Here is a 56,616-nt window from a genome sequence, read left to right as displayed (position 1 = left end):
CGAGGTGCCCAGCACGCCGGGCAGGGCCTTGGCCGCGACGATCCCCAGGGCCGCGCCGATCACCCCACCCGCGAGGCCGAGGATCGACGCCTCGACCAGGAACTGGCGGCGGATCGCCCACGGCGGCGCGCCCAGCGCCTTGCGGAGCCCGATCTCGCGGGTCCGCTCGGTGACCGACACGAGCATGATGTTCATGACGCCGATCCCGCCGACGAGCAGCGAGAGCGCCGCGATCCCCGTGAGCAGGACCGTGAGCGTCCGGTAGACCGACGTCGCCGTGGACACCAGGGCGTCCTGGCTGTTGATCGAGAAGTCCGCCGAGTCGGCGGCGGTGATGCCGTGCAGGTTGAGCAGCACGGCCTCGGCCTCCTGGTAGGCCGCGGACAGGACGTCCTCGGAGGAGGCCTTGAGGTAGATGGTCGAGACCGACGAGCGGGACGTGCCGCCCATGACCTGGTTGGCCGCGGTGCTCAGCGGGATGACGGCCATGTCGTCGAGGTCGCTCGACGAGTCCGCCCCGGCCTCGGCCAGGACACCGACGACCGAGAAGACCGTGCCCTCGATCGTGACGCTGCGCCCGACGGCGTCGGGGGACCCGAACAGCTCGGTCGCGGTCTCGGCACCCAGCACCACGACCGTGGCCTGGCCCGCCTCGTCCTCCGCTGTGAAGAACTCGCCCAGGGCGAGCTCGCGCGAGCGGACGTCGGTCCAGTCCTCGGTCGTCCCGACGACCTGGGTGGTCCAGTTGGTCTCGCTCGTCTCGACCGAGAGCGACGACGTCTTCTCGGGGGCGACCCCGGCGACGTCGGGCGCGCTGACGTCCGAGGCGAGGGCCTCGGCGTCCGTGCGCGTGAGGGTCGCGCCCGACCCGAACCCGCCGCGCATCCCCTCGCTGTCCGTGTTGGATCCGGGCGTGACGATCAGGAGGTTCGAGCCGAGCGCACTGATCTGCTCGCTCACGTCCTTCTGCGTCCCCAGCCCGAGGCCCACGGTGAGGATCACCGCGGCGATCCCGATGAGGATGCCGAGGACGGTCAGGAGCGAGCGCATCGCGTGCGACCGCACCGCGGTCCAGCCCGTGAGGAGGGTCTCGCGCCAGGTCATGCGGCCACCCCCGACGTCAGGGTGTCGCTCTGGATCAGGCCGTCCCGGACGCGCACGATCCGGCGCGCGCGCTCGGCGACCTCGAGCTCGTGCGTGATGAGGACGATCGTGCGGCCCTGAGCGTGCAGGTCGTCGAACAGCCCCAGGACGTCCTCGGTCGAGGCCGAGTCGAGGTTCCCGGTCGGCTCGTCCGCGAGGATCATCGCCGGTTCTCCGACGAGTGCGCGAGCCACGGCGACGCGCTGCTGCTGGCCACCCGAGAGCTCGCCGGGCCGGTTCGCGAGCCGGTCGCCCAGGCCCACGCGCTCGAGCGCGGCGGTCGCCCGTGCGCGGCGCTCGTCGGCCGGGACGCGCCGGTAGGTCAGCGGGAGCTCGACGTTGCGCCACGCCGACAGCGAGGGCAGCAGGTGGAACTGCTGGAACACGAAGCCGATCTGGTGGTTGCGGATCGCGGCCAGGTCCTCCTCGTCCAGGTCGCCCACGTCGTCGCCCGCGAGGCGGTACTGCCCGGTCGTGAGGACGTCGAGGCAGCCCAGGATGTTCATGAGCGTCGACTTGCCGGACCCCGAGGGGCCCATGATCGCGACGTACTCCCCCTGACGGATCGCGAGGTCCACGCCGCGCAGCGCCTCGAACTCGACCGAGCCCGTGCGGTAGGTCTTGCCCGCGGCGTGCAGCTCGATGACGGGCCCCTGCCCATCGGCGGCACGCCCGGCCGCCCGGGGCTCGCCCTCGCGGGCGTGGGACCAGGTACCCAGGGCGAGCGACGCCGTCGGGCCGGAGAGGTCAGCCATTGCGCGGTCCCCCGCCCTGCCCGCCCGGGCCACCCATCTGGCTCGGGTCGAAGCCCTCGGGGAGCTGGCTCGGGTCGAAGCTCCCGCCGCCGGGCATCTGCCCGGTCTGGCCCGACTCGTCGCCGCCCGTGCCGGTCTCGGTCCGCTGGACCACCTGGACCAGGACCTCGTCGCCCTCCTCGAGGCCGCTCGTGATCTCGACCAGGCTCCCGGTCGTCTCGCCGACCGTCACGACCGTGGTGACCTCCTCGCCGTCCTCGCCCGCCTGCGTCACGACCGACTCGCCGTCGACCGTGCGGACCGCGGCGGTCGGCACCGTGAGCACGTCGGTGCGACGCTCGTAGATGATCTCGGCGTCGGCGCTCACGCCGTCGTGCAGGCCCTCGGGCGAGCCCGTCACCGAGATCGTGACCGGGTACGTCGCGGTGCCCGACGTCGTCGAGGGCAGCAGGCCGATCGTCGCGACCGTCCCGAAGACCGTGTCCTCGAGCCCGTCGACCGTGAGCTCGACCTGGTTGCCGACCGCGAGGTGCGGCAGGTCGGCGTCGCCCACCGTGGCCGTCGCCTCCCAGGCGTCGGTGCCCACGATCACGAAGGCCGCGCCCGACGACGTGGTCGTGGCGCTGCTCGTCGCGCCGGGTGCGGCCCCGCTCGCGCCGGTCCCGCCCGTCGCGCCGGAGCCGGTGCCGGCGGTGCCGCCGCTGCTGCCGCTGCTGCTGCCGGAACCCGACGCGCTCGACGTCGACCCGGTGACGGCCTGCCCGACCGACACGTTGACCTCGGTCACGAGACCTGCGGCCGGGGCCGTGAGCGTCGCGCCCGCGAGCGCCGCCTCGGCCGCGGTGACCGCGGACTGCGCGACCTCGACCTGCGCCTGGTCCGCGCTGATGCGCGCGAGGTCGGCGGCCGATCCGTCGGACGCGTCCTGGCTGTCGGCGAGCGTCGCCTGCGCCTCGACGAGGTCGGCCCGCGCGGACAGGACCGCGGCGTCGAGCTGGAGGGTGTCGATCGTCGCGAGCGCCTGTCCCTCCTCGACCGTGTCGCCCGCCTGGACGTCGACGGACGTCACGGTGCCCGAGCCTGCGAACGAGACCTCTTCCTGGACGCTCGGCGTCAGGGTCGCGGACGTCGTGACGCTCTGCTGGACCGTGCTGAGGCTCGCGGCGACCGACTGCGTGGTCGCCTCGGGAGCGGCAGCGGCCGACGAGGGGTGGCGGAGCACGAACCAGTAGACGGCACCGGCCACGAGCACCAGGGCGAGCGCCCCGGCGACCACCCGTGTCCTGGTGCTCGTGCGTCTGAGCAGCTGACCCATGTTCTCCCTCACGTCCTGCGCGCACGAGGGCGCGGCGGTCACTGAGGGCGACGGTAGGGAGCGGTACTGGGGTCGTGCTGTCACGAACCTATGGGGAGGCTATGAATCGTGAGACGGGGCTGACCTCTGGGTGCCGAGCACGAGGTTGCGGTCGTTCTCGAGCTCAGAGCGACCGCAACCTCGTCTTCGGCCCCTCTCGACGAGCCGGACCCCCGCGTTCCGACCGCCTCACCGCCCGGGCGCGACGGCGCTCCCAGCCTCGGGGGAGGTCACGGAGCCACAGGCTCGCCGTCGTACTCGAGCGTCTCGTCGAGCCAGTCGTACACGCGCTGGTGGAACACGGCCCGGCCCGTCATCTCGCAGTGGCCCGTGACGTCTTCCTCGGGGCCCAGCTCGACGTACTCGGTGGGGCAGCCGAGGTTCTCGGCCAGCGTCCGCGCGGACGTGGAGAGATCGTCCCCGACCGTGCGGCAGACGAACGTGGGGCACTCGATCAGGTGCTCACGTCCGCGCATCGTGTAGTCGCGCGCGATCCTGATGAACGCCATGGGGTCGTCGACCCCGTGCACCCACAGGTTCCGACGCAGCGCCCAACCCGCCGAGGTCTTCTTCAGGAGCTGGTGCAGCGTTGCCTCGACGACCTTGAGAGCAGCCCCGTGGTCGTCCTCGAGGTGGCCCGCCAGGAGCGCCGGGAACCTCGCAGCGACCGTGTCGTACAGGTCGTACGGACCGCTGTCGGCGATGCAGGCCGCGAGCCGGTGCTCGCCCGACGCGGCCCTCGGCGCGAGGTACCCGCCGAAGCTCCACCCGTGCACGACGATCCGCTGCGGGTCCACCTCGGCCAGGGTCAGCGCGTGGTCGACCACCGCGGTGACCACGGTCTCCCAGTCCGGTCGGAACGGGATCCCTTGGTCGAGGATCACGCTGCCCTGCCCCGGACCGTCGAACGCGAGCACGTCGTACCCTCGCTCGAGCGCCGCGACCGCGTTCGCGAAGTACAGCTCCTCGGCAGTGCCGTCGTAGCCGTCGACGAGGAGGACCGTGGGACGCGGGCGTCCGTCGTCGGACGCCCGGTAGAAGTACCCGGGCAACGTCCCGCCCTCGAAGGGGATCTCGAGCACGTCGGGGGGCAGGTCGAGCAGAGCCGCGCCCTTGCGGAACGTGTCGGTCTGTCGGCGCGAGCTCTCCCGGAACCTGTCGTCGACGGGCGATCCCATGAGGAAGAGACCAGCCGTCCGGTAGTAGTTCGAGGCGCGGAAGTAGGCGGTGCGGGCGCTCACGACGTGTCCCGCGACATCGCTCTCCTGGGCGGTCTTCTCGACCCGGGCTGCGGTCGCCGACCACTCGTCGTACCACCGGTCGCCGTCGCTGTGCGAGATGCGCCGAGCCGTCTCGATGCACTCACCGACCTCCGCACCGCCCTGCGCGACGTAGGCGAGCGCGCGGACGAGCTGCGCGTCGAAGAGCTCGTCGTGAAGGACCAGGGTCATGGCGGCTCCGCCCGTCGTCGGTCCGTCCAGGCTAGGACGGTCCTCGGACCGTCGCGCGCCAGCCTGCACCGCCTCCTCTTGACGGACCGGGAATGCTGCGGCAGGATCATGAGTTATCGATACCCCAGGGGGGTATTGCCGAGCGAAGGCTCGCCCGGCGCGATAGGAGGAAGGACGGGACGATGAATCCCATGGACCACGACGAGCACGGTGGCCCCACCGGCCGCACCGGGCACGGGCACGGTGCTGCGGACCCGGCCCGCGCCGACCACAGCGCGCACACGGCAGCGGCCACCGAGCCGGGGCACGCGCACCACGACGCGCACGCGGGCCACGCCGGCCACGACATGACCGCGATGCCCGGCACCGATGGTGCGGCCCACGCAGCCCACGCGGGTCACGTGGGTCACGCAGGTCACGATGGTCATGCAGGCCACGGCGGCCACTCGGGCCACGTCGCGATGTTCCGCCGCCTGTTCTGGATCATGCTGGCCCTCGCGGTCCCCACGGTCCTCGCGAGCGAGATGTTCGCGTCGATCATCGGCTACTCGCTGCCCGACGTCCCGGGCATCGCCTGGGTCTCACCAGTCCTCGGCACGATCATGTTCGTCTGGGGCGGCAGGCCGTTCCTCACGGGCGCGGTCGACGAGCTCAGGGCCCGCAAGCCCGGGATGATGCTGCTCATCGCGCTCGCGATCACGGTCGCGTTCGTGTCGTCGTGGGGCGCGAGCCTGGGGATCCTGTCGCACGAGCTCGACTTCTGGTGGGAGCTCGCGCTCCTGGTCGTCATCATGCTGCTGGGCCACTGGATCGAGATGCGCTCGCTCGCGCAGTCGTCGTCGGCCCTCGAGTCGCTCGCGGCCCTGCTGCCCGACGAGGCCGAGCGCGTGGGCGACGACGGCCAGGTGACCACGGTGTCGCCGACGGACCTCGTGGTGGGGGACGTCGTCGTCGTGCGCCCTGGCGGGCGCGTGCCTGCCGACGGCGTGGTCTCCGAGGGCACCGCGGACGTCGACGAGTCGATGATCACGGGCGAGTCGCGCCCGGTGCGCCGGACGGTCGGCGACCACGTCGTGGCCGGGACGGTAGCGACCGACCAGGCGCTGCGCGTGAAGGTCGACGCGGTCGGCGACGACACGGCCCTCGCGGGCATCCAGCGCCTCGTGGCCGAGGCTCAGGCCTCGTCGTCGCACGCCCAGCGCCTCGCCGACCGTGCCGCGGGCTGGCTCTTCTGGTTCGCGCTGGGCGCCGCGGTCCTGACCCTGGTCGCGTGGAGCATCTGGGGCACACCGGAGGACGCCCTGATCCGGACCATCACGGTCCTGGTCATCGCGTGCCCCCACGCGCTGGGTCTCGCGATCCCGCTCGTCGTCTCGATCTCGACCGAGCGCGCGGCCAAGGCCGGCGTGCTCGTCAAGGACCGCATGGCGCTCGAGCAGATGCGCACGGTCGACGCCGTCCTGTTCGACAAGACCGGCACCCTGACCAAGGGCGAGCCTGTCGTGACGCACCTGACCGTGGCGTCGGGCACCGAGTTGGACCTGCTCGCGCTGGCCGCGGCCGTGGAGGCCGACTCGCAGCACCCGCTGGCCCGCGCGATCGTGGGCGCAGCGGCGGACAGGGGCGTGCGGGTCCCGCGCGCCGAGGACTTCCGGTCGTCGACGGCCGTGGGCGTCTCGGGCCTGGTGGACGGTCGCCGCATCGCGGTCGGTGGCCCCTCGCTCCTGCGCGAGCACGGCCTGTCCGCGCTGCCCGACGTCGCCGCGTGGGAGAGCGAGGGCGCGACGGTCCTGCACGCGCTCGCCCTCTCGGACGGGTCAGCCGGCGGGCCCGCGGGCAGCGCCGTGATCCTCGGCGCGTTCGCCCTGGCCGACGAGATCCGGCCCGAGTCGCGCGAGGCGATCGACGCCCTGCACCGTCGCGGCATCCGCGTCGTCATGATCACGGGTGACGCCCAGGCCGTGGCGCAGTCGGTCGCGGACGAGCTCGGCATCGACGAGGTCTTCGCCGGTGTGCGCCCGGGAGACAAGGGCGCCAAGGTCTCCGAGCTCCAGGCCCGTGGGCACAAGGTCGCGATGGTCGGCGACGGCGTCAACGACGCCCCGGCGCTCGCACAGGCGGACGTGGGCATCGCGATCGGCGCGGGCACCGACGTCGCCATCGCGTCGGCAGGGGTCATCCTCGCGAGCGACGACCCTCGATCGGTCCTGTCCGTGATCGAGCTGTCCACGGCGAGCTACCGGAAGATGAAGCAGAACCTGTGGTGGGCCGCCGGGTACAACCTGGTGTCCGTGCCGCTCGCGGCGGGAGTCCTGGCCCCGGTCGGGTTCGTCATGCCCATGGCCGTGGGCGCGCTGCTCATGTCCCTGTCGACCGTGATCGTGGCCCTCAACGCGCAGCTCCTGCGCCGGCTGGACCTCGACCCGGCTCGCGTGGCAGCGTCCTGAGCCCCGTGCCCGGCCTGTCGTCCGCACTGCGGCCCCCGCGAACCTCCGGCCTCGTCCGGCGGTTCGCGGTGCTGCTCGGGATGCTGGTTCTGCTCGGCGGGTTCGTCGGGATGCACCAGATGTCGGGCAGCCCCGTGACGCACGGCACGACGCACACGGCCGCCGCAGGCACGACGAGCCCGGCGAGCCACACGACGGGCGACGTCGACGCGGAGGAGGTGGCGCCGTCGGGCACGGGGCACGGCGAGCTCGTGGCGATGTGCCTCATGGTGCTCGTCGCGCTCGTGTCGCTCGCAGGCCCGGCGCTGTGGCGTCGCCTGCCCGACGGCGTCACGCACCTCGCGCGCGTCGTCGCACCCTGGTCGCGGCCCGGGTGGGCGCTGCGTCCGCCGTCTCTCGTCGCGCTCGGGATCAGTCGGAGATAGGAGCTCGGCCCGGACGGGGCCGCAGCACGCCATCACCGCCGCGAGGGCTCGCGGCACACCGACACACCTGAAGGACCACTGATGAACAAGCACACCCTGACCAGGGCCACGATCGGTCTGACGCTCGGCTCGACGCTGCTCCTCGCGGGCTGCACCGACGGGGGCGACGGCGCAACGGGAGACATGGAGGGCCACGACATGGGCGAGAACACCTCGCAGGGCACGCCGGACGCAGGAGCCGACGCCTCGGCGAACGACGCGGACGTGATGTTCGCGCAGATGATGATCCCGCACCACGAGCAGGCGCTCGTGATGTCACGGATCGTGCTCGACACCAACGGTGTCGACCCAGCGGTCGTCGACCTCGCAACCCGCATCGAGGGTGCACAGGCGCCGGAGATCGAGCGCATGAACGGGTTCCTCGAGGAGTGGGGAGCCGGGTCGACGGGCGACCACTCGGGGCACTCCATGGACGGGATGCTCACCGACGAGGAGATCCAGGCGCTCGAGGACGCGGACGCCACGACGGTCTCGCGACTGTTCCTCGAGGGCATGATCGCGCACCACCAGGGTGCCGTGGACATGGCCGAGGCCGAGCTCGCCGACGGCGAGAACCCCGAGGCGCACGAGCTGGCGCAGGCCATCATCGACGCGCAGGAGGCCGAGATCGCGGAGATGCAGGAGCTGCTCGCGGGGCTGTAGGCGCTGGGTGCCGAGCACGAGGTTGCGGTCGATTTGAGCACGTCCGCGACCGCAACCTCGTGCTCGACCGCACGGAACCTCGTGGTCGTCGGCAGCCCCGCCCTTCTGGCCGAGCATGCGGTTGTCGTCCGGAATCCCCAGGAGACGGACGACAACCGCATGCTCGAGGAACGGCGACCGCATGCTCGGCACCGACCAGCCCGCCGCTGCAACACTGGACCCATGACGCGATCCCCAGCTCCAACGGTCGGCGGGCTCCTCCTCACCCCGGGGGCCGGGGCCGGTCGCGACCACCCGACGCTCGTCGCGGTCGAGGAGGCCGTGGAGCCGCTGCCCGTGCGGCGGGTCGACTTCCCGTACCGGATCGCGGGCAGGCGCATGCCCGACCGTGCGCCGGTCGCCGTCGCGCACCTGGTCGAGGAGGCCGGGCGCTTCGCGGCCGAGGAGGGCTTCGCGCCGGACCGGCTCGTGCTCGGCGGCCGGTCGTACGGCGGGCGCATGTGCTCGATCGCCGTGGCCGAGGGCCTGCCCGCGGCCGGGCTCGTGCTGCTGAGCTACCCCCTCCACCCGCCGGGCAAGCCCGACAAGCTGCGCGTCGACCACTTCCCGCAGCTCACGGTGCCCGTGCTGTTCGTGTCGGGCACGACCGACCCGTTCGGCTCGCCCGAGGAGTTCGACGAGCACGTCGCAGCGATCCCCGGCCCCGTCACGCAGGTTCGCCTGCCCGGGGCACACGACGTCCGGAACGACCATGCGGCGGTGAGCGACGCAGTCGTGCAGTGGTTGGCGACGCTCTGAGCCGTCCCGCTCGGGGGTGACCGGTCGGTCGCCGCGGCCTGACTGCCCGGAGCACTGGAGCCCCTGCCCGACGACGCAGCGGAGGTTTCGCACGAGGCGCACCTCGGTCTGGAGGACCTCCGCGCCGAGGGCCGAGACGCCCGGAACCGGAAGGACTGCCAACAGTTTGGTAGCGCTTCCACATTCACCCGGGTAACGGTACGTTTAGCGCTCACATGTCCGGTTTGGGTGGTGGAGACAGGCATGTCGGGAGAGTACGGTGAACTGAACAACCGTCCAGTTCACTATCTGGCCAGCCCCGCTCGCACCCCTGAGCCGAGGGCACCCCTCCCCCCCCGGAAAGGTCCTCCTTGATGCGCGCAGTACCCGTCGCCCTCCTGACGACAGCGATCCTCGCGGCCACCCCCGCGATCGCGTTCGCCGGCGGCTCCGACGACCCGACCCCGTACACCGTGACCGCCGGGGGCGTGACCCTGCCGACGGGCACCGCCTACGTCGACGGCGGCCACGTGAACTACCGCGCGACCGCGCTCGACGGGACCGGGTCCCAGAGCTTCGGCACCCACTTCGAGTCGCTCAACAACCAGCCGTCCGGCAAGTACATCGGCACGAGCTTCTACGACTTCAGCGGTGCCGCTGCCGCGTTCCCCGACGGCTACTGCGTGACCTGGGTCCAGGTCGCCGAGTACAACGAGCACTTCGGCGAGGGCGGGCAGAAGCCCGTGTGCACGCCGACGACGCCGCCCGAGCCCCCGACCCCGCTGACCCCCGTGGTCCCGGGAGCCGAGCTCCCCACCGACGAGGAGACTCCCGCCGTCCCCGGGACACCCAAGGGCCCGGACGAGGTCACCACGCCTCCGGCGAGCGGCAACGACGCCGAGAACCCGACGACCGTGGTGCCCGATACGACGCCGACGACCACGGTCCCCGAGGGCGCCGAGAGTCCTGCGGGCACCGATCCCGTGACCGTCGACGGCGCTGTCCCCGTCTCGAACACCGTCGCCGCCGAGAAGGACGGCCTGGCCGCCACCGGCTCGAACGCGATGCTCATCGCCGCCGGGGCCGCAGCCCTGCTCGCCGCTGGCGTCGGCGCGGTGCTCGTCAGCCGTCGCGCGCAGCGCGGCTGACTTCGAACGTACGAAGGCCCCCGCCCGGGAGCCGTCCGCAGAGCACCTGCTGCGGCTCCCGGGCGGGGGCTCTCGTGTGTTCGGGTTCGGCCGGGTCGGGCCGGTCGGGCCGGGCCCGCTGTGCAGGGCCCGCCCGGAGGACTGGTCTTAGCGCAGGGGCTCGGCCGGGTACTCGGCGGGCGCCTTGCCCAGCGCGTCGGACAGCTCGCGGCGCTCGTCCAGGATGCCGGGGCGTTCCTGGTGCATCTCGGCGATCACGGCCTCCTGGGCCGCGGGCGCCAGGTGGTCGAAGTAGAGGGTGCCGTCGAGGTGCTGGGCCTCGTGCTGGAGGGCACGGCCGAAGAAGTGCGTGCCCGTGAGCTCGACGGGGTTGCCGCGCTGGTCGAACCCGCGGACGGTCGCCTTCACGGGGCGAGCCAGCGGCGAGTAGGCGCCGGGGATCGAGAGGCAGCCCTCGTCGCTCTCCTCGATCTCGTCGCCCGGTCCGTCGAAGACCTCGAGCACGGGGTTGACGACGTGCCCGACGTGGCGGTCCTCGTTCTCGTCCTCGACGTCGTACACGAAGATCCGCAGGTCCACGCCGACCTGCGGCCCCGCGAGGCCCACGCCCTCCGCGACGAACATCGTGGTGAACATGTCGTCGACGAGCTGCGCGAGCTCGGGCGTGCCGAACTCGGTCACCTCACGGCACGGGGTGTGCAGGACCGGCTCGCCGATCTCTGTGATGCGCAGGATGTTGCCGCGCTCCACCTGGGGAGCGATCTCCGGGAAGCTCTTGACCGGCTGGCCCAGGACGTAGGTGACGGGGCGACGACGGCCGAATGTGAACATGGGACAAGCCTAGGTGGTGGCTCACGGGGGTCGGTCCGGGACTCCGCTCCTACCGAGGATGCCGAGCACGACCACGGGAGCTGGAGCCCCTCGCGCTCCGCCCGAGGTTGCGTTCGTGCATCGTTCCGCTTCACGGCCGAGCGCTGCGCGTACGCTGAACGTGGAAGCGTCAAGGGTGGTGCGACATGAGATTCCGCGGGCGAGCTCTCGTCAGCGCGGCGGTCGTTGCCCTGGCGCTTGCTGGTTGCGCGAGCCCCACCCCGGCAGAAGACCCCTCGTCGATCGCCCCGTCCCAGAGCGCCACCACGCCGCGCGACGTGACCCCCACACCGTCCGCGGAAGCCCCGAAGAGCGCCGATCCCCCGTCGACCGAGGCACCCGCTGCCGAGCTACTTCCTGCGTTCGAGGACCTCATCATCAGCACCGCGGGCCTCGGCCCTCTCGCGATCGGGGTCCCTCCGGAGTCGAACCCCGGGGCTGCGATGATCCGGTGGTCGCCCCACGAGTGCGCGGACATGGGCGATGGAGACCCCGGCCGATGGGTCACGACCTACCCCGGGGCCGACGGCGGGTATCCGACGGCCGTCGAGGTCACCGATTCCGGGGTCGTCTGGATCGACGTCCTCCAGGCTGGACCGCGCACCGCCGAGGGCGTCGGCATCGGCACGGACCTGGCGACGCTGCAGGCCACCTACCCGAACCTGGTCGCGGGGAACCCTGGTCCGGTGTCGAACGTCTGGTGGCTCTCCGGCCCCGACGGCTACCTGGTCTTCGAGACCCAGGGCGACAAGGACGGGCTGCAGCCGGCCGGGACTCCCGAGCAGGTCATCCTCATGCGGGTCCTGTCCCCCACGGCCGACCCCGACTTCGCGACCGCGAACTCCGACTGGGTAGCGGGCGGCTGCCTGTAGTCCGAGCAGGCCCCGGACAACGCAGAAGGCCCGGAACCGTCGAGGTTCCGGGCCTTCCTGTCTGAGCCGCCTAACAGAATCGAACTGTTGACCTTCTCATTACGAGTGAGACGCTCTACCGACTGAGCTAAGGCGGCGCGTACCGGACGTCTCGCCTTGCGGCGCTCCGTTTCAGCAAGCGTCGCTACTGTACCCAACGCGAGGGCGTCGAGACAAACCGACCTCCGCGACGGCGTCGGGCAAGCTCCTCACGGAGCCCGCCAGAGCCCCCGGAGCCCGCCGCCCACCCGATCCACCCCGAGCCGGCCGCACCCGCCGCCGGACGCGGCCGGCGCTCAGCAGACCTTCCCGTCCTCGGGGACCTTCCCGTCGACCAGGTACGCGTCCACGGCGTCCTCGAGGCACGCGTTCGAGCGACCGTAGGCCGTGTGCCCCTCGCCCTCCCACGTGAGCAGCACGCCCGAGTCGAGCGCCTTGGCCAGGCCCTCGGCCCAGACGTACGGGGTCGCGGGGTCGTTCGTGGTCCCGATCACGACGATGGGCGCGGCGCCCTCGGCGTGCAGGTCGAACTCCTGGTCCGCGACCGGGTAGGCCCAGTCGACGCACGCCATGCCGCCGTAGGTGAAGAACGAGCCCATGGTCGGGGCGGCCTCCTCGATCTGGGCGGCCTGCTCCTTCATGAACTCGGGGTCGGGGTTGCCGCGCGCGTCGAGGCAGTTGACGGCCCGGAAGGCCTCGGCCGAGTTGTCGCTGAAGGTGCCGTCGGCGTTGCGGCTGTTGTAGAGGTCCGCGAAGCTCAGCAGCATGGTGCCGTCGTTGCCGTTCATCGCCGCGTCGAGTGCCGCCGTCAGGGCGTACCAGTTCTCGTTGTTGTAGAGCGGCAGCGCGATCCCGTAGAACGCGAGCGTCTGCGTCAGGCGTCGGTCGCTGCTGGTCTTGAGGGGCCGCTCGCCGACCTGGTCCAGGAACGCGCGGATCTGCGCCATGCCTTCGTCGACGGTCCCCGTGAGCGGGCAGTCCTTGCCGCCCTGGCAGTCCTCGACGTAGGCGCGCAGGGCGTTCTCGAAGCCGACGGCCTGCTGCGCCCCGATCTCGTCGGAGGAAAGCGTGGTGTCGATCGCGCCGTCGAGCACCATGCGCCCGACCTTCTCCGGGTACAGGCCCGCGTACGTGGCGCCGAGCTGGGTCCCGTAGGAGAAGCCGAGGTAGTTGAGCGTCGAGTCCCCCAGGACCGCGCGCAGCATGTCCATGTCGCGTGCGGCACTCTGGGTGTCGACGTTGCCCAGGAGGTCCCCGGTGTTCTGGGCGCACGCATCGGCCCACGCCTCGAGGTCGGCGGCCATCGCCGCGCGCCCCTCGTCGCTGTCCTCGAACGAGCGCGAGAGCGACTCGTCCTTGGCCGCGTCGTCGAGGCAGACCACGGGGGTCGAGGAGCCGACGCCGCGCGGGTCGAACCCGATGAGGTCGTAGGCCTCGCGCACGGGCTCCCCGATCCCGGCGGCGGCGCTCGTGATGTACTCGACGCCCGACCCGCCCGGCCCTCCGGGGTTCGTCAGCAGGGAGCCGATCTTCTCGCCCTCGGCCGGAAGCCGCTTGAGCGCGAGCTCGATCGTGCCCTGCGCGGGGTCCTTCCAGCTCAGCGGTGCGATGGCGGTCGTGCACTCGAACCCGCCGCCGCAGTCCTCCCACTGGAGGGTCTGGCCGTAGAACTCGGCGAGCTCGGCCGGCACCTCCTCACCGGTTCCCGTCGAACCCGACGACGCAGTCTGCGCTGGGCTCTGCACCTTGGGCGAGGGGGCGCACGCGCCGAGCAGCAGGGCGAGGGCGAGCGTCGCAGCGGACAGCGCTGACGTGCGGCGGGAGGGCGTCTTCACCCGGCAACGGTAACGGGTCGGGCTGGGCCGGGACCTCGTTCGAGGTCTCCGGGCCCAGCCCTTTCACGCGAACTTCACGGGCGGCGCCCCGTGCCGCCGCCCAGCGCTGTCAGGAGGTCAGGACTGCTCGACCCACGCGGCCTCGCCGACCTGGCCCGCGGCCGCACGCGGGGTCAGGACGACCGAGCCCGCCTCGTCCAGCTTCACGGTCACGTCGGCCGACTCGTCGACGCCCTCGGGCGCCTTGACGACCGTGGTCCAGCCACGCATGTCCATGGTGCAGGGCTTGTCGTCCTCGACCTTCTCGAAGGTCACGACGACGTCGCTCCCCTCGAGGGTCGCCTCGCCCTCGGCGACGGTCGGGCACGTGCTCGACCCGAACGTCACGACGTACAGGTAGCCGTCCTCAGCCGTCCAGGCCGCCCCCGTGCCACCGTTCGAGGGCGGGTCGATCCCGTCGGGCAGGTCGACCCCGTTGGCCCCCGCCTCGATCGGCAGGTCGGCAGCGTTCAGCGGCGCCTCGGGCGTCTCCTCGGACGGCGTGGTCTCCTCGGCGCTGCTGCTCTCCTCGGCGGTGGGCGACGAGCCGCCCGAGTCGGTGTCGGTGCCGCACGCGGTGAGCGCCAGGAGCGCGACGAGAGAGACGGCGGGGGCGAGGCGGCGCAGGGAAGTCATGGGCGGTACTCCTTCGAGGCATCGTCGCGGGTCCGCGGTGGCGTCACCCGTCACCCTCATCATGTCGCGAGGCCCGTCGTTCTTGCCCCGCGACACCGGGGGCGACGCGGATCACACCCGGCAGTTCACCCTGGCGCGGCCCTCGCGACCGATGACCGGGACGCAGGCTCAGCGGACGGACGCTCCGCCGTCGGGCACCCCACCGGCCCGCGCTCCCACGGCCTGCACCCCCGCGACCGACGTCCCCGCGCGGAGCATCGCGACGAACGCGGCCAGCGTGGGCGACGTGTTCTGCGGGGACCACGCCGCGCCGATGTCGCGCGTCGTGACGGGCTCGTCCAGGCGGAGCTCGACGCCCTCGTGCACAGGGTGACGCGCGGGCGGCAGGACGCTCACGCCCAGGCCCGCGGCCACGAGCCCCCGGACGGTGTGCAGGTCCTCGCCCTCGAACCCGATGGTCGGGCGCACACCCGCCGCGGCGCACAGCGCGTCGACCGTCCCGCGCAGACCGTACCCGTGCTTGAGCGTGATGAAGGTCGAGCGCACCGCGTCGCGCAGCGTGGCGCCCGTCCTCCCCGCGAGCTCGTGCCCCGCCGGGACCATGAGGACCAGCGGCTCCTGGAAGAGCGTGAGGGTGTCGAGCCCGGCCGGGGCCGGCACGAGACGCGAGACCAGGGCGATGTCCGCCTCGCCCGCGGCGAGCGCGTCGAGGCACGTCCGGCGCGCGCCCTGCGTCATGGTGAAGCGGACTGCGGGGTGCCCCGCGAGGAACTCCTTGATGAGCGCAGGGACCACGGACTCGCCCAGGGACGTCTGGAACGCGACCGACAGGGTGCCGCGCGCGAGCGCCTCGGCCGAGCGGACCGCGTCGACGCCCGCGCCCAGCGCCGCGAGCGCCTGGCGAGCGTGGGGCAGCAGGGCGCGGCCCGCGTCGGTCAGGCGGATGCCGCGTCCGTGCCGTTCGACGACCGGGACGCCGAGCACCTCCCCGACCCGGGCGACGGCCCGGGACACGGTCGGTTGCGGGGCCCGCAGCATCGCGGCGGCGAGCGTCACCTGCTCGACCTCGGCGACCGCGACGAACGCGGGCAGCAGGGGCAGGAGGCGGCGGGTCTGCTCGTCGAGGGTGACATCCATGCGCCGAGCGTATGCGTCGACAGTCAAACATGCATTGGACGCAAGAGTCGGTGATTCCTAGCGTCGAGCGCATGACCACGACCCTGGTGCCCGCTCCCCTCCCACCCGCGGCGTGGACGGGCCACCGGCGCGGCTCCCGGGGATACCGCCGGACGGTCGTCGCGCTCGTGTGCGCAGGGGTCGCGACGTTCGCGCAGCTCTACTCACCTCAGGGGATCCTCCCGGTCGTCGCGGCCGACCTCGGGGTCTCGGCCCCGACCGCGTCCCTGACGGTCTCGGCCGCGACGCTCGGCCTCGCGCTCGCGGTCCTCCCCTGGTCCGTGGTCGCCGATCGCGTCGGGCGCGTGCGCGCCATGCGGGCCGCGCTCGTGGCCGCGAGCGCCCTGGGCGTCCTGGTGCCGTTCGCGCCCACGACCGAGCTGCTCGTCGCGGGCCGCTTCCTCGAGGGGGCCGCGCTCGGCGGGGTGCCGGCGCTCGCCGTCACGCTGCTGCACGAGGAGGTGCACGCCGCGCACACGGCCGTGGTCGCGGGGCTGTTCGTGGGCGGGGCGTCGGTGGGCGGGCTCGCGGGCCGGGTGCTCGCAGCGCCGGTCGCCGAGCTCGCGGGGTGGCGCGTGGGCCTCGCGACGGTGTCGGCGCTGTGCGCGGTCGCGACCCTGGCGTTCGTGCTGCTGGTTCCCCGCGCACGGGGCTTCTCTCCGGGCGGCGCGCGGCTGCGCGAGGTGGGCGCGCTGGTGACCGCCAACCTGCGCGACCGCGGCCTGCTCGTCCTGTACGGCAACGGCGCCCTGGTCATCGGCGGGTTCGTGACCATCTACAACTACCTGGGCTTTCGCCTCGAGGCCCCGCCCTACCTGCTGTCGCCCGCGGTCACGTCGCTCGTGTTCTTCGCCTACCTGGGCGGGACGGTCTCGTCGAGGCTCGCGGGCAGCCTCACGGTCCGGTGGGGGCGCCGCCGCGTCCTGGCGGCGGCGGGGGCCGCGATGAGCGCGGGGGCGCTCCTGACGCTCGCCCCGCAGCTGCCCGTGATCCTGCTGGGTCTTGTGGTCCTGACGGCGGCGTTCTTCGGGGCGCACGCGGTCGCGTCGGGGTGGGTGGGGCACCGGGCGGTCGTGGGGCGGGCGCAGGCGACGTCGCTCTACAACGTCTTCTACTACGCGGCGTCGAGCCTGCTCGGCTGGCTCGGGGGCGTCGCGTGGGTCCACGCGGGGTGGACGGGCGTCGCTCTCTTCGCCGCCGGGGCGACGCTCGCGGCACCGCTGCTCGCTCTGGGGTCGCGGTCCCTGCGCGAACCGCTACCGCGACGAGACGCGCAGCTCACCCTCAGAACCTGACACCGTCACCCGTCGCGGCAAGGAGCTCTTCGGCGTCGTGAGCTTGCCCCGCGCACCGTCGAGGTGCCATACCGCCTGAGCGCCGACGATCCCGTACCTCGTCCCGCCCGGATCGCTCTCGGACCGGTCGAGGAAGATCACGTAGCGCTCCCCCGCGCGCGGGACGGGCGCGGCGTTGACATAGCGCCCGTCGTCCTGACGGATCGTGATGAGGTCGTCGGCGACCAGCGGGCCGTCGTCCGAGCTCACGACCCTGAGCTCGGTCACGACGAAGGGAGCCTCGCTGACGTGCTCGGTCCAGGTCTCCCCGGTCGGTTCGACGACGGCGACGTCCGTGGTCTCGACCGCCAGCTCCTCGAGCGACGAGTAGTCGTACATCAGATCGAGCTCCTCACCTCCGCGGGCCACGAGCGCGGCGTCGGAGGTCGTCCACCACACGGCCGCCCCCAGCACCACGACCGCAAGGACCGCGAGCCGGGTCCACATCCCCCGATCGGCCTCTTCCATCTCGTGCCCCTCCAGCCCCCGAGCCCGCGACGGTGCCGGCTGCGCGCCGACCGTACCAGCGCCCGCGGTTCGTCGTCAGGGCACGGGCCTCGGCCCGACGGCGGAGCGCACCACCCGCACGTCACCACGCCTCTCCCCCGGTCAGGACCCGGGTGAGGCCGACCTGTGCGGTGAGCGGCGCCGTCGGGCCTCGCGGCGGGCGTGCCACTCCGTGAGGGGACCAACCGGTCCCTGCCGCCGACCCGCTCGACCTGGGCGACCCGCCCCTCTGTCGCCCGGACGCCCGACGACGTCGCCTCGTGGGCGAGCGAGACGATCGGCGCGCCGCCCTACGGGCCGTAGAGGTCCGCGGAGTACGAGGACGGAGCGGTCGCGGCGCGTCCTCACGCCGTCGCCGGGGCAGGCGCGTCCATCGCGAGCTTGACCCCCACCGCGCCCAGCAGCGTGCCGGTCGCGCGCCGCTGCCAGCGCATCCACGTGGGGCGCGAGCGCAAGAACACCGCGATGCTGCCCGCGGCCAGCACGATCCCCGCGTTGACGAGCACGCTCACCCCGATCTGCACGCCGCCCAGCACGAACCCCTGCCCCATGACGCTGCCTGCGGTCGGGTCGATGAACTGCGGGATGAGCGCGAGGTACATGATCGCGGCCTTGGGGTTGAGCAGGTTCGTGAGCAGGCCCATGCGGAAGAGGGTCGCGCGCGAGTCGCGCGGGAGGTCCTGCGCCTCGAACGGGGAGCGCCCACCCGGTCGCAGCGTCCTCCACGCGAGATAGAGGAGGTAGCACGCGCCCGCGACCTTCAGGCCGACGTACAGCCACGGCACCACGACGAAGACCGCTGCGAGACCCACGTTCGCCAGGGTCATGTAGACCACGAACCCGGCCGCGGTCCCCGCGAGCGAGACCATGCCCGCCTGCCACCCCTGGCTAATGCTGCGCGAGACCAGGTAGACCATGTTGGGTCCGGGGGTCAGGACCATGCCCAGGGCGACCGCCGTCATGCCCAGGACCGCTGCCGTGCCGACCATGCCGGGTCTCCTTGTCGTCGGATGGCGTGCGCGTGTCGCGACGATCGTGCCCGCCGAGAGTCATTGTGCCGGGGGCGGAGCCCGCACGACCAGGCGAATGCGGGCGCGCGCGGCCCGGACTACGGTCGAGGGACCGACGAGCGGAGGCACGCATGGACCACGAGGCCGTCATGACCTGGGTCGCCGCGTACGAGGCGGCCTGGCGCGAGGAGGACCTGCGCGCCGTCGAGACCCTGTTCACCGAGGACGCCCGCTACGCCCGCTCGCCCTACGACGAGCCCCTGCACGGCCACGGCGAGATCCGGGACTTCTGGCTCGTCGACTCCGGGGAGACGTTCACCCTGCGGGCCGCGCCCGTCGCGGTCGAGGGCACGACGGCAGTGGTGCGACTCGAGGTCCGTTACGGCGGCCCCGAACCTCAGGAGTACCGGGACCTGTGGATCCTGCGCTTCGCGGACGACGGCCGCGTCGCGGACTTCGAGGAGTGGGCCTACTGGCCCGGCAAGGCGTTCACCGCGGAGTGAGCGCGCGCTGCCACCCACGCGGCGTGCGAGGATCGCGCCCATGAGCGCTCCCCCGACCGACCAGCCCGCGGCCCGCACGCCGGGCACGTGGGGCATGCGCACCGACGTCCTGCGCCACGGGCACGGGCACGACTCGGACAAGGTCGGCTACATCGAGCTGTTCTTCGACCTCGTGTTCGTGTTCGCGGTCACCCAGCTCTCGCACTCGCTCATCGCCCACCCCGACGGCACCACCCTGGTCCAGACGCTCATCCTGGGGGCCGCAGTCTGGTACCTGTGGATCGACACCACGTGGGTCACCAACTGGCTCGACCCCGAGCGCCTGCCCGTGCGGACCCTGCTCCTCGTGCTCATGCTGCTGGGCCTGCTCATGTCGAGCGCGATCCCCGAGGCGTTCGGTGAGAAGGCCCTGCTGTTCGCGGGGACGTTCGTCGCCATCCAGGTGGGGCGCTCGGCCTGGACCACGTACGCGCTCCACCGGCACTGGCCCGAGAACGGCACGAACTTCGTGCGCATCACGATCTGGCAGGTCACCTCGGGGATCTTCTGGGTCGCGGGCGCCCTGGTGCCCGACGACTCGTGGCGCCTGATCCTGTGGATCGTCGCGGTGCTCGTCGACTACGCCGGACCGCGGGCGCTCTTCCGGGTGCCCGTGCTGGGACCCACGGACCCCTCGACGTGGGTCGTGCGCGGCGAGCACATGGCCGAGCGCGTCGGCCTCTTCATCATCATCAGCCTGGGCGAGTCGATCATCGTCACGGGCACCGCGTTCGGCGACCTCGAGCTGAGCGCGACCGTGGTCCTCGCGTTCCTCGCGGCGTTCGCCTCGACCGTGCTCATGTGGCTGCTGTACTTCGACCGTTCCGAACGGCGCGCGACCGCGTACTTCGCCGGCTCGGCCTCGACGGGCATGATCGCCCAGACCGCCTACACGTACGTCCCGTACCTGCTCGTGGTCGGGATCGTGCTCACGGCCGTGGCCGACGAGCTCGTGCTGCTGCACCCGCTCGGCCACGAGGGCTCAGGGCACGCCGACCCGTGGACCGCAGGGCTGATCTGCGGCGCGGGCATGGTCTACCTGGCGGGCAACACCCTGTTCCGTCGCGCGACCGGCGGATCCTGGTCGTTGCCCCACGTCGCTGGCGTCGGGGCCCTCGGGCTGCTCTACGCGACCTACCCGGTGCTGTCCCCGCTCGCGATCAACTGGATCTCGAACGGTGTCCTGCTCGCCGTGATCCTCGGTGACGTGGCGCGCTCCCAGCGAGCGGCGCCGTCGGGAGCCTGAGATCGGCAGGGAGCGTCGGGGTCGGCGGCGCGAAGAACGCGTCGAGGTCCTCCCGCGTCGCGGTGCTCCCCCCGAGATCCGTCATGCTCGCGATCAGTCGAGCAGCGATCGACCGCACGGGCTCGTTCGTGATGCTCGAGTGGTCGCGCAGCAGCGCGAACGCCTCGTCCTCGCTCAGGCCGTAGAGGACCATGACCGCGCCCTTGGCCTGCTCGATCGCGGCCCGGTGCGAGGCCGACGCCCTGATCTCCGCCGAGGCCTCCTCCCGGACGCGCGCGCCGTGCGTCTCGGTCAGGTCCATGAAGTACCCCGTGACCCGCGTGACGACCCCCGTCTCGTCGTCGAGGTCCCCCTGCCCCACCACGCCCAGGGTCCTGGTGCGGCCGTGGGCGTCGATGATCCGGTGGGTGCAGCTGAACGGCGTCCCACGGCTGGTCACCTCGGCGAGCACCCCCTGCACGCGCGACAGGTCGTCCGGGTGCTTGTGCGCGAGCATGAGCTCGGTCGTCGGGACGACCTCGCCCGGGACGAACCCGTGCATCGCGAACAGCTCGTCCGACCACCACCACTTCCCCGTCGGGACGTCGAGCACGTAGCGACCGACGGGCTGCGGTCCGTCGCCGCGCAGGACGGCGTCGAGCACCGCCTCGAGATCTCCGTCGGTCTCGTTCCTTGTCGTCACAGCACCACTCCCCCAGTGCGTCGCGATGAGCCGAATACTCCAGGGTGCCACGAGGCGCTGGATCCGACCGACTGCGCGCGAGCACTTCACCCGGCTACTCAGGCCTTCGGCGGAGCCTGCTGAGCACCCCGTGATTCCGCCGTGGCCCACTCACCCGAACGGACCCTGGCACGTGAGTGGACCCGTGGTGCACCAGCATCGGGGAGAAATGGGTCGCCGACCTGCGGCCCGACCGAGCGGGCACGCGACGCGCGCCAGGAACCTGGGAGACACGATGGACCGGCCGGAACGACCCCACCAGCTCATGACCCCCGCAGAGGTCGCGCTCGTCTTCCGTGTCGGCCCTCAGACCGTGAGCCGGTGGGAGTCGCGCGGGCGGCTCTCCGCGATCCGGACGCTGGGTGGGCAGCGCCGGTACTACCGCGCCGAGATCGAGGCGATCGTCGGCGGGCCGGTGGTCGTGCCGGACCCGACCCCGCCCGCAGCAGCCTGACGCGCCGTGACGCGCCGCGTGCCGGCCGGGCGGGCGCGGGCCTCAGGCCGAGACGGGTGCGGGCCGCGCCGCGACAGCGCCGTGCCCCGCGACGTCGACGCCCACGGCCACGACGTGCGCGACACCGTCCGTGACCTCGACGGTCGAGACCGAGGCGTTCGGCAGCGCCGCGAGCCCCGACGGGTCGATCGTCGCGAGGTAGGCACCGAGCGTCAGCCCGTGCCCGACGACGAGCACGTTCCGGTCGCGGCCCGCCCCCGGCCCCGAGGCGTCGTCGTGCGCGGCCACGATGCGCCCGAACACCCCGCGCACCCGGGCCATGAACTCGGCCCCCGGCTCGCCCCCGCCGACCCCGGGGTGCGTGCCCGCGAGCACCGCGGGCACGAGCACCGACCACGGCACGACCGCGTCGAGCTCGCGCTCGGGACGTCGCTCGAACGAACCGAACGACAGCTCGCGCAGGTCGGTGTCGACCGTGATGGGCAGGTCGGGGTGGTGGCGCAGGATCTCCATGGCTGTGAGGACCGCGCGGCCCTGGGGCGAGGAGTACGCAGTGCTGAAGTCGTGCCGCGCCAGGTGCTGCGCGGTCACGCGCACCCCGGCGCGACCCGTGCGGGTCAGTGGGGAGTCGCACGCCCCCTGGAGGTGGCGGCGCGCGTTGAGGACGGTCTGCCCGTGGCGGACGAGCGTGAGCGTGAGGGTCATCGTCGAAGTGCCCTTCCGGTGGTCCGGTGTCTTGTCGCTCGCGACGCTAGCGCCGCCGCGCCACGCGTCGACGACCACTGCGGGCCGTCCGTCCGACGATCAGGTGAACGTCGAGTGCCACCAGCGCTCAGTCCCGACGCCGCCGCACCGCCCTCTGCAGGGCCGGTACCACGACGACGAGTCCGAGCCCTGCGACGATCCACCCCCAGCCGAGTTCCGGGTCGACGGGGGCGAGGACCTCCTCGAGCCCGGCGTCCGCGAGCCGAGCGAGGGACCCCTGCTGCTGGGCGAGCGCGGGCACGACGCCTACCGCGACCAGCACGATCCCGAGCCAGCGGGACGTCGACGAGCCGTCCAGGACGGCCTGCGCTCCGCGTGCCCCGCGGCGAGCCAGCAGGTACCCGAGGAAGCATGCCGTCCCGACGAGCGCGAAGAACAGGATCAGGTCGATCTTGTCGAGCGGGCGGTGGAGATAGACGTCCGTCCATGGCATCGAGGTGCCCTCGACCGCGCTCACGGACATGCTCTCGCGCTCCTGCGCGGCACCGGAAGGGGAGATCGACCGCACATCGATGATCCCGAGCGGCCGGGTGAAGCCGTTGACCAGATGGATCAGGGCGACGCCCCAGGCGATTACCGCGCCCGTCAGCGCAAGAGCGCCGCCCTTCTCGCCGTGACGCCGGTCGGCTCCCCGTCGGTCGGTCGTCCGGGTGGAACCGTTGTCGGCCATTGCTTCGCTCTCGTCGCGGGGCAGGTCGCCACATCCTCCCGGAAGGCCGGGGTGAAGTCCATCGCCTCGGCCGTCGGGTCTCAGTGCGCAGACACGGCAGGCGCGTAGCTCCCGGTCTCGAGCTCCTCGACGAGCGAGGGGCGGCGCGGGCTCCAGCCCAGGGCGCGCGCACGCGTCACGGGCGCGACCCGCTGGTCGAGGAGCAGCGCGTCGGCGAAGGGCGCGCCGAGGCGCTCGCGGGTCGCCCCCTCGTCCTCTGGCCCGACGGCGCCACCCAGCCCCGCGGCACGGCTCGCCGCACGCGTCAGGTCGATGACGGAAGCAGACCCGTCGGCCGTGCCGAGGAGGCGGCCGGTCAGGCCCTGCTCGACCGCGAGCACGTAGAGCTCGGCGAGGTCGTCGACGTGGACCGTCGCCCAGCGCTGTGTGCCGCTGCCCACGAGGGTGAGGGATGCGCCGTCGGGCCCCTCGCTGCGCGGCGCACCCGCGACGATCCCCGGGATGCCCGCACCATGGCCGTAGACGACGCCGGGGACCACGACCGACCCGGCCACGCGCCCCTGGGCCGTGGCCGCGAGGAGCCGCTCCTCGATCGGGAGGCGCCACGCGACGATCGCGGGCGGGTCCAGGGGCGAGTCCTCGTCGATCGCGTCCCCGTTCCCGTAGACCCAGATGCCGCTCGTGTGGACGAACGGCCGGGCCGTGCCGTCGAACGTCGCGAGGACCGCGTCGACGACCGAGGCGTCGATCGTGGGGCTCGAGCCGTCGCTCGCGGCTGCGGCGTGGACCGCGGCGTCGGCGTCCGCGAGGAGCGTGGCGACCGCCGTGGTGTCCGTGAGGTCGACGACGGCCGGCGTCGCTCCCGCGGCCTCGACCGTGCGCGCAGACCCCTCGCTGCGGACCAGGGCCGTCACCTCGTGACCGCGAGCCACGAGCGCGGCGAGCACCGCGGACCCGATGTATCCCGTGCCGCCCGTCAGCAGAACCTTCATGTCAGCCTCCTCGTACCCGCCCCGACGGGGCGCCGACGACGCCCGGTGCGTCGCGATGGACCTGACGGTATCCAACGGGTACCAATGACTTCAACGTGCCATTATTACCTGATGGATACTGTTGGATCGGTCGACGAGGTCCCCGACGTCTTCTCCCCGACCTGCCCCTCGCGGCTCGTGGTCGAGCGTCTCGGGGACAAGTGGACGCTGCTCGTCCTCATGGCGCTGCGGACCGGCGTGCTGCGGTTCGGGGAGCTGCGCGAGAAGATCGGCGCCGTGACCCCCAAGGTCCTCACGCAGACGCTGCGCTCTCTCGAGCGCGACGGGATCGTGACGCGGACCGTCTACGCCGAGGTCCCCCCGCGCGTCGAGTACTCGCTCACGGGCCTGGGCCGCTCGCTCCTGGGCCCGGTCGACGCGATCCGCGCCTGGTCAGAGGCCAACGGCGAGCGGATCGTCGCCGCGCGCGAGGCGTCGACGGTCTGAGCGGTGGGCTGACCGGCTCGCGCTCAGCGGCGCGTGAGCCAGGCATCGGACCCGAACAGGTCCGCAGGCGCCACCCACGGCGTCGCGGAGGGCGCCCACCCGGTCCGTTCCGTCAGGAACGCCAGCAACCCCGCCACGTCACGGACCGGGTCCGCGGCGTTCGCGCCGGCGACGGCCGAGAGGACCAGCATCACGCTCGAGACCACTGGCTCGGGCGGTTCGGCCCCGGCGAAGCGCACGCGCACGAGCACGTCGAGGAGCGCGAGGACGTCGATCTCGACGGCCGGGCCGTCCGCCTCGCTCGCGGCGACGCAGAGTGCGTGGAGCCGACCGAGCCCCACGCTCAGACGCCGGCGCCCCTCGTCGTCGGGAGCGACCGTGGCGCCGTCGGGCCACATCAGCAGATCCAGGGGTTCCTCGGCGAAGAGATGCGGAACCCCCTCTCGAGACGTCGCAGCGACCCCGACGGGGAAGAGCGTCGCCAGATCCTGGACGGCCTCGCCGACCGGGATCGGACGGGTCACAGCAGCTGTCGCCCGGTCCGAGGCATACCGGACGTCCAGGAGCGAGGCGAGGCCCGCCTGGACCAGGTCCACGACCAGGGCGCCCACGGCACGAGCCCGGCGGGGGTGCTCCTGATCACGCGGCCACGCTGCCGACACCAGCGGTGTGGGCACGCCGTCCACCGAGTACGGGCCGCCGACGAGCAGAGCGAGCGCGAGCCGATCGAGCCCCTCGGTGGACGGCGGCCCGTTCATCGCTCAGCCCTGCGGGCGCAGGGCGATCGCCATGGCCTCGAGCGCGAGCAGCGGCGCCACGTTGCCGTCGAGGCGCTCCCGAGCCACCCCGATCGCGTCCATGCGGCGCACGGTCTGCTCGGGGGTCGAGTCCTCGGCAAGGGCCTGCACGGTCTCGGCGAGCTCGGTGTTCACGAGGTCCACGTGAGCCCCGAGCTGGACCACGAGCACGTCGCGGTAGAGCGAGAGCAGGTCCAGCATCGCGCGGTCCAGGACGTCGCGCTGGTGGCGGGTCGCACGGCGCTTCTGGTCCTTCTCGAGGTCCGTGAGCTGAGAGCGCAGCTTGGGCGGCATGACGCCCCCGGCCTCGACCCCCAGGGCGCGCAGGAGCTCGGCCTTCTCGACCGCGTCGCGCTCCTCGGTCGCGGCCTTGGCCTCGGCCTGGGCGACCTCGACCAGCTCGCCCGCGGCGACCACGGCGTCCCCGACGCCACGGATGCGGCGCGCGATCGACAGGACCGAGGACCGGCGCTCGCGCGCCTTGCCGTCCCGGGCCAGCCGGCGCGCCAGGCCGATGTGGCTCTGTGCAGCGCGCGCAGCGGCCTCCGCCACGACGGGGTCCACGCCGTCACGGGCGACGAGCAGACGGGCGACGGCCTCGACCGGCGGCACCCGCAGCGCCACGCCGCGGCACCGCGAACGAATCGTCACCAGGACGTCCTGCGGGCTGGGCGCGCACAGGATCCAGACCGTGCGGGGCGGCGGCTCCTCGATGGCCTTGAGGAGGACGTTGGTGGTGCGCTCGGCCATGCGGTCGGCGTCCTCCACGATGATGACGCGCCAGCGCCCCTGCGAGGGTCGGCGGCTGGCGACGCCCACCAGGTCACGCACCTCGCTGATCGCGATGGTCACCTTCTCGGTCGCGACGATCGTCACGTCCGCGTGGGTGCCCGCGAGGGTCGTGGTGCACGCCTGGCACACCCCGCACCCGCCCTGCTCGCACTGCAGCGCGGCCGCGAAGGCCCGCGCGGCGTTCGACCGGCCCGAGCCGGGCGGTCCCGTCAGGAGCCAGCCGTGCGTCATGGCCGCAGGGTCGGTCGCCGCGGCCGAGAGCAGCTCGACCGCGTGCTCCTGCCCCACGACGTCGTCCCAGACGGTCACGGGGCGCTCGTCCGCTCGGCCGGCCCCGGGGCGGGGTGCGTCACGGGAGACGTGACCGGCAGGTCCGCGAGGTCCGGGGCGTAGCCGATCGCGGAGTCGGAGTCGTCGAACCCGTCGTCGGGCAGCGCCTCGACCGTGTCCTCGGCCTCCTCGACCACGGGCGTGAGCTCGAGCCGGACCGCGAGGTCCACCCGGATCTGGGCCTGGATGTCCTCGATCGAGGCGGTCGCGTCGATCACGACCCACCGCTCGGGGTCCGCGGCAGCACGCGACAGGAACGCCTCGCGCGTGCGCCGGTGGAAGTCGAGACCGGCGCTCTCGAGACGGTCCGGCTTCCCTTGGAGACGCTCGGCCGCGACGGCCGGGTCCAGGTCCAGCAGGACGGTCACGTGGGGCATGAGCCCCTGGACGGCCCACAGCGAGATGAGCTCGACCTCGTCGACACCGAGCTCCCGCCCGCCCGCCTGGTAGGCGACCGACGAGTCGAGGTAGCGGTCCGTCACGACGACCGCGCCGCGCTCGAGCGCGGGGCGGACCAGGTGGGCGACGTGGTGCGCGCGGTCCGCGGCGTAGATGAGGGCCTCGGTGCGAGCGTCCATGTCCCGGCCGTGCAGCACGGCCTGGCGCAGCTCGACACCCAGCTCCGTGCCCCCGGGCTCGCGCGTCAGCACGACCTCGCGGCCGGTCAGCTCGCCCAGCCACTCCCCCAGGAGGCGGGACTGGGTGGACTTGCCGACGGCGTCGCCGCCCTCGAACGAGATGAAGTAACCGGGTGTGCTCACGCGCCCACGATAGTCGGGCCGCCTGACACCCGTCGGGCAGCCCGGCACGGCCGGTAGCCTCGGGGCATGTCCGTCCTCCCCGTATCCAGCCCCGACCTCCCTGAGCCTCCCCCGCTCCCGACGCCGGGCGCCGCGTTCGCCGGGCGCACGTTCGACGCGATCCTGTTCGACATGGACGGCACCCTGATCGACTCGGTGCCCGCGGTCGACCGGAACTGGCGCCGCTGGGCGCACGAGTACGGCCTGCCGGACGCCGACTCGCTCCAGATCGAGCACGGCACCCCCGCCCGCACCTTGATCGCGCGGCTCCTGCCAGCCGACCAGGTCGAGGAGGCGTACGAGCGGATCCACGACCTCGAGCTCAACGACAACGAGGGCGTGCGGATCCTGCCCGGCACGGTCGACGCGTTCGCGTCCCTGCCGGCCACGCGCCAGGCGATCGTCACGTCGTGCACGCGGCCGCTCGCCGCGGCGCGCATCGGGGCGTCCGGCCTCGTCCCTCCCGCGGTCGTCGTCACGGCCGACGACGTCACGCACGGCAAGCCCGACCCCGACCCGTTCCTGCTGGGCGCCGAGCGCCTGGGCGTCGACCCGTCGCGGTGCCTCGTGGTCGAGGACGCGCCCGCCGGGGTCGAGGCCGGACGGGCGGCCGGGTGCGCGGTGCTCGTCGTCGAGGGCACGCACTCGCTCGAGCAGCTCGCCGGTGCCGCCGTGGCCCCCGACGCGGGGGCGAGCGGGCTCGACCAGGTGCGCTTCGCCGTCGGGCAGGACGGGTCGATCAGCGTGACCGACGCCTGACGCTCGCTCACGGTCCGCCGGGGCCCTCCGGCGGCACCTCCTCGACGGCCACGCGGTGGATCTCCAGCGCGCGCCGCCCCCGTCCCAGCCGAGGCGGATCGCGACGGGATCGCCCGACGAGATCGGGACGACGAGCAAGACCTCGGTCTCGCCGGGTGCGAGCTGCGCCCGGTCCGCCGGGCGACGAGCCCGCTACTCCTCGAGCGCCGCGACCCCGCGCCGGACCGCCAGCACGGTCGCCCCCGCGACGAAGTAGTCCTCGTCCGAGCCGCTGCGCACCTCGCGCACTGCCCGCCGCAGCCGCTCGGTCGCGTCCCGGACGCGGTCGAGCGCCTCGGGGTCCGCGAGCGCCCCGGCCGTGGACCGCACGGCTCCCGCGTACGCGCGCAGGGCGTCGCGCACGAGGGGCCTCAGGGACTGGCCGAACGCGAGGTCGTCGAGGTCCTGCCGCTCCCACCCGGTGACGAGCCGGGTCAGGTCCCCGACGACCGACGACGTCACCCCCAGCGCGCTCGCCTGGGAGCCTTGGGCTCGGGTCGCCTCCGCGTACCGGCGGGCGCGGCGGTTGATGCGTGCCGCCTCGCGCGCCTGCTCGGCCGACCGCTGCGACCGGTCGACCACGGGCCCGAGGAGCAGTCGCCGGTCGTCCCACTCCTCGGGGGAGGGTGCGACGTCGCTGTCGAGCCCGTCCGCGAGGTGGTCGAGCTGGTCTGCGAGCGCGCTCCTGAGACGGTCGAGCTCGACGTCGGAGGCCGCGAGCGGCAACGGCGGGAACAGCAGGTTGATCCCGATCCCGACCAGCGCACCGACCAGGACGAGCCCGATGTACGCCCCCATGTACCCCACCTTGTCCGCGTTCCCGATGATGAGGACGAACAGCGCCGAGGTCACGGCCCACGACCCCATGTCCCCCAGGAGCCCCCACCCCGCGACGAGGATCGAGACGGCGACGACGAGCGCGATCGACAGTGCGCTGGGCGCGAGCACGAGGTCCGCACCGCGGGCCACGAGCGCCCCGACGACGATCGCCCCGACCGCCTGGAAGGACTCCCGGACGGACCTGGCCACGGTGCTCGTGGTCGCGACGACGGCGCCGAGCGGCGCGTAGTACGGATAGTCGGAGAAGGGCTCGGGCAGCACGATCCCGACGACCCACGCGACCGCGGCGGCCACGGCGCCGCGCAGCGCCATGGCCCACCGGGGGTGCAGGTGCCACTGCCGGAGCGTGGCGGCAGCCAGTCCGCGCGCACGGGCCGTTCGCGGGTGGGAGGCGGTGGGAGTACTCATCGCGCCACCCTAGGCACGGCTGGGGCGCGTCTGCGTGCTTCGCGGTGATGTGGGCGGCCGCGGGCAAACGACCTGCGCAGCGCCGGGCTAGATCACACCCGCCCGCAGGGCCGCGGCCACGACCTTCGAGGCCGCCGCGTGGACCTCGACGAGCTCGTCGAGGGTCAGGCCCGTCGCGGCGGTGATCGCGGGCGGGACGTGCTCGGCCTGGTCGCGCAGCTCGCGACCGGCCGGGGTCAGCGTGACGTCGACGACCCGGCCGTCGTGCTCGTTGCGCGACCGGGTGAGGTACCCCGTGGTCTCCAGACGGCGGACGAGCGGCGAGAGCGTGCCGGGGTCCAGGTGGAGCCGGTCCGCGAGCGACGTGGCCGTGGTGCGCTCACCGGCCGCCGCGTCCTGCCACAGGGCCAGCATCACGAGGTACTGCGGGTGGGTCAGGCGCAAGGGCTCGAGCAGCGGCTTGTACATGGCGACCATGGCACGCGCCCCCGCGGACAGCGCGAAGCAGACCTGCGACTCGAGAGCGAGGGGGTCGTAGCCGCTGCGGGCGGGCGTTGCGGGGCTCTCGGTCGAGGTGGTCATGTCGCCATGGTAGCCAGATCTCGCCTATGCTTGGTACACCAATCATTGGTGCACCATGCAGTTGCACCGTTCTCGTGAGGAGAGGCGCATGGCCGACAAGCAGCGACGACGCCCCCTGGGCCTGCGCATGACCGAGACGTTCCTGCCGATCTTCGGCCCCGCCCAGGTCGGGAAGCAGGGCTCTCCCGGGCGTGGCGTCTCCGCGGCCGAGGCCGAGCGCGACCGCGAGCTCAAGACGCGCTTCGAGTACGTGACGGGTCCGGACGGCCGCAGCTACGTCGTCGAGCACACGGACGAGTCGACCGCGGGCTGAGCCCCGCGCCCGGCGAGAACGGGGTCGTGGTCGTCCTGCTCGTCAGGACGACCACGACCCCGTTCTCGGCACCCCGGGCGAGCGCGGGCACCCCTTCACGCGACCCGGCTCACTCGCCCGGGTTCACGCGACCCGGCTCACTCGCCCGGGTANCCCGGCGCCAGCGTGCTCAAGGACTCGAGCCGCCGCGGTCGAGCATGCCCTCGTGCGGCCCGACGTCGGGGATCACGAAGAGCGGCACACCCTCCATGCCGTGCTCTGGTCGTCCTGCTCGTCAGGACGACCACGACCCCGTTCTCGGCACCCCGGGCGAGCGCGGGCACCCCTTCACGCGACCCGGCTCACTCGCCCGGGTAGACCACGCCCGCCTGGCGGCGGACCTCGTCCATGGTCCGCATGACGTCGAGCGTGTCCTGCCACGTCATGCGCGGGCTCTCGGTCAGGCCTGCCTCGACGCATCGCGCGACCTCGGCCGCCTGGTACTGCTTGCCCTCGCCCCGGAAGCCCTCGTAGCGCCACTCGGCGCCGTCGTGACGGACCACGCGGAACGACGTCGGGGCGTAGAACGTGCCCTCGACCTCGATGCGCCCCGCGGTCCCGGAGATCGACGCCACGTTGGGCGTCTGCGACCACAGGGTCGTCGACAGCGTGGCCATGGCCCGGCCGTACCCGAGCGTGATGCCGAGCTGGCCGTCGACCCCTGTCTCGGTCAGCGCACCGACCGCGGTGACCGACGACGGCGCCCCCAGCACGTCGTGCGCGAACGACACGGGGTACACGCCCAGGTCGAGCAGCGCACCGCCCGCGAGCTCGGGCGCGTAGAGCCGGTGCTCGGGGTCGAACGGGAAGAACTGGCCGTGGTCGGCGGTCACGTTGACGATCTGGCCGATCTCACCGCGCGCGATCACCCCGCGCAGCGCCGCGACGTGCGGCAGGAAGCGCGTCCACATGGCCTCCATGACGAACACCCCCGCGGCCCGGGCTGCGTCGAGGATCTCGCGCGCCTCGGCCTCGTTGCGCGTGAACGCCTTCTCGACCAGGACGTGCTTGCCCGCGGCGATGGCCAGCAGCGCGTGGTCCCTGTGGTGCGAGTGGGGCGTGGCGACGTACACGACGTCGACCTGAGGGTCCTCGACGAGCTCGGTGTAGTCGGCGTGGGTCGTGTGGATGCCGTGCTCGGTCGCGAAGCGCTCGGCCCGGACGCGGTCGCGCGAGCCCACGGCCACGACGCGCGCCCGCGTGTGGTCGCGCACGGCCTCGGCGAACGACCCGGCGATGTTCCCGGCCCCGAGGATCCCCCAGCGGACCGTGGGCGCGGTCCGGGGATCGGGCACGACGCCGGAGATCACCTCGGGGAGGTCGGCGGCGGTCGCAGCGAGGTGAGGCAGGGAGGTGGGCTGGTCGGTCGGTGCCGCGGTGCGGGCGTCGTTGCTCATGGGTTCACGCTAACCCCGTGAGAACGCTGCCACGGGTGATTGCCCGAGGTGTGGTCGTACAGCGCCCAGGCCGTCGCGGACGAGCACGAGGTTGCGTGCGGTCGAACCCAGCGATCGAGTTCGTCCTGGCCGTCAGGACGACCACGACCTCGTTCTCGGCAACCGAGGTTGCGGTCGCACGGCGCACAACTCCCCAGGCCCGGCATCCCTCACTCCCCCGGGTACACGACCCCCAGCTGGGCGCGTGCCCGGTCCATGACCTGCAGGAGGTCGAGCGTGTCCTGCCACGTCATGCGCGGGCTCTCGGTGAGCCCCGCCGCGAGGCAGCGCGCGACCTCGGCCGCCTCGTACTGCTTGGCCCCCGGCGCGTACCCGTCGTAGTCGCGGCGCGCGCCGTCGGCCCAGACCACGCTGAAGGCCGTGGGCACCATGAAGCGGTCGACGACCTCGATCCGCCCGCCCGACCCCGCGATCACGAGCGACGTCGCCGACTGCGCCAGGACCGACGAGGCGAGCGTCGCCGTCGCGCGGTCCCCGTACCGCAGCACCACGGTCGACTGGGCGTCCACCCCGGTGGGAGCAGCGAGACCGACGGCCGTGACGTCGTCGGGCATGCCCAGGAGGTCCGTCGCGAACGCGAGCGGGTAGATCCCGATGTCGAGCAGCGCACCGCCCGCGAGCTCGGGCGCGAAGAGCCGGCCCGCCGGGTTGTACGCGGCGTTCGACCCGTAGCTCGCCGTGACCGACCGGACCTCGCCGATCTCACCTTGCGCGATCAGCGCGCGGATCGCGGCGACGTGCGGCAGGTGCCGCGTGAGCATGGCCTCCATGACGAACACGCCCGCGGCCCGCGCGGCGTCGAGCACCTCGCGACCCTCCGCCTCGTTGCGCGTGAACGCCTTCTCCATGAGCACGGGCTTGCCCGCCGCGATCGCGAGCAGCCCGTGGTCGCGGTGGTGCGAGTGCGGGGTCGCGACGTACACGACGTCCACGTCGGGGTCCGCGACGAGCGCCTCGTACGAGCCGTGGACGGTCGCCGAGGGCGCGTGCCGCTGCGCGAAGTCCCGTGCCCGGTGCTCGTCGCGCGAGCCCACGGCCGCCACGTGGCCCTGCGTGAACGTCCGCACCTCGTCGGCGAACGAGCCCGCGATGTTCCCCGCGCCGAGGATCCCCCAGCGCACGGGTGGGGCAGCGCCCGGGTCGGGGACGGCGTCGAGCACGTTGACCACTGCGTGGGAGACCATGCCTCCACGCTACTGCGGCCCCGGGGGCGACCGGTCGACGGACCGGACACCCCGTGGCCGCTGCCCCCAGGACGGGTTCCGGACGATCGGAGGACCAGACGCGAGAACCGCCGATGTGTCGCACGTCACCCCGGGTCGGGACACGATGGATCCACCCGAGCGAACGGAGACCCCGATGGCGCACCCGACTCCCCCGCAGTCCCCGGCGAGCCCCTCCCCGCGGGGCGCCGTGCCCGGCGCCTCCGGAAGCACCGCAACCGGCGGCACCGCCATGCCGGGGAGCGCCGCCAGTGCCCGCGGCCTGGTCAAGACCTACGGCCAGGGCGAGACGACGGTCCGCGCCCTCGACGGCGTCGACGTCGACTTCCGCGCGGCCGAGCTCACGGCCATCATGGGCCCCTCGGGCTCGGGCAAGTCGACGCTCATGCACTGCATGGCCGGCCTGGACACCCCGACGTCGGGCAGCGTCGTGATCGACGGGACCGAGGTCAGCCGCCTCTCGCAGCGGCGCCTGACGGCGCTGCGGCGGACCCGGATCGGGTTCGTGTTCCAGTCGTACAACCTGGTCCCGACGCTCACCGCCGCGGAGAACATCACGCTCCCGCTCGACATCGCGCGCGCCCCCGTGGATCGCGCGTGGTTCGACGAGGTCGTGGCCGCGGTGGGCCTGGGCGACCGGCTGCACCACCGGCCGTCCGAGCTCTCGGGCGGGCAGCAGCAGCGGGTCGCGTGCGCGCGGGCCCTGGTGTCGCGGCCGTCGGTGGTGTTCGCCGACGAGCCCACGGGCAACCTGGACTCGCGCTCGTCCGCGGAGGTGCTGGGCTTCCTGCGGCGGTCGGTCGACGAGCTGGGGCAGACGGTCGTCATGGTCACGCACGACCCGCGCGCGGCCTCGTACGCGCACCGGGTCCTGTTCCTGACCGACGGGCGGATCACGGCCGACCTCGCGGCCCCGACCCGCCGCGACATCCTCGACGCGCTCGGGCAGGCGGAGGAGGACTGATGCTGCGGGTCGCGCTGCGCGGGGTCCGGGCCCACCTGGTCCGCTTCCTGCTGTCGACGCTCGCCGTGATGCTCGGGGTCGCGTTCGTCGTGGGGACGTTCACGTTCCGCGCGATGCTGTCGTCGACGTTCGACGAGATCATCGCGACGACCCTCGTCGCCGACGTGTACGTGCGCGGCGCCGAGGAGATCGACGCCACGACGAGCGCGGGCAGCTCGTTCGGCACACCGCACGCGCCCGTCCCGGTCGCGCTCGCCGACACGGTCGCGGGGGTCGACGGCGTCGCGCGCGCCGTGCCCGACGCGTCGGGTCCGATCGTCCTGGTCGCGGCCGACGGCACGGCCGTCACGACGTCAGGGCCCCCGAGCATCGGGATCGCGGTAGGACCGGACGAGCCGACCGTGACCCTCGCGAGCGGCGCCTGGCCCGTGGGCGGCACGCAGATCGCGCTCGAGGAGAGCGCGGCCTCGGCCGCAGGTCTCACCACGGGCGACGCGACGACCGTGGTCCTCGCAGGCGCCCCGCAGCCCGTCACGGTCACGGGGGTCTTCGCGATCGAGGCCGCCGCGGCGGGCACCATCCTGGTGGGGCTCGACCCCGCGACCGCGCTCGCGACCTACGCGCCCGACGGGACCGTCCCCACGATCTCCGTCTACGCCGCGGGCGACGTGTCCGAGCAGGTGCTCTCCGACCGCGTGGCCGAGGTCCTGCCCGAGGGGGCCGAGTCGCTCACGGGCGAGGCGATGCGCGACGAGGCCCGCGAGGGCGTCGAGCAGATCCTCGGCTTCATCGAGACGTTCCTGCTGGTCTTCGCGGCCATCGCGCTGTTCGTGGGGGCGTTCATCATCGCCAACACGTTCGCGATGTCGGTGCGCGAGCGCCAGCGCGAGTTCGCGCTGCTGCGCGCGCTCGGAGCCTCGCCCGCTCAGGTCTTCGCGTCGATCCTCGCGCAGGCGGTCGCGGTCGGGCTCCTGGGAGCGGCCGCGGGCGTGGTCCTGGGCCGGGTCCTGGTCAGCGGCTTGCGCGCCGCGTTCGGCTCGACCGGAATGGAGCTCTCGGGTCGCGTGCCGCTGAGCGTCACGTCGGTCGTGGTCGCGATCTCGCTGGGGGTCCTGGTGAGCGTGGTCGCGGCCGCGGTCCCGGGCCGCCACGCGGCCCTCACCCCTCCGGTCCAGGCCATGCACGACGACGTCGCACCGGACCGCGGGACCGGCACCCGCGCGGTGGTCGGGCTGGTGCTCACGCTGGTCGGTGCCGGGCTCCTGGTGCTCGCCTCCCGCCTCGGGAGCTCGGCGTCGGCCGACCCGACCGGGTGGGCGCTGGTCGACGACCTCAACCCGCGGGTCCTGCTCGCGGTGGGCGCGAGCGCGGCCCTCGTGGGCGTCCTGGTCCTGTCCCCCGCGATCGCCGGCGCCGTCATCACGGTGCTCGCCGTCCCGGCCGTGGCCGCGATCCGGCCGCTCGGTCGGCTGGCGCGCGGCAACGTCACGCGCAGCCCCCGCCGCACCTCGAACACGGCCGGCGCGCTCCTGATCGGGATGGCCCTCGTGAGCGCGACCGGAGTCATCGCGGCCTCGACGCAGGCCTCGGTCCGGTCGATCGTCGACGAGCAGGTGCGGGCCGACTACGTGGTCCAGGCCGCCGCCGCCACGGGTGCGCTCCCCCCGGGTGTCACCGACGCCGTGACCGGGCTCCCCGCCGTCGGGCAGGCGCTCTCGCTGCGGCTCGGGACGCTCGACGTGGACGGCGAGCCCAGCGGCGCCACGGTCGTGCCGCCCGGGTTCTTCACCGAGGCGCTCGACGCACCCGTGGTCGAGGGAGACCCCGACCGGGCACTCGCCGACGGCGAGGCCGTGGTCAGCCGGACCGCGGCGCGGGACGAGGCGTGGGCGGTCGGCGACACCCTGACCCTGACGAGCGACGACGGCGCCCGTACCCAGGACGTGCGCGTGGGGGCGATCATCGACACCCAGGTGATCTCGTCCGACGTGGTCCTCGCCGACGCGACCTACGCGAGCGTGGGCGCTCCCGAGATCCCGACCTACGCGGTGTACGTGACCGCGGCCCCCGGGACCACGGCCGCGGAGCTGCGCGACGCGCTCACCGCGGCCGTCAAGCCCTTCCTCGTGGTCTCGGTCCTGGACCGCGAGGAGCTCGCCAGCGCGGCCGCGGCGCAGGTGGACCAGGTCCTCGTGATCCTCTACGCGCTGCTCGGGCTGTCGATCGTCATCGCGCTGCTGGGCATCGTCAACACGCTCGCCCTGTCGATCATCGAGCGCACGCGCGAGATCGGGCTGCTGCGCGCGGTGGGCCTCGGGCGCCTCCAGCTCGCGGGCATCATCACGATCGAGTCCGTCCTGACCGCGGTCTACGGGACCGTGCTGGGCGTGATCACGGGCATCGCGATCGCCGCGGCCCTGCCCGGGGTGCTCGCCGAGCAGGGGCTCACGAGCCTCGCGGTCCCCTGGGGGCAGGTGCTCGCGGTCCTGGGGCTCGCGGTCGTGATCGGGCTGGTCGCGAGCGTGTGGCCGGGCATCCGGGCCTCGCGCCTGCCGGTGCTGGAGGCCGTCACGGTCGACTGACTCGTCGTGTCGACGCCCTCCGTGCCGGCCTCACCGCACGCGTCGAGCCGTCGGCCGCCGAGGGAGGACGACGCACCTACGTCGTCTCGGCGGGCACCCCCCTCGCCGTCGCCGTCGTCGCGGCCGGGGTCCGGTAGCGACGCAGAGGCGCGTTGCGCCAGGCGACCAGCCCGACGACGGCGCTCGCCGCGAGCCCGCCCGCCACCAGGGCGACGGGGGCCGAGGTCAACGACGCGAGGACCCCGCCGCGGAAGTTGCCCACCTCCGGGCCCGCGACCCCCACGACGTGCTCGACCGACGACACGCGGCCCCGGAACTCGTCGGGCGTCTCGAGCTGGACGAGCGCTCCGCGCGTCACGACCGACACCGTGTCCGCCGCCCCCGCGACCGCGAGGCACGCGAGCGCGAGCCACAGCGGCCCGGCCAGCCCGAAGCCCGCGAGGGCGAGCCCCCACGTCGCCGCCGCGGCGAGCTGCAGCGCGCCCGACCGCGGCGCGCGCGTGACCGCACCGGAGAGCAGCCCCGCGCCGATCCCGCCCACCGCGACCGCCGAGAGGAACAGCCCGAGGGTGCGCGGATCGCCGTCGAACCGGATCTCGTTGACGAGCGGGAACAAGGAGACGGGCATCGCGAGCACGGTCGCCGCGACGTCCGTCGCGAACGAGCCCCGCAGGGTCGGCCGCTTCCAGACGATCGACCAGCCGCCCGCCGCGGCCCGACGGCGCACGGGTCGTCCGTGGTCCGGCACCGGTCCACCGTCCGGCACCTGCACGGGCCCGGGCACGGGTGCGGGGCCGCCGTCCGAAGCCGGCACCACGGCGGGCGTCGGCACCGGCGGGAGCGGCGGCAGCCGCACCAGCCCGAGCAGGGCGACCACGGCCGCCGCCACCTGCACGCCGTAGGCGGCCGCGAGGTCCCAGCGCGCGACGACGAGGCCTGCGAGCGCCGGCCCGACGAGCATCGCGACCTGGAACGCGAGGTTCTGCAGCGCGAGCCCGGCCGCGACCTGGTCGGCGGGCAGGAGGCGCGGCGGCACCGTCCGGCGCGCGGGCGAGCCCAGCGCGTTGCACGCCGCACCGAGGCTCACGAGACCGAGCAGCACCCACACGGACCGGTTGCCCGCGAGCGCCTGCGCGGCGAGGCCCACTGCGGAGAGCACCTGGCCGGCCGACGCGAGGCGCATGATCGTGCGGCGGTCGTGCACGTCGGCGAGGTGCCCGCCGACGAGGCCGAGGGCGAGGAGGGGCACGGCGGTCGCGAGGCCGATCGCACCGGTCCACACCGGGCTGTGCGTGAGCTCCCACACCTGGAGCAGCACCGCGACCGTGGCCACCTGGAAGCCGAGGCCACCGACGGCCGAGCCTGCCCACAGGTCGCGATAGGCAGCACTGGTGCGCAGCGGGCGCAGGTCGAGGACGTTGTCCCGCACGTCAGGGCGTCTCGGGTGCCGGCGTGCCGGGCGTCTGCGCCGGGTGGCCCGCGGCGTCGAGCCGCTCGACGAGCCGGGAGCGCAGGGACCTGCTCGCGAGGACGCGTTCGAGGTCGGTGACGACGGCGCTCAGCGCGTACGGCAGCTCGTCGTCGATCTCGGCGATCGACTCCTCGGTCGCGCGCCACTCGGCCTCGAGGAGGGGGACGAGCGCGCGGGCCTTGTCGGTGAGCGCGACGCGGCGTGTGCGGGCGTCCTCGCCGGACTCGGTCTGCACGAGTCCTTCGCTGCGCATCGCGGTCACGGTCTGGCTCATGGCCGAGTGCGTGCGGCCGAGCGACGCGGCGAGCTGGCGGATGGTCAGCGGCCCGGTGTGGGCGAGACGGATGAGCGGGTAGACGAAGCGCGGTCGCACGCCGTCGACCCCGCGGTCGGTGTAGACGGTGCCGATCTCGTCGTCGAGCCGGCGCAGCAGGGTATGGAGGGAGTCCCAGCGTCCGGGGACGGCGGTCGGGTCGATGGATGTCACAGCACTGTTATAACAGCACTCATACAAGCGTGTCGAGCCAGTGCTCCGACAGGCGGTGGACCGCTCCCCGACATAGCGTCGAGGTGCCGGCGGTCCGCAGGAGCAATCCTCCACGTGCGGCCGCGCGGTTCCCTGTCCCCACCCGAGGAGGTCCACATGTCCGAGGTCCCGATCCGCACGCTCATCAGCCCGCTGCGGTACGTGCAGTCGCGCGGCGCGCTGTCGCGGCTCGGCGAGTTCGTCGCTCCGATCGGCACCAAGCCGTTGCTGGTCGCCGACGACGTCGTCTGGGAGATCGTCCAGGACACCGTCGCCGAGTCGTTCCAGGCCGCGAACCTGCCGCGCGAGCGCGAGGGCTTCGGCACGTACGCGACCGCCGCGGAGGTCGACCGGCTGGCCCGGCGCATCCGGGAGACCGGCTCGGACGTGATCGTGGGGATCGGTGGTGGCAGCACGATCGACGCCGTCAAGGCAGCCGGGCACCTCGAAGGGATCCGCTGGGTCTCGGTGCCGACCGTAGCCTCGACCGACGCCCCGTGCTCCGCGCTGTCCGTGATCTACACCGAGGAGGGGGCGTTCGAGGAGTACCGGTTCTTCCCGCACAACCCGGACCTGGTCCTGGTCGACACCCAGCTCGTGGCCAACGCCCCGGTGAAGTTCCTCGTCGCAGGCATCGGCGACGCGCTCGCGACGTGGATCGAGGCCCGTGCCGTGGCCAAGGCCAACGCGACGACCATGGCGGGTGGGCTGCCGCTCATCACCGGGACCGCGCTCGCCGAGCTCTCGTGGAAGATCCTGTGGGAGAACTCGCTCGCCGCGATCGAGGCCGTCAAGGAGCACCTCGTCACGCCCGCGGTCGACGCCGTGGTCGAGGCCAACACCCTGCTCTCGGGGCTCGGGTTCGAGTCGGGCGGCCTCGCGGCGGCCCACGCGATCCACAACGGGCTCACGGCCGCCCCGCAGACCCACGGGCTCACGCACGGGCAGAAGGTCAACATCGGCTCGCTCACCCAGCTCGTGCTGGAAGGAGCCCCGTCGCAGGAGATCCGCGACTTCGTCGAGTTCACGACACGCGTCGGGCTGCCCAACACGCTGACCGAGATCGGGCTCACGACGGCCGACGTGGGCGACCTGCGCCGCGTGGCCGAGGCCGCGACGGCACCGGGCGAGACCATCCACGCGATGCCGTTCGAGGTCCGCGTGCCCGAGCTGGTCGACGCGCTGCGCTCGATCGAGGGTCTGTCGCGCGCGATCCGTGCGGACGCGGGCCTGCCCGAGCCCGTGAGGTACACGGGGCACTGAGGTGATCGGCTGGCCGGCCGCAGCCCGCCTCCCGGCGAGGTGGCGAGCGGGGTAGAGCGTGCTGTGCGAGGTAGTGCGCGCCGCGTCCCACCTCGCACAGCACGTTCTACCCGGCGGTCCGGGCGCTCACGGCGAAGGCCCCGGGCCCGCTCCCCCGAGGGGTGCAGGTCCGGGGCCTTCGCCACGCACGGGCCGGGTTCGGCGGCCCCTCCCGGGCGCGCGGAGCCCGGGCGGCTACTTCTTCTCGGCGGGCGCCTTCTTGGCCGGGGCCTTCTTCGCGGCCGGCTTCTTGGCGGGAGCCTTCTTGGCCGGCGCCTTCTTCTTGGCCGGGCCCGCCGCGCGCTTCTCGGCGAGGAGCTCGATGGCCCGCTCGGGCGTGATGGACTCGGGCGTCACGTCGCGCGGCAGCGTCCGGTTGGTCTCGCCGTCGGTCACGTAGGCGCCGAAGCGGCCGTCCTTGACCACGATGGGCTTGCCCGACGTCGGGTCGTCGCCGAGCTCGCGCAACGGCGGGGTGGCCGTGGCTCCGCGACCGCGCTTGGGCTGCTTGTAGAGCTCGAGCGCCTCCTCGAGCGTGACCGTGAACATGGCCTCCTCCGAGGGGAGGGTGCGCGAGTCCGTGCCCTTCTTGAGGTACGGGCCGTAGCGGCCGTTCTGCGCGGTGATCTCGACGCCCGTCTCCGGGTCCGTGCCCACGACGCGCGGCAGCGACAGCAGCCGGAGCGCGTCCTCGAGCGTCACGGTGTCGAGGCTCATGTCCTTGAGGAGCGACGCCGTGCGCGGCTTGGGCAGCGCGGCCTTGGCCTTCTTGAGCGCGGCCGCGGACAGGCCCTCGTCGAACGTGGGCTCGGGGAGCTGCTCGGTGACGTACGGCCCGTAGCGCCCTGCGCGCGCCACGATCGGGTTCCCGGACTGGGGGTCGGCACCGAGGATCCGGCCGTCGTCGGCGCCCGCGGCGAGAAGCTCGCGCGCCTTCTCGACCGTGAGCTCGTCGGGAGCCAGGTCGTCGGGCACCGAGGCGCGCGGCGGGGTCTGACCATCTGCGACAGGTCCGCTGAGATCTTCCACGTAGGGTCCGTACCGACCGACGCGCAGCTGGATGCCCTCGCCGATCGGGACCGAGTTGATGTCACGGGCGTCGATCTCACCCAGGTCGTCGACGAGCTGACGCAGCCCCTCGCCCTCCTCGCGCCCCGTGCCGTCCCCGAAGTAGAAGCGGGTCAGCCACGCCACGCGGTCCTTGTCGCCGGCCGCGATCGCGTCGAGGTCGGCCTCCATCTCCGCGGTGAAGTCGTAGTCGATGAGCCACTCGAAGTGCTCCTCGAGCAGGCGGATCACGGCGAACGCGAGCCAGCTGGGCACCAGGGCCTGGCCGCGCGGCAGCACGTAGCCGCGGTCCTGGACCGTGGAGATGGTCGACGCGTACGTGGACGGTCGGCCGATGCCGCGCTCCTCGAGGGCCTTGATGAGGCTCGCCTCGGTGTACCGCGGGGGTGCGGACGTCGAGTGCCCGTCGGCCGTGAGGTCGCGCCCGTCGAGCCGGTCGCCCTCAGCCATCTGCGGCAGGCGTGCGTCCTCGTCGCCCCGGCGGCCGGACTTCGCCGCGGCGCCGTCGGCCGTCTCCGTGGCGTCGTCCGTGCCCTCCTCGTATGCCGCGAGGAAGCCGCGGAAGCTGATGACCGTGCCGGAGGCCGCGAACACGGCCTCCTTGCCGGCGACCTGGGCATCCGTGCCCGCGACGGGTGCGGCCAGTCGCACCGACGCCGTCGAGCCCTTGGCGTCGGCCATCTGCGAGGCGACCGTGCGCTTCCAGATGAGCTCGTACAGCTTGAACTGGTCGCCGCTGATCTCGCGCGCCACCTGCGCCGGGGTGCGGAACGAGTCACCGGCAGGGCGGATGGCCTCGTGGGCCTCCTGGGCCCCCTTGGCCTTCGACGCGTAGGCGCGCGGCGAGCCGGGCACGAACTCGGGGCCGTACAGCTCGGCGGCCTGACGGCGGGCCGCGTCGGTGGCCTCGGCCGACAGCGACGGGGAGTCCGTACGCATGTAGGTGATGTAGCCGTTCTCGTACAGCGCCTGCGCGGTGCGCATGGTCTGCCGCGAGTTGAAGCGGAGCTTGCGGCTCGCCTCCTGCTGGAGCGTCGAGGTCGTGAACGGCGCGGCCGGACGGCGCGTGTAGGGCTTGGTCTCGAGGCTGCGGACCGCGAAGTCTGCGTCCGCGAGCCCGCCGACCACGAGCGAGGCGGCCTGCTCGCCGAGCTGGACCACGCCGTCGCGTGCCGAGGCGGGCTTGAGCTGCCCGCGGTCGTCGAAGTCGCGGCCCGACGCGACGCGCGCGCCGCCGAGCTGCACCAGGCGCGCGTCGAAGCTCTTGTCCGCGTCTGCGGCGTCCTTGTCCGCGAGCGCGAAGGTCCCCGAGACGTCCCAGTACTCGGCCGCGACGAACGCCATGCGCTCGCGCTCGCGCTCGACGACCAGGCGCGTGGCCACGGACTGCACGCGGCCCGCGGACAGCCCCTGACGAACCTTGCGCCACAGGACCGGTGAGACCTCGTAGCCGTACAGGCGGTCGAGGATGCGGCGCGTCTCCTGCGCGTCGACGAGGTGCACGTCGAGGTCGCGCGTGTTCTCCAGCGCGCGCTCGATCGCCTCGCGGGTGATCTCGTGGAACACCATGCGGTGCACGGGCACCTTGGGCTTGAGCTCCTCGAGCAGGTGCCACGCGATGGCCTCGCCCTCGCGGTCCTCGTCGGTCGCGAGGTAGAGCTCGTCGGCGTTCTTGAGCGCCCGCTTGAGCTCCGCGACCTTCTTCTTCTTGTCCGCGTAGACCTCGTAGTACGGCTCGAACCCGTCGTCGACGTTGACCGCGAACTTGCCGAACGGCCCCTTCTTCATGTCGGCGGGCAGCTCGGAGGGCTGCGGGAGGTCGCGGATGTGCCCGACGCTCGACTCCACCTCGAAGTCGTCACCGAGGTAGCCCTGGATCTTGCGTGCCTTCGTGGGGGACTCCACGATGACGAGCTTGCGACCTGAGGACATCCGTTCCTGCTTTCCGTAGCTGCTGATCGAGGCCCACGCCTGGAGCGATCTCCAGGTGAGCCGACGTGCGGGGTGAGCGACGCAGTCCGGCACGTCTCGTGCGCCCGATCCGCTGCGCGGCTCCCACCCGGCAGCCTATGACGTTACGCCACCGGCGCCAGGCGGCACCTTATCGACTGTGGACCACCGTCGGGGCCACGTCCTGTGGACGGGCGCTCAGGCCCAGGCCGGGCGCGACGTCGCCTGCCGGAGCAGGAGGAGCACCGCGAAGGCACCCGCGGTGGCGGACACCACCCCGAATGCTCCCCCGACATAGGCCGTGGTCTCCGCGAGGTCCGTCATGTCCCAGCTCGCCGGGGCGACCTCGCGCAGGCACCAGGCCGCGGCGACGGCCGAGAACGCAGCCCCCACCAGCATGAGCACCGCCACCACGATCGACCCGGGGTAGGAGCTGCTGCGTCCCGGCGGCACGCGGTCGAGCGCGCTCGACGGGGTGAACGCGAGCGCGAGCGCCGTCCAGGCCGTCACGACGAGCACCGCCGCGACGACGTCGCTCGGTCGGTGCCAGTGGCCGATGAGGGTCGAGACCCCCGTCGCCGCCGTGTACGTCGCGCCGAGGATCGCGACCAGGGGCCGCGCCGCCCGGGGGACGACCAGGAGCAGCGCGACCGCGACCGAGGCCGCGACCGTGGTGTGCCCGCTCGGCAGCGTGTTGCCCACGCCCCAGCCGCCGATCAGGTTGGGTCGCTCGAGCAGCACCTTCTTGAGGAGCTGGGTGGAGATGTTGGCGCCGATCACGACGAACGCCACCTGGACGGCCAGTCCCCACCGCCGGCGCAGCAGCGCGATCCCCATGGCCGTACCGAGACCCAGCACCACGAAGCTCACCGAGACCACGTCGAGCACGGGCTCGCCGAGCGCCCAGAGACGCCCGCGACCGTAGTCCGAGCCCCGCAGGGCCGCCTGGTCGAGGTGCTGACCCGCGGCCGACAGGACGAAGTAGCGCCAGACCACCGCATAGGCGACGACCGCCGCGACCGCGACCAGACCTGCCGCAGCCCGCGCCCCGACGTTGGTCGCTCCCGACCGCGGCGCACGGGCGGGGTTCGGCGCGACGGCTCGCGACGGAGCGGGCCGCGGGGGGTACCTCGGGGCGGGGTGGGGCCGGGACGGCGTCGGGTAGGGGGAAGTCACCCGTCAACGGTAGGTCACCGGGTGTGGGGATCTGGCGAAGAGAAGGGGCAGGTCACGGCAGGTCGGGCCCGACGACGAGCGGAGCCGCAGCACGGTCCACCCAGGACGACCGAGAGCCGGCCGGCACCCGACGCGGGGTACCGACCGGCTCTGCTCACGGGGACGACTGGGCGCCCCGCGGCCAGGGGATCATCGACCCTGGCGGCTTCAGACCCGCAGCTCGGCGGGCAGCTCGCCCTGCCCCTCGTGCAGCAGGCAGGCGACCGAGCGGCCCGGCTCTCCGACACCGGGCAGCCCCAGCGACGTGGGGCCCAGGGAGGGGTGGACGTCGGCGCACGCGTCCATGACGTGCGCGCAGCGGGGCCGGAAGGGGCACCCGCTCGGGAGCGCCTGGAGGTCGGGCGGCGACCCGGGGATCCCGACGAGCGGGCGCTTGGGGCCGTGCAGGGGCGGGAAGGAGTTGAGCAGCCCGTGCGTGTAGGGATGGCGCGGGCGCCGGTAGACGTCGCTCGCGGAGGCCTGCTCGACGATCTCGCCCGCGTACATGATCGCGATCCGGTCGGCGACCTCGATGAGCAGCGAGACGTCGTGCGTGATGAACACGACCGAGAAGCCCAGGCGGTCGCGCAGCTCGATGATCTGCTCGACGATCTGGCGCTGCATGACGACGTCGAGCGCCGTCGTGGGCTCGTCCATGATGAGCACCTTGGGCTCGAGCGCGAGCGCCATCGCGATCATGACGCGCTGGCGCATGCCGCCCGAGAGCTGGTGCGGGTACGCCGAGATGCGGTCCTTCGCGATCCCGACCATGGACAGCAGCTCGCCGGCCCGCTCGTTGCGGTCGTAGCGCGACATCCCGGGGCGGTGCGCCGCGATCGCGTCGGTGAGCTGCTTGCCGACCCGGTAGACCGGGTTGAGCGAGTTCATGGCGCCCTGGAACACGATGGCCGTGTCCTGCCAGCGTGAGCGCCGCAGCTCCTTGTCGCTCATGCGCAGGATGTCGACGGGCTCGTCGCCCGTGACCCCCGTGCCTCCGTGGAACAGCACCTCGCCGCCCGTGATGAGGCCGGGAGGGGGAAGGAGGCGGGTCGCGGCGTAGACGAGCGTCGACTTGCCGCAGCCCGACTCGCCCGCGATCCCGAGCACCTCGCCCTCGTGCAGCGTGAGGTCGACGCCGCGCAGGGCGCGCACGGGTTCGGGGCCGTAGCCGTAGGCGACGTGCAGGTCGCGGATCTCGAGCACGGGCTTGCCGGTCCCGGTGGGGGCGCCGGCGGGGGGAAGGGCGGTGACCGTCATCGGACGCTCTCCTTGCGTGTGGTCGTGCCGTCGTTGTCGCGGTCGTCGCGCGCGTCGCGTGCGGCCTCGCGACGCGACCCGGTCGGGCCCTCGGCCCGGTTCTCGCTCGAGCCGCCCGGGTCGCCCGGTCCAGCCGGACCGTCCGGGGTGCCGGGCGCGCCCTTCCCCGTGCCCTTCTCCGTGCCCGACGGCGTCGCACCGGTCGAGGCGGGCGACGCACCCGGGCGCGTGGCGCCGTCGGGCCTGCTGGTGGTCGTGGCGTTCGCTGCCGGCGCCCCCTCGCGGACCACGGCCGTGAAGCCGATGCGCGGCGAGATGCGGCGCTTGCGCAGGGCGCGCGGGCTCGCACCCGTCGAGCGCAGGCGCGGGTTGACGAACTCGTCGATGCCGAAGTTGATGAGGGTCAGCGCCATGCCGAGCATCGCGATGCACAGGCCCGCCGGGACGAACCACCACCACGCGCCGCGCGAGAGGGCCTGCTGCTGCTCGGCCCAGAAGAGGATCGTGCCCCAGTTCCAGTCGGAGATCGACGTCACGCCGATGAAGGCGAGCGTCGTCTGCATCAGGATCGCGAACGTCACGGTGCCCACGAAGCTCGACGCCATGATGGCCGTGAGGTTCGGCAGCGTCTCGAACCACACGATGCGCCACGTCGACTCGCCGTTGGCGCGCGCGGCCTCGACGAAGTCGCGTCGACGCAACGACAGGGTCTGCGCACGCAGGATGCGCGCGCCCCACGCCCAGCTCGTCGCCGCCAGGATGAGCGCGACCGTCAGGCCGCCCGCGTCGGGGAGCTGCCCCGCGACGATGATGATGAGGGGCAGCGCCGGGATGACCAGGAAGATGTTGGACAGCGACGAGAGCAGCTCGTCGCTCACGCCACCCAGGAAGCCTGCGCTCACGCCGACGAGGATCGACAGGAGCGTCGCGCCGATGCCCGCGATGAAGCCGACGATCATGACGCCGCGCGTGCCCACGAGGATCTGGGAGAACACGTCCTGGCCCACGTGCGTGGTGCCGAGCCAGTGCGCGCCGCTCGGCGGCTGGAGGATGTCCGAGGACATCGCGCTCGGGTCGTAGGGCGCGATCCACGGGCCGATCACCGCGAGGATCGCGAAGAAGCCCAGGATCGCGAGCCCCGTGAAGGACTTGCCGTTGCGCAGGAACAAGAGCTTCTGCTTCTTGGGAGAACCCTTGCGGCGCTGGGGCACCTCGGGGGCGAGAGGCTCTGCCCCGTTGTCGAGCTGGGCGTGGTCCATCTGGACGGGGATGCCGGTCATCGGTCAGCCCTCCTGTCGGGTGCGCGGGTCGAGGACCACGTACGCGAGGTCGGCGAGGATGTTCGCCACGAGGACGGACAGCGTGATCATGAGGAAGATGCCCTGCATGAGGGGGTAGTCGTGCGCGCCGATCGCCTGCAGGAGCGTGAAGCCCACACCCTGGTAGGAGAAGACCTTCTCCATGACGAGCGTGCCGGACACGATGAAGCCGAGCGACAGCGCGAAGCCCGAGACCTGCGGCAGGATCGCGTTGCGGGCCGCGTAGCCGAACATCACGCGACGCTCCGACAGGCCCTTGGCCTGCGCGACCGTGACGTAGTCCTCCGAGGTGACCGTGACGGTCATGTTCCGCATGCCGAGGATCCAGCCCGCGACCGAGGACAGCACGATCGTGATCGCCGGCAGCGTGCCGTGCTCGATCACGGAGCTGATGAACTCCCAGTTCCACCCGGGCACCAGTCCCGGCTGGTAGGCGCCCGACGACGGGAAGACCGACCACGTCACCGAGAAGAGCATGATCGCGACCAGGCCCAGCCAGAAGTACGGCACCGACGAGAAGAAGGTCGTGATCGGGAGGAGGCCGTCGGCCCACGAGCCGCGACGCCAGCCGATGACGACGCCCAGGAACGAGCCGAGCAGGAAGCTGATGACCGTCGCGATGCCGACCAGACCGATGGTCCACGGCAGCGCCTGGGCGATGACCTCGCTCACGGTGCTCGGGAAGAGCATGATCGAGAGCCCCAGGTCGCCCGAGAACAGCATCTTCCAGTAGTCGACGTACTGCTCCCAGAGCGAGGCCCCGCTGTCGAGACCGAAGAGGACGTAGAGCGACTCGCGGGCCTCGGAGCTGATGCGGCCCTGGTTCTTGTTGATGAAGGACGACACCGGGTCGCCGTCCATCATGCGCGGGATGAAGAAGTTGATCGTGATGGCCGCCCACGCGGTGATCACGTAGAAGACGATGCGTCGCAGGAAGTACTTCATGCCGACACCCCCACTCGTGCGGAGCCGAGCGCGGGGATCAGGTCCCGCTCGGCAGGTTCGACGTCGGACGCTCCCACGTAGCCCCAGCAGGCGACCTTGCGACCGTCGCCCACGTCCACGAGGTCGGGGACCTTGCTCCGGCACAGGTCCGTCGCGAACGGGCAGCGCGGGCTGAAGCGGCAGCCCTCGGGCGGGCGGACCATCGACGGGGGCTCGCCGTTCGCGCCTGTGCGGTCCTGCGCGGCGAGGTTCTCCGGGTCGGGGGCCGAGCGCACCAGGAGCTGGGTGTAGGGGTGGGCGGGCTCCTGCGTCACGAGCTCGCTCTCGCCGTGCTCGACGATGCGGCCCGCGTACATGACCCGGGTCTCGTCGGCGAAGTACCGGGCCGAGGCGATGTCGTGCGTGATGTAGAGGATCGCGATGCCGAGGCGGTCGCGCAGGTCCTTGAGCAGGTTGAGGATGCCGATGCGGATCGACACGTCGAGCATCGAGATGGGCTCGTCGGCGAGCAGGACCTCGGGGTCCGCGGCCAGGGCGCGGGCGATCGCGACACGCTGGCGCTGGCCGCCCGAGAGCTCGTGCGGGTACTTGTCGACGTACCGCTCGGGCTGGAGCTGCACCCTGTTGAGCAGCGCCGCCAGGGCGTCCTCGAGGGCCTGCCCGCGCAGCCGGGGCTGGTGGATCCGCAGCGAACGCGTGAGCGTGTAGCGGATCGTGTGGACCGGGTTGAGCGACCCGAACGGGTCCTGGAAGATCATCTGCACGCGTCGGCAGTACCGGCGGAAGGCCCGGCCGCGGTGCGCGGTCACGGGCTCGCCGTGCAGCAGGATCTCGCCCGACGTCTGCGTGTACAGGCGGGCCAGGAGGCGGGCGATGGTCGACTTGCCGGACCCGGACTCCCCGACGAGCGCGACGACCTGGCCGCTGCGCAGCGAGACGTCCACGCCGTCGACCGCGTGCACCACGGCGTTCGAGCGCAGGCCCCGGACGGGGAAGTGCTTGGTGAGCCCGCGGGCCTCGAGGACGGGCGCGTCGGGCGGGGGCGCGGCCGGGGCGGTGTGCGTGTCGGAACTCATGGTGAACCTGACTGCTGGGGGGGAACGGGGTGGAGTCAGCGCTGACCAGCTGCTCGTGAGGGGGCGGGGCCGCCGCCGGGCCGTGGTCGGGCCTGGCGGGAGGCCGAGGAACGAGGCCGGATGGTGGGTCCGGCGACGGCCCCGCCCCCTCACTCACGAGCAGCCACGCGATCAGGAAGCCGGCTTCAGCTTCGTGAGGATGAGCGACGCGTTGGCCGTCGTCGGCTGCGGGTTCGCGTACGGGTCCTCGTCCGAGGGCCAGCCCACGAAGTTCTTGGTCGAGTACTGGGCCGCGGCCGGGCGTCCGAGGAGCGCGATGGTCGGGACCTCGTCGACGAAGACCTGCTGGACGGTCTCGAGCGCGGCCGTGCGGGCTGCCTCGTCCGTGGCGTTGGCGTACGTGGCCAGGGCTGCGGTCGCCTCGTCGTTCTTGAAGCGGCCGAAGTTCCAGTTGGCACGCTCACCGAGCGGCATGTACTGGGCGCCGTCCATCTGGTTGGAGTACGTGTCCCAGGGGGTCGCGCCGCCGTCGGTCCAGTGCATCGAGGCCTGGAAGTCGCCCTCGGCGATCGCGGTGAACCAGGCATCGGCGTTCTGGCCCTCGACCGTGGCCGTGATGCCCAAGGGCTTGACGGCGTCGGCGACCATCTGGAGCTCGGTCAGGTAGTCCGACCAGCCCGTGGGGTTGGTCAGGGTGAACGTCACGGCGTTGCCCTCGGGGTCCTTGAGCGTCGTGCCGTCGAGGGTGTAGCCCGCGTCGGCGAGGACCTTCTTGGCGCCCGCCTCGTCGACCGTGTACTCCTTGCCCTGGAAGGGCGCGGTGATGAAGTCGGTGCCCGCGGGCTCGGGGAGCCCGGTCACGTTGGTCAGGGGCGGGAAGACGCCCGAGGACGCGAGCTCGGAGATCTGCTTGCGGTCGAGCACGAGCTGCACGGCCTTGCGGACGGCGACGTCGTCGAACGGCGCGGTCTCGGTGTTGAGGAACAGCGCGTCGACGCCCAGGCCCGTGGGGGCCCACTGGTTGTTCACGTCGGGGTTGGCGTCGATGTAGACCTTCTCGTAGTCGGGGATGAAGGTCCATCCCCATTGCGCCTCGCCCGAGACCAGGGCGTTGGTGAGCGCGTTGTTGTCGTTGTAGGAGCTGTAGCGCAGCTCCTTGACGCCGAGCTCGCCGCCCCAGTAGTCGTCACGGGCCGTGAGGGTCGCGGCCTGCGCGGTCCAGGACTTGAGGGTGTACGGCCCCGTGCCGACAGGCTCCTCGTTGGTCCAGGTCGTGGGGTCCTCGACGTCCTTCCAGACGTGCTCGGGCACCACGAAGAGCTGGAGGATCTGGCCCTGCTTGACGAACTGGCCCGAGGTGAACGAGACCGTCACCTTGTTGCCGTCGACCGCGATGTCGCCGAACGGCAGCGCGAACGTGTTGAGGCCCTCGTTGTCCTTGCGGATCTGGAACGAGTAGGCGATGTCCTCGGCCGTGAAGTCCTCGCCGTCCGACCACTTGACGCCGTCACGGGCCGTGAGGGTCAGCTGGGTGTAGTCGGCGTTCCACTCCCACTCGCTCGCGAGCCAGGGAACGGGGTCCTCGGACGGACGCACCGTGTTGACCTGGGCCAGCGGCTCGTAGATCGCGAACGCGTAGCCCAGCGACATCGCCGAGGACGTGTTGGCGAAGGGGTTGGAGTTGTCGGTCTGGGGACCGTTGGGCATCCCGATGGTCAGGACGCTCGAGCCTCCTGCCGACGAGGAGCTTCCCTCTCCGCTGCCGCCGCCGCTGCATGCGGTGGCGATGAGGGCGAGCGATGTGAGTCCGACGATCGCCGTGCTGATCCTGCGCTTGTTCATGAGTGCCTCCTTGCACTGAAAATCTGAACGAACCGTACGTGCGGTCCGCGGTGAACCTGACATCTGCTGGGTGGGGCTGGGTCGTGCGCGGTGCTGCGGGGCCGAGCGGGTCGAGCGGGTGGTTCGGTGGTGCTGTCGGGGAGCTGCGGCGGGGGAACGCCGCCGCTCCCCGGGTCAGGCGGGCAGAGGAGCCCGGAGCCGGAGGTCGCGGATCGACCGCCCGGCTCGCAGGACGTGCCCGCCGGCAGCGGTGACCCACTGCTGCGAAGGGACGTCCCAGATCTGGAGGGCGCGCGCGGGGATGCGCACGCGCGCCGTGGTGAGCTCGCCCGGGGCGGCGTCGACGACGGCGAAGCCGCCGAGCCAGCGCACGGGGCGACGAGGAGCATCGGGTGTGCCGGACGACACGTCGGGCTCGACGTAGACCTGGACGACCTCGCGGCTCGCGCGCTCGCCCGTGTTGCGGACGACCACGTCGAGCTGCACGTCGGCGGTCGGGGCACCGTCAGTCCTGGCGGGGTGCTCGACGACCGTCGCGCCCACGTACTCCCACGTGGACCAGCCGAGGCCGTGCCCGAACGGGGCCGCGGGCGTGGCGCCCGTGCGCTCCCAGGCGCGGTAGCCGACGTCGAGCCCCTCGGTGTACTCGACGACCCCGTCCTGCGGGATCGCGTGCGGTACCGGGACGTCCTCGAAGCGTGCGGGCAGGGTCCAGGGCAGCCGGCCCGAGGGCTCGGTCACGCCGAGCAGCGCGTCCGCGAGTCCCGAACCGGCCTCCTGGCCGCCGAGCCACGCCCACAGGATGGCCGGGGCGTCGTCGAACCAGGGCAGCAGGACCGGGGCGCCCGCGTTGACGACCACGACCGTGCGGGGGTTGGCCGCCAGGACGAGCTCGGCCAGCCGGTTCTGGTTGCCCGGGAGATCGAGGTCGGGGCGGTCGTAACCCTCGGACTCGACCTCCTCGGTCGTGCCGACGACGAGGACCACGACGTCGGCCTCGGTCGCCGCGGCGACGGCCTCGTCGAGCATCTCCTGGGCGCTCGCGCCGGGGAGCCGGTGGACCAGCTCGCCCCGGACGAACGACGCGTACCCGACGGCGTGGACCACCTGGAGGGTCGCGTCGAGCCGCGCGGTGCGCGGCTCGGTGACCTCGACGTCCACGGTGCGGGCGACCGGGTGGTTGTGCCCCGAGCTCAGGACGACGTCCTCGTTGACGACGACGTCGCCCGTCGAGACGAGCCGGCCGTCGACCGTCACCGTGTGGACGCCGACCGTACCGATGCCGAGCTCGTGCGTGCCGGGCTCCTCGAGGTCCACGTCCGCGCGGACCCGCACGGCCACGGCGTCAGCCCGGACGTCCTGGAGCCATCCGTCCCACGTCGCGGCCGTGCGGGAGTCGAGGACCTCGCCGCGCGCGTCGAGGAGCTCGACACGGGCACCGGGCGCGCCCGTGACCGGGTCGCTGCACCGGCCTGACACGTCCAGGGCGGGCGGGTTGGAGCGTGAGCGGGCGCCGTCGTGGACCAGGAGGCGGGTGCCCTCGGGCAGCCCTGCGCGGAGCTCCTCCTCGGGCGTGGTCACGCGGTCGGGGACCACGAACGACGAGCCGCCGCCCTGGAGGAACGGGGTCGTCGCGGCGGGGCCGAGGAGCGCGACCGTCAGGGGACGGCCGGCGGGAGCGAGGACCGCTGGGTCGAGGGGCACGAGCCCGGAGGACGCGCAGCGGGCGCCGTCCGTCCCGTCCGCGCCCTCGGCGGAGAGGGCCCCGTCCGCCTCGTTCTTGAGCACGACGATCGAACGTGCGACGAGCTCACGGAGGAACGCGGCCGACGCCTCCTGGCCCGTGAGCCCGTCGCGGGCCGACGACGCGGAGGAGGGTGCGTCGTCGGGCTGGAACCCGGTCACCTGCGCGGTGCCGGGAGCGTGAGGTGCCCCGAGGTCGAGCGCGCCGACCCGGTGTGCCAGGCGCAGGAGGCGCACGACCTTGTCGTCGAGCTCGCTCTCGGCGACCTCTCCCGAGCGGACAGCGGCGAGCAGGCCGTCGCCCCAGGGGCCGTCCGGGCCCGGCATCTGCAGGTCGAGGCCTCCCTCGACCGCGCCGCGGATCGTCTTGGTGGCGACCCAGTCGCTCACGACGACGCCGTCGAAGCCCCACTCGTCCTTGAGGACACCGGTGAGGAGCGGGCGGTGCTCGAGCACGGGGGCCGCGGTCTCGCCGTCGTCGACGCCCGAGTAGGCACCCATGACGCTCCAGGCCTGGGCCTCGTGCACGACGCGCTCGAAAGGCGGGAGGTAGACCTCGCGCAGCGTGCGCTCGTCGAGGCGCGCGAGGTAGCGCGTGCGCTCGGTCTCGGAGTCGTTCGCGACGTAGTGCTTGACGCTCATGCCGACGCCGTGTGCCTGCGAGGAGCGCACGAGCTCGACCGCGATCTCGGCGGTCAGGTGCGGGTCCTCGGAGTAGCACTCGAAGTGGCGGCCGCCCACGGGCGTGCGCTGGAGGTTGATCTGCGGGGCGAGCACGACGTCGACGCCGTGGCGGCGTGCCTCGGACGCGAACAGGGCGCCGGCGCGGGCCGCCAGGTCACGGTCCCAGGTCGCGGAGAGCGCGCTGGGGGCGGGGAACATCGCGGAGGTCTGCGCGGTCACCGCGGAGCCGTCGGCCAGGGTGGACTCGCCTCCCGTGCCGCGGACGCCCACGGGGCCGTCGGACATCGCGACGGCCCGCAGGCCGATGCGCTCGATCGGGGTCGTGGTCCACATGCCTGCGCCGACGAGGAGGGAGACCTTCTCCTCGACCGTGAGGTCTGCGGCGAGGCGCGCGAGGCGTTCCTCGGTCCCGTCGACGTCTGCGACGACGTCGGGGGTGACGTCGGTCGTGACGTCGTGGGTCTTCAGTGACACCAGGTGCTCCGTTCGGACGGCGTTGTCTGCTGGCCGATATACAACCACACTTACTGACTAGTCAGTAAGTCAACGAAGATCACAGTATGGTTGCGGTCATGACAGAGGCCACCACACCGGCGCGCACGCGCCGACCGCGCAAGGGCACCGCCGCCCGGCGCGAAGAGATCCTGCGCGCAGCCATGCGCGTCTTCGGGTCCAAGGGGTACCACCAGGGCTCGCTCGCCGAGGTCGCCGAGCAGGTCGGGATCACCCACGCCGGGGTGCTCCACCACTTCGGCTCCAAGAACCAGCTCCTCATCGAGGTCCTCGAGTTCCGAGACGTCGTCGACGTCGAGCACCTCGAGGGCAAGCACATCCCCGGCGGGCTCGACCTGTTCCGCCACCTCGTCACGACGGCCCGCATGAACGCCGAACGCCCCGGCATCGTGCAGGCCTACACCGTCCTGACAGGCGAGTCCGTGACCGACCAGCACCCCGCCCGCGACTGGGCCGCGCGCCGTTTCGCGGGCCTGCGCGGGGACATCACGAGCGCGCTCGACACCGTGATCGCCGAACGCCGCGAGGCCGGGCTCCTGACCCCCGAGGACGACGTCGAGCTCGACCCCGTCGCCCTCGACCGCGCCGCGAGCACGATCATCGCCGTCATGGACGGCCTCCAGACCCAGTGGCTGCTGGACCCCGAGGCAGTCGACCTCGCGGGCGCCACGGCCTTCGCGATCGAGGCGATCCTGTCCTCGACGCTCGCCGCCTCACACAGGGAGCGGCCGCTCGACTGAGGGCTCCCGCTCACAGTCGATTCATAGGAACACCACAGGCGTCGCCGAGACACCACGCGCACCATGGACGCATGACCACGACGCCCGCGCCCACGGAACCCCTCGTCTCGCCTCGCGCCCCCGAGCGCCTGACCCGGGCCGACGGCTCGCCCGTGCGCGTCCTCGTGGTCGACGACGAGCCCAACCTCGCCGAGCTCCTCACCTCCGCCCTGCGCTACGAGGGGTGGGACGTCTCGACCGCGCTCGACGGGCAGTCCGCGATCCGCACGGCCCGCGAGGTCGGCCCCGACGTGATCGTGCTCGACGTCATGCTCCCCGACCTCGACGGGCTCTCGGTGCTGCGCCGCATCCGCGCGACCTCGCCCGACGTCCCGGTCCTGTTCCTCACGGCCCGCGACACGGTCGAGGACCGCGTCGCGGGGCTCACCGCGGGCGGCGACGACTACGTGACCAAGCCCTTCAGCCTCGAGGAGGTCGTGGCCCGCCTGCGCGGCCTCATGCGCCGCGGCGGTGCGACGGCCGCCCGCGAGGACTCGACCGTCGTCGTGGGCGACCTGGTCCTCGACGAGGACTCGCACGAGGTGTTCCGCGGCGGCGACCCCATCCACCTGTCGGCGACCGAGTTCGAGCTCCTGCGCTACCTCATGCGCAACGCGCGCCGCGTCATGTCCAAGCCGCAGATCCTCGACCGCGTGTGGAACTACGACTTCCGCGGGCAGGCCAACATCGTCGAGCTCTACATCTCCTACCTGCGCCGCAAGATCGACAAGGGCCGCGAGCCCATGATCCACACGCTGCGCGGGGTCGGGTACGTGATCAAGCCGGCTGAGGGCAGCACGGGCACCGGGGGCGGCGGGGGTTCTGCGGGCACAGCGGGCGGCGCGGGCGCCCCTGCGAGCACAGCGCCCGACGGCGCCGCGAAGGCCTGACGCGTGACCTCACCCCGGGCGTCGCGCACCGCCCGACCACGCACCCTGCGCCGACAGCTCGTCGTGGTCCTCGTGGCGATCCTGCTCGTCCTGGGCGTCGCGCTCGCCGCGAGCTCGACGCTCGCGCTGCGCCAGAGCCTGGTCGACCGGCTCGACCAGGAGCTGGTCCAGGCGAGCCAGCGCGCCGAGCGCGGCCCGTTCGACCGGTTCGGCGCCGACGCCCCTCCCCCCGAAGGCGCGGCCGGCACGACCGGCACGACCGGCACGGGCGACGGCTCGACGGGAAGCGGGACGACCGGCTCTCCCGAGGGGGCCGACGGCTCGACGAGCGGTGCGACCGTCCCTGCCGACCCGGGTGCCACGTCGGGCGCCCCGGCCGAGGACCCGGGCGCCGGGACGCCGCCGGGCGAGGCTCCGTCGTCGGGCACGGGGAACCAGAGCCCCCTGCCCCCCGGGCAGGGAGCCGGGACCATCAACGTCGTCTACGAGGACGAGGCGGTGCGTTTCGCGGGGTACATCGACGCGTCGGGCACCCTCCAGCAGCTCACGGACGAGCAGGTCGCCGACCTCGAGACCGTGCCCGCCGACGACCGTCCCCACACGGTCGAGGTGAGCGACCTCGGCTCGTTCCGCGCGGTCGCGACCACGACCCAGCGGGGCGAGCCCAGCATCACCGCGATGAGCACCGCCGGGGTGACCGAGACCCTCGAGGGCTACCTGCTCGTCGAGGCCGGGCTCGTGGCCGCAGGGATCGTGCTCGCGTCGGTGCTCGGGACGTGGCTCGTCCGCCGCTCGCTGCGACCCCTCGACTCGCTCGCCGACGCGGCCGTGCACGTGTCCGAGCTACCCCTCGACCGCGGTGAGGTCGGGGAGATCCCGCGCGTCGACGAGCAGTTCACCGACGAGCGGACCGAGGTCGGGCAGGTCGGCGCGGCGCTCAACCGCATGCTCGACCACGTCGAGGCCTCCCTGACCGCGCGGCACGAGTCCGAGACCCAGGTCCGGCAGTTCGTGGCCGACGCGAGCCACGAGCTGCGTACCCCGCTCGCCTCCATCCGCGGGTACTCCGAGCTCGTCCGCCGCTCCCCCGACCAGGTCCCGCCCGACACGCTGCGCGCGCTCGACCGCATCGAGTCCGAGGCCGTGCGCATGGGCGACCTGGTCGAGGACCTGCTGCTCCTCGCCCGGCTGGACGCGGGCCGCCCGCTCGACCGTGAGCCCGTCGACCTCGCGGCCCTCGCGATCGATGCCGTGGCCGACGCGCACGCGGCCAGCCGCGACCACGTGTGGGAGCTCGACCTGCCGCTCGCGGGGGGCGAGGGGCCGGTGATGGAGGGCGACCAGGACTCCGCCGAGGGCGACCGGCCCCGCGCCGAGGGCGACACGCTGACGCTCGACGGCGACGGGATCCTCGCCGAGGGCGACGCCCTCTGGGCCGACGGCGACGACACGTTCGACATCCCCGACGTCACGGTCGTGGGCGACGAGGCACGCCTGCGCCAGGTCTTCGCGAACCTGCTGGGCAACGCCCGCGTCCACACCCCGCCGGGCACGCGCGTGGTCGTGGGCATCCGGCCCGACGGCGAGGACCACGTGGTCCTGACCGTGACCGACGACGGCCCCGGCATCCCGCCCGCCCTGCTGCCGTCGCTGTTCCAGCGGTTCAGCCGCGGCGACTCGGCACGCAACCGGGTCGGCGGCTCGACCGGGCTGGG

Annotated in this window: 50 protein-coding genes and 1 tRNA gene (2 of these 51 running past the window's edge); 19 read left to right on the top strand and 32 right to left on the bottom strand. The window is 72.9% G+C overall.

Annotated features, from left to right (window positions below):
* From ASE27_RS10235 to ASE27_RS10220, 4 genes are all read right to left on the bottom strand, one after another.
* Positions 1-1,104, bottom strand: partial view of an ABC transporter permease gene (locus ASE27_RS10235; RefSeq protein WP_056649443.1) — the 5' portion only. Its footprint begins 129 nt before the window's first position; only the first 1,104 of its 1,233 coding nucleotides appear in the window; the start codon lies at positions 1,102-1,104; its stop codon lies off the left edge, out of view.
* Complete coding sequence (locus ASE27_RS10230; protein ID WP_082608781.1) at positions 1,101-1,898, bottom strand: ABC transporter ATP-binding protein; 798 nt, start codon at positions 1,896-1,898, stop codon at positions 1,101-1,103. Before ASE27_RS10230 ends, ASE27_RS10235 begins: the two co-directional genes overlap by 4 nt.
* Entirely contained in the window at positions 1,891-3,255 is a 1,365-nt protein-coding gene (locus ASE27_RS10225) for an efflux RND transporter periplasmic adaptor subunit (protein ID WP_235535409.1), read from the bottom strand. Before ASE27_RS10225 ends, ASE27_RS10230 begins: the two co-directional genes overlap by 8 nt.
* A 227-nt stretch (positions 3,256-3,482) precedes the next feature.
* Entirely contained in the window at positions 3,483-4,703 is a 1,221-nt protein-coding gene (locus tag ASE27_RS10220; protein WP_056649440.1) for a S9 family peptidase, read from the bottom strand.
* Between the two features lie 191 nt (positions 4,704-4,894).
* On the opposite strand from ASE27_RS10220, the gene ASE27_RS10215 reads away from it, so the two are divergent.
* From ASE27_RS10215 to ASE27_RS10195, 5 genes are all read left to right on the top strand, one after another.
* A complete protein-coding gene (locus ASE27_RS10215) occupies positions 4,895-7,150 on the top strand; it encodes a heavy metal translocating P-type ATPase (protein WP_082608780.1) in 2,256 nt (751 codons plus the stop codon).
* 80 nt (positions 7,151-7,230) lie between these two features.
* Positions 7,231-7,575: a DUF6153 family protein gene (locus tag ASE27_RS10210; protein ID WP_157257530.1), complete on the top strand. Its 345-nt coding sequence runs from the start codon at positions 7,231-7,233 to the stop codon at positions 7,573-7,575.
* An 81-nt stretch (positions 7,576-7,656) separates the two neighbouring features.
* Positions 7,657-8,277, top strand: coding sequence for a DUF305 domain-containing protein (locus ASE27_RS10205; RefSeq protein WP_056649434.1), 621 nt, complete (start codon positions 7,657-7,659; stop codon positions 8,275-8,277).
* Between the two features lie 222 nt (positions 8,278-8,499).
* Positions 8,500-9,075, top strand: a complete 576-nt coding sequence (locus ASE27_RS10200; protein WP_056649431.1) for an alpha/beta family hydrolase — start codon at positions 8,500-8,502, stop codon at positions 9,073-9,075.
* Positions 9,076-9,428: 353 nt separating this feature from the next.
* A complete protein-coding gene (locus ASE27_RS10195) occupies positions 9,429-10,202 on the top strand; it encodes a hypothetical protein (RefSeq protein ID WP_056649428.1) in 774 nt (257 codons plus the stop codon).
* A gap of 147 nt (positions 10,203-10,349) precedes the next feature.
* On the opposite strand, the gene def is transcribed toward ASE27_RS10195, so the two are convergent.
* Entirely contained in the window at positions 10,350-11,033 is a 684-nt protein-coding gene (def, locus tag ASE27_RS10190) for a peptide deformylase (protein WP_056649425.1), read from the bottom strand.
* 317 nt (positions 11,034-11,350) lie between these two features.
* Between def and ASE27_RS10185 the strand changes: the two genes are divergently transcribed.
* Complete coding sequence (locus tag ASE27_RS10185) at positions 11,351-11,944, top strand: hypothetical protein (protein WP_056649423.1); 594 nt, start codon at positions 11,351-11,353, stop codon at positions 11,942-11,944.
* Between the two features lie 64 nt (positions 11,945-12,008).
* Here ASE27_RS10185 and ASE27_RS10180 read toward each other — a convergent pair.
* The 4 genes from ASE27_RS10180 to ASE27_RS10165 all read right to left on the bottom strand — a co-directional run bounded on the left by ASE27_RS10180 (position 12,009) and on the right by ASE27_RS10165 (position 15,630).
* Positions 12,009-12,081: transfer RNA gene (locus tag ASE27_RS10180), tRNA-Thr, on the bottom strand.
* A gap of 198 nt (positions 12,082-12,279) precedes the next feature.
* Positions 12,280-13,818, bottom strand: a complete 1,539-nt coding sequence (locus tag ASE27_RS10175) for an alpha/beta hydrolase (RefSeq protein ID WP_056649421.1) — start codon at positions 13,816-13,818, stop codon at positions 12,280-12,282.
* A gap of 117 nt (positions 13,819-13,935) precedes the next feature.
* Positions 13,936-14,493 (bottom strand): hypothetical protein, encoded by a 558-nt coding sequence (locus tag ASE27_RS10170; RefSeq protein WP_056649418.1) that lies wholly within the window; start codon positions 14,491-14,493, stop codon positions 13,936-13,938.
* Positions 14,494-14,661: 168 nt separating this feature from the next.
* Positions 14,662-15,630, bottom strand: a complete 969-nt coding sequence (locus ASE27_RS10165; protein ID WP_056649416.1) for a LysR family transcriptional regulator — start codon at positions 15,628-15,630, stop codon at positions 14,662-14,664.
* Between the two features lie 71 nt (positions 15,631-15,701).
* Here ASE27_RS10165 and ASE27_RS10160 point away from each other — a divergent pair, with 71 nt between their 5' ends.
* A complete protein-coding gene (locus tag ASE27_RS10160) occupies positions 15,702-16,964 on the top strand; it encodes an MFS transporter (RefSeq protein ID WP_056649413.1) in 1,263 nt (420 codons plus the stop codon).
* Here ASE27_RS10160 and ASE27_RS10155 read toward each other — a convergent pair.
* Complete coding sequence (locus ASE27_RS10155) at positions 16,926-17,471, bottom strand: hypothetical protein (protein WP_157257528.1); 546 nt, start codon at positions 17,469-17,471, stop codon at positions 16,926-16,928. The two genes, ASE27_RS10160 and ASE27_RS10155, sit on opposite strands and share 39 nt — an antisense overlap.
* A 383-nt stretch (positions 17,472-17,854) precedes the next feature.
* Complete coding sequence (locus ASE27_RS10150; RefSeq protein WP_056649407.1) at positions 17,855-18,499, bottom strand: LysE family translocator; 645 nt, start codon at positions 18,497-18,499, stop codon at positions 17,855-17,857.
* A 152-nt stretch (positions 18,500-18,651) separates the two neighbouring features.
* Here ASE27_RS10150 and ASE27_RS10145 point away from each other — a divergent pair, with 152 nt between their 5' ends.
* On the top strand, positions 18,652-19,023 hold the full coding sequence (locus tag ASE27_RS10145) for a nuclear transport factor 2 family protein (protein ID WP_056649405.1): 372 nt from the start codon (positions 18,652-18,654) through the stop codon (positions 19,021-19,023).
* A gap of 40 nt (positions 19,024-19,063) precedes the next feature.
* Positions 19,064-20,308: a low temperature requirement protein A gene (locus ASE27_RS10140; protein ID WP_056649402.1), complete on the top strand. Its 1,245-nt coding sequence runs from the start codon at positions 19,064-19,066 to the stop codon at positions 20,306-20,308.
* Here ASE27_RS10140 and ASE27_RS10135 read toward each other — a convergent pair.
* Complete coding sequence (locus ASE27_RS10135; RefSeq protein ID WP_082608779.1) at positions 20,223-20,990, bottom strand: PAS and ANTAR domain-containing protein; 768 nt, start codon at positions 20,988-20,990, stop codon at positions 20,223-20,225. The genes ASE27_RS10140 and ASE27_RS10135 overlap by 86 nt on opposite strands.
* A 304-nt stretch (positions 20,991-21,294) precedes the next feature.
* Here ASE27_RS10135 and ASE27_RS10130 point away from each other — a divergent pair, with 304 nt between their 5' ends.
* Complete coding sequence (locus ASE27_RS10130; RefSeq protein WP_331709588.1) at positions 21,295-21,483, top strand: helix-turn-helix domain-containing protein; 189 nt, start codon at positions 21,295-21,297, stop codon at positions 21,481-21,483.
* A gap of 42 nt (positions 21,484-21,525) precedes the next feature.
* Here the strand turns inward: ASE27_RS10130 and ASE27_RS10125 are convergent, their stop codons facing one another.
* The 3 genes from ASE27_RS10125 to ASE27_RS10115 form a co-directional block, all read right to left on the bottom strand.
* The gene (locus ASE27_RS10125; RefSeq protein ID WP_056649943.1) at positions 21,526-22,188 is read right to left on the bottom strand and encodes a histidine phosphatase family protein; all 663 of its coding nucleotides are present in this window, start codon (positions 22,186-22,188) and stop codon (positions 21,526-21,528) included.
* A gap of 127 nt (positions 22,189-22,315) precedes the next feature.
* Complete coding sequence (locus tag ASE27_RS10120; RefSeq protein WP_056649397.1) at positions 22,316-22,918, bottom strand: hypothetical protein; 603 nt, start codon at positions 22,916-22,918, stop codon at positions 22,316-22,318.
* Positions 22,919-22,998: 80 nt separating this feature from the next.
* On the bottom strand, positions 22,999-23,910 hold the full coding sequence (locus ASE27_RS10115) for an NAD-dependent epimerase/dehydratase family protein (RefSeq protein ID WP_056649394.1): 912 nt from the start codon (positions 23,908-23,910) through the stop codon (positions 22,999-23,001).
* Between the two features lie 84 nt (positions 23,911-23,994).
* On the opposite strand from ASE27_RS10115, the gene ASE27_RS10110 reads away from it, so the two are divergent.
* Complete coding sequence (locus tag ASE27_RS10110; protein ID WP_235535408.1) at positions 23,995-24,396, top strand: helix-turn-helix domain-containing protein; 402 nt, start codon at positions 23,995-23,997, stop codon at positions 24,394-24,396.
* A gap of 23 nt (positions 24,397-24,419) precedes the next feature.
* On the opposite strand, the gene ASE27_RS10105 is transcribed toward ASE27_RS10110, so the two are convergent.
* The 3 genes from ASE27_RS10105 to tmk are packed head-to-tail and all read right to left on the bottom strand — an operon-like array spanning position 24,420 to position 27,076.
* Complete coding sequence (locus ASE27_RS10105; RefSeq protein ID WP_056649388.1) at positions 24,420-25,154, bottom strand: hypothetical protein; 735 nt, start codon at positions 25,152-25,154, stop codon at positions 24,420-24,422.
* 3 nt (positions 25,155-25,157) lie between these two features.
* The gene (locus tag ASE27_RS10100; RefSeq protein ID WP_056649385.1) at positions 25,158-26,294 is read right to left on the bottom strand and encodes a DNA polymerase III subunit delta'; all 1,137 of its coding nucleotides are present in this window, start codon (positions 26,292-26,294) and stop codon (positions 25,158-25,160) included.
* Positions 26,291-27,076, bottom strand: a complete 786-nt coding sequence (gene tmk, locus ASE27_RS10095) for a dTMP kinase (RefSeq protein ID WP_082608778.1) — start codon at positions 27,074-27,076, stop codon at positions 26,291-26,293. Before tmk ends, ASE27_RS10100 begins: the two co-directional genes overlap by 4 nt.
* Positions 27,077-27,142: 66 nt before the next feature.
* Between tmk and ASE27_RS10090 the strand changes: the two genes are divergently transcribed.
* Positions 27,143-27,874 (top strand): HAD-IA family hydrolase, encoded by a 732-nt coding sequence (locus ASE27_RS10090; protein ID WP_082608777.1) that lies wholly within the window; start codon positions 27,143-27,145, stop codon positions 27,872-27,874.
* A gap of 192 nt (positions 27,875-28,066) precedes the next feature.
* Here the strand turns inward: ASE27_RS10090 and ASE27_RS10085 are convergent, their stop codons facing one another.
* Entirely contained in the window at positions 28,067-29,161 is a 1,095-nt protein-coding gene (locus ASE27_RS10085; protein ID WP_157257526.1) for an aromatic acid exporter family protein, read from the bottom strand.
* Between the two features lie 87 nt (positions 29,162-29,248).
* Entirely contained in the window at positions 29,249-29,743 is a 495-nt protein-coding gene (locus tag ASE27_RS10080) for a MarR family winged helix-turn-helix transcriptional regulator (RefSeq protein ID WP_056649379.1), read from the bottom strand.
* Positions 29,744-29,831: 88 nt separating this feature from the next.
* Here ASE27_RS10080 and ASE27_RS10075 point away from each other — a divergent pair, with 88 nt between their 5' ends.
* Positions 29,832-30,056 (top strand): hypothetical protein, encoded by a 225-nt coding sequence (locus ASE27_RS10075; protein WP_056649377.1) that lies wholly within the window; start codon positions 29,832-29,834, stop codon positions 30,054-30,056.
* 341 nt (positions 30,057-30,397) lie between these two features.
* Here the strand turns inward: ASE27_RS10075 and ASE27_RS10070 are convergent, their stop codons facing one another.
* Both ASE27_RS10070 and ASE27_RS10065 read right to left on the bottom strand, forming a co-directional pair.
* Complete coding sequence (locus ASE27_RS10070; protein WP_082608776.1) at positions 30,398-31,492, bottom strand: Gfo/Idh/MocA family protein; 1,095 nt, start codon at positions 31,490-31,492, stop codon at positions 30,398-30,400.
* A 209-nt stretch (positions 31,493-31,701) separates the two neighbouring features.
* On the bottom strand, positions 31,702-32,736 hold the full coding sequence (locus tag ASE27_RS10065; protein ID WP_056649373.1) for a Gfo/Idh/MocA family protein: 1,035 nt from the start codon (positions 32,734-32,736) through the stop codon (positions 31,702-31,704).
* A gap of 175 nt (positions 32,737-32,911) precedes the next feature.
* Between ASE27_RS10065 and ASE27_RS10060 the strand changes: the two genes are divergently transcribed.
* Complete coding sequence (locus ASE27_RS10060) at positions 32,912-33,739, top strand: ABC transporter ATP-binding protein (protein ID WP_200955930.1); 828 nt, start codon at positions 32,912-32,914, stop codon at positions 33,737-33,739.
* Positions 33,739-36,321 (top strand): ABC transporter permease, encoded by a 2,583-nt coding sequence (locus ASE27_RS10055; protein WP_056649366.1) that lies wholly within the window; start codon positions 33,739-33,741, stop codon positions 36,319-36,321. The genes ASE27_RS10060 and ASE27_RS10055 overlap by 1 nt, the downstream gene beginning before the upstream one ends.
* A 76-nt stretch (positions 36,322-36,397) precedes the next feature.
* Here the strand turns inward: ASE27_RS10055 and ASE27_RS10050 are convergent, their stop codons facing one another.
* Together ASE27_RS10050 and ASE27_RS10045 are read right to left on the bottom strand one after the other, a co-directional pair.
* Positions 36,398-37,750, bottom strand: coding sequence for an MFS transporter (locus ASE27_RS10050; protein ID WP_056649364.1), 1,353 nt, complete (start codon positions 37,748-37,750; stop codon positions 36,398-36,400).
* A 1-nt stretch (position 37,751) separates the two neighbouring features.
* A complete protein-coding gene (locus ASE27_RS10045; protein ID WP_056649361.1) occupies positions 37,752-38,279 on the bottom strand; it encodes a MarR family winged helix-turn-helix transcriptional regulator in 528 nt (175 codons plus the stop codon).
* A 156-nt stretch (positions 38,280-38,435) separates the two neighbouring features.
* Here ASE27_RS10045 and ASE27_RS10040 point away from each other — a divergent pair, with 156 nt between their 5' ends.
* Positions 38,436-39,581, top strand: coding sequence for a glycerol dehydrogenase (locus ASE27_RS10040; protein WP_056649357.1), 1,146 nt, complete (start codon positions 38,436-38,438; stop codon positions 39,579-39,581).
* A gap of 234 nt (positions 39,582-39,815) precedes the next feature.
* On the opposite strand, the gene topA is transcribed toward ASE27_RS10040, so the two are convergent.
* The 8 genes from topA to ASE27_RS10000 all read right to left on the bottom strand — a co-directional run bounded on the left by topA (position 39,816) and on the right by ASE27_RS10000 (position 53,193).
* The gene (topA, locus tag ASE27_RS10035) at positions 39,816-42,620 is read right to left on the bottom strand and encodes a type I DNA topoisomerase (protein ID WP_056649356.1); all 2,805 of its coding nucleotides are present in this window, start codon (positions 42,618-42,620) and stop codon (positions 39,816-39,818) included.
* A 216-nt stretch (positions 42,621-42,836) separates the two neighbouring features.
* The gene (locus ASE27_RS10030; RefSeq protein ID WP_082608775.1) at positions 42,837-43,814 is read right to left on the bottom strand and encodes a phosphatase PAP2 family protein; all 978 of its coding nucleotides are present in this window, start codon (positions 43,812-43,814) and stop codon (positions 42,837-42,839) included.
* Between the two features lie 207 nt (positions 43,815-44,021).
* The gene (locus ASE27_RS10025; RefSeq protein WP_056649353.1) at positions 44,022-45,110 is read right to left on the bottom strand and encodes an ABC transporter ATP-binding protein; all 1,089 of its coding nucleotides are present in this window, start codon (positions 45,108-45,110) and stop codon (positions 44,022-44,024) included.
* On the bottom strand, positions 45,107-46,390 hold the full coding sequence (locus ASE27_RS10020) for an ABC transporter permease (protein ID WP_082608774.1): 1,284 nt from the start codon (positions 46,388-46,390) through the stop codon (positions 45,107-45,109). The genes ASE27_RS10025 and ASE27_RS10020 overlap by 4 nt, the downstream gene beginning before the upstream one ends.
* Positions 46,391-46,393: 3 nt before the next feature.
* Positions 46,394-47,374: an ABC transporter permease gene (locus ASE27_RS10015; RefSeq protein ID WP_056649350.1), complete on the bottom strand. Its 981-nt coding sequence runs from the start codon at positions 47,372-47,374 to the stop codon at positions 46,394-46,396.
* Positions 47,371-48,450 (bottom strand): ABC transporter ATP-binding protein, encoded by a 1,080-nt coding sequence (locus ASE27_RS10010; protein ID WP_056649347.1) that lies wholly within the window; start codon positions 48,448-48,450, stop codon positions 47,371-47,373. Before ASE27_RS10010 ends, ASE27_RS10015 begins: the two co-directional genes overlap by 4 nt.
* A gap of 171 nt (positions 48,451-48,621) precedes the next feature.
* Positions 48,622-50,292 carry an ABC transporter substrate-binding protein gene (locus ASE27_RS10005; protein ID WP_056649344.1) on the bottom strand — a complete coding sequence of 557 codons (1,671 nt, stop codon included), beginning with the start codon at positions 50,290-50,292 and terminating at the stop codon, positions 48,622-48,624.
* 174 nt (positions 50,293-50,466) lie between these two features.
* The gene (locus ASE27_RS10000) at positions 50,467-53,193 is read right to left on the bottom strand and encodes a beta-glucosidase (protein WP_235535407.1); all 2,727 of its coding nucleotides are present in this window, start codon (positions 53,191-53,193) and stop codon (positions 50,467-50,469) included.
* Positions 53,194-53,291: 98 nt separating this feature from the next.
* Between ASE27_RS10000 and ASE27_RS09995 the strand changes: the two genes are divergently transcribed.
* The 3 genes from ASE27_RS09995 to ASE27_RS20895 form a co-directional block, all read left to right on the top strand.
* A complete protein-coding gene (locus ASE27_RS09995) occupies positions 53,292-53,972 on the top strand; it encodes a TetR/AcrR family transcriptional regulator (RefSeq protein ID WP_157257524.1) in 681 nt (226 codons plus the stop codon).
* Positions 53,973-54,043: 71 nt separating this feature from the next.
* Entirely contained in the window at positions 54,044-54,901 is an 858-nt protein-coding gene (locus ASE27_RS09990; RefSeq protein WP_056649338.1) for a response regulator transcription factor, read from the top strand.
* Between the two features lie 3 nt (positions 54,902-54,904).
* Positions 54,905-56,616, top strand: partial view of a cell wall metabolism sensor histidine kinase WalK gene (locus ASE27_RS20895; RefSeq protein WP_235535406.1) — the 5' portion only. Its footprint extends 115 nt past the window's final position; only the first 1,712 of its 1,827 coding nucleotides appear in the window; the start codon lies at positions 54,905-54,907; the stop codon falls past the right edge of the window.

Source organism: Oerskovia sp. Root918 (assembly GCF_001428945.1).
Taxonomy (GTDB): domain Bacteria; phylum Actinomycetota; class Actinomycetes; order Actinomycetales; family Cellulomonadaceae; genus Oerskovia; species Oerskovia enterophila.
Note: the sequence above shows the minus strand (reverse complement) of the source record. Positions and strands in the feature narration are given on the sequence as shown.

What these genes read in the sequence shown, in the direction of transcription:
- ASE27_RS10230 (WP_082608781.1), bottom strand. Translation starts at nt 1,898, where the DNA reads ATGGCTGACCTCTCCGGCCCGACGGCGTCGCTCGCCCTGGGTACCTGG.
- ASE27_RS10220 (WP_056649440.1), bottom strand. Translation starts at nt 4,703, where the DNA reads ATGACCCTGGTCCTTCACGACGAGCTCTTCGACGCGCAGCTCGTCCGC.
- ASE27_RS10215 (WP_082608780.1), top strand. Translation starts at nt 4,895, where the DNA reads ATGGACCACGACGAGCACGGTGGCCCCACCGGCCGCACCGGGCACGGG.
- ASE27_RS10210 (WP_157257530.1), top strand. Translation starts at nt 7,231, where the DNA reads ATGCTGGTTCTGCTCGGCGGGTTCGTCGGGATGCACCAGATGTCGGGC.
- ASE27_RS10205 (WP_056649434.1), top strand. Translation starts at nt 7,657, where the DNA reads ATGAACAAGCACACCCTGACCAGGGCCACGATCGGTCTGACGCTCGGC.
- ASE27_RS10200 (WP_056649431.1), top strand. Translation starts at nt 8,500, where the DNA reads ATGACGCGATCCCCAGCTCCAACGGTCGGCGGGCTCCTCCTCACCCCG.
- ASE27_RS10195 (WP_056649428.1), top strand. Translation starts at nt 9,429, where the DNA reads ATGCGCGCAGTACCCGTCGCCCTCCTGACGACAGCGATCCTCGCGGCC.
- def (WP_056649425.1), bottom strand. Translation starts at nt 11,033, where the DNA reads ATGTTCACATTCGGCCGTCGTCGCCCCGTCACCTACGTCCTGGGCCAG.
- ASE27_RS10170 (WP_056649418.1), bottom strand. Translation starts at nt 14,493, where the DNA reads ATGACTTCCCTGCGCCGCCTCGCCCCCGCCGTCTCTCTCGTCGCGCTC.
- ASE27_RS10165 (WP_056649416.1), bottom strand. Translation starts at nt 15,630, where the DNA reads ATGGATGTCACCCTCGACGAGCAGACCCGCCGCCTCCTGCCCCTGCTG.
- ASE27_RS10160 (WP_056649413.1), top strand. Translation starts at nt 15,702, where the DNA reads ATGACCACGACCCTGGTGCCCGCTCCCCTCCCACCCGCGGCGTGGACG.
- ASE27_RS10155 (WP_157257528.1), bottom strand. Translation starts at nt 17,471, where the DNA reads ATGGAAGAGGCCGATCGGGGGATGTGGACCCGGCTCGCGGTCCTTGCG.
- ASE27_RS10150 (WP_056649407.1), bottom strand. Translation starts at nt 18,499, where the DNA reads ATGGTCGGCACGGCAGCGGTCCTGGGCATGACGGCGGTCGCCCTGGGC.
- ASE27_RS10145 (WP_056649405.1), top strand. Translation starts at nt 18,652, where the DNA reads ATGGACCACGAGGCCGTCATGACCTGGGTCGCCGCGTACGAGGCGGCC.
- ASE27_RS10140 (WP_056649402.1), top strand. Translation starts at nt 19,064, where the DNA reads ATGAGCGCTCCCCCGACCGACCAGCCCGCGGCCCGCACGCCGGGCACG.
- ASE27_RS10130 (WP_331709588.1), top strand. Translation starts at nt 21,295, where the DNA reads ATGACCCCCGCAGAGGTCGCGCTCGTCTTCCGTGTCGGCCCTCAGACC.
- ASE27_RS10125 (WP_056649943.1), bottom strand. Translation starts at nt 22,188, where the DNA reads ATGACCCTCACGCTCACGCTCGTCCGCCACGGGCAGACCGTCCTCAAC.
- ASE27_RS10120 (WP_056649397.1), bottom strand. Translation starts at nt 22,918, where the DNA reads ATGGCCGACAACGGTTCCACCCGGACGACCGACCGACGGGGAGCCGAC.
- ASE27_RS10115 (WP_056649394.1), bottom strand. Translation starts at nt 23,910, where the DNA reads ATGAAGGTTCTGCTGACGGGCGGCACGGGATACATCGGGTCCGCGGTG.
- ASE27_RS10110 (WP_235535408.1), top strand. Translation starts at nt 23,995, where the DNA reads ATGACTTCAACGTGCCATTATTACCTGATGGATACTGTTGGATCGGTC.
- ASE27_RS10105 (WP_056649388.1), bottom strand. Translation starts at nt 25,154, where the DNA reads ATGAACGGGCCGCCGTCCACCGAGGGGCTCGATCGGCTCGCGCTCGCT.
- ASE27_RS10090 (WP_082608777.1), top strand. Translation starts at nt 27,143, where the DNA reads ATGTCCGTCCTCCCCGTATCCAGCCCCGACCTCCCTGAGCCTCCCCCG.
- ASE27_RS10085 (WP_157257526.1), bottom strand. Translation starts at nt 29,161, where the DNA reads ATGAGTACTCCCACCGCCTCCCACCCGCGAACGGCCCGTGCGCGCGGA.
- ASE27_RS10080 (WP_056649379.1), bottom strand. Translation starts at nt 29,743, where the DNA reads ATGACCACCTCGACCGAGAGCCCCGCAACGCCCGCCCGCAGCGGCTAC.
- ASE27_RS10075 (WP_056649377.1), top strand. Translation starts at nt 29,832, where the DNA reads ATGGCCGACAAGCAGCGACGACGCCCCCTGGGCCTGCGCATGACCGAG.
- ASE27_RS10070 (WP_082608776.1), bottom strand. Translation starts at nt 31,492, where the DNA reads ATGAGCAACGACGCCCGCACCGCGGCACCGACCGACCAGCCCACCTCC.
- ASE27_RS10065 (WP_056649373.1), bottom strand. Translation starts at nt 32,736, where the DNA reads ATGGTCTCCCACGCAGTGGTCAACGTGCTCGACGCCGTCCCCGACCCG.
- ASE27_RS10060 (WP_200955930.1), top strand. Translation starts at nt 32,912, where the DNA reads ATGGCGCACCCGACTCCCCCGCAGTCCCCGGCGAGCCCCTCCCCGCGG.
- ASE27_RS10055 (WP_056649366.1), top strand. Translation starts at nt 33,739, where the DNA reads ATGCTGCGGGTCGCGCTGCGCGGGGTCCGGGCCCACCTGGTCCGCTTC.
- ASE27_RS10040 (WP_056649357.1), top strand. Translation starts at nt 38,436, where the DNA reads ATGTCCGAGGTCCCGATCCGCACGCTCATCAGCCCGCTGCGGTACGTG.
- topA (WP_056649356.1), bottom strand. Translation starts at nt 42,620, where the DNA reads ATGTCCTCAGGTCGCAAGCTCGTCATCGTGGAGTCCCCCACGAAGGCA.
- ASE27_RS10025 (WP_056649353.1), bottom strand. Translation starts at nt 45,110, where the DNA reads ATGACGGTCACCGCCCTTCCCCCCGCCGGCGCCCCCACCGGGACCGGC.
- ASE27_RS10020 (WP_082608774.1), bottom strand. Translation starts at nt 46,390, where the DNA reads ATGACCGGCATCCCCGTCCAGATGGACCACGCCCAGCTCGACAACGGG.
- ASE27_RS10015 (WP_056649350.1), bottom strand. Translation starts at nt 47,374, where the DNA reads ATGAAGTACTTCCTGCGACGCATCGTCTTCTACGTGATCACCGCGTGG.
- ASE27_RS10010 (WP_056649347.1), bottom strand. Translation starts at nt 48,450, where the DNA reads ATGAGTTCCGACACGCACACCGCCCCGGCCGCGCCCCCGCCCGACGCG.
- ASE27_RS10005 (WP_056649344.1), bottom strand. Translation starts at nt 50,292, where the DNA reads ATGAACAAGCGCAGGATCAGCACGGCGATCGTCGGACTCACATCGCTC.
- ASE27_RS09995 (WP_157257524.1), top strand. Translation starts at nt 53,292, where the DNA reads ATGACAGAGGCCACCACACCGGCGCGCACGCGCCGACCGCGCAAGGGC.
- ASE27_RS09990 (WP_056649338.1), top strand. Translation starts at nt 54,044, where the DNA reads ATGACCACGACGCCCGCGCCCACGGAACCCCTCGTCTCGCCTCGCGCC.